At 64.9% G+C, this 53,051-nt stretch carries 67 protein-coding genes and 1 pseudogene (1 of these 68 only partly in view); 22 read left to right on the top strand and 46 right to left on the bottom strand.

The genetic code is table 11. The features are described 5' to 3' along the window. The 15 genes and pseudogenes from VSX77_RS07290 to VSX77_RS07355 all read left to right on the top strand — a co-directional run. Positions 1-794, top strand: the 3' portion of a protein-coding gene (locus VSX77_RS07290; RefSeq protein ID WP_338426987.1) for a ribose-phosphate pyrophosphokinase. 142 nt of this gene lie to the left of the window's left edge; 794 of the gene's 936 nt are visible here — the last part of the coding sequence; its start codon lies off the left edge, out of view; it ends in the stop codon at positions 792-794. Positions 795-842: 48 nt separating this feature from the next. After that, a pseudogene (locus VSX77_RS16445) lies at positions 843-932 on the top strand (CGNR zinc finger domain-containing protein); the annotation flags it as partial. Positions 933-983: 51 nt separating this feature from the next. After that, positions 984-1,892, top strand: a complete 909-nt coding sequence (locus VSX77_RS07295; RefSeq protein WP_338426988.1) for a cyclase family protein — start codon at positions 984-986, stop codon at positions 1,890-1,892. Between the two features lie 55 nt (positions 1,893-1,947). Continuing rightward, entirely contained in the window at positions 1,948-2,730 is a 783-nt protein-coding gene (gene hisN, locus VSX77_RS07300) for a histidinol-phosphatase (RefSeq protein WP_338426989.1), read from the top strand. Between the two features lie 9 nt (positions 2,731-2,739). Next, on the top strand, positions 2,740-3,096 hold the full coding sequence (locus VSX77_RS07305; RefSeq protein ID WP_422397295.1) for a GFA family protein: 357 nt from the start codon (positions 2,740-2,742) through the stop codon (positions 3,094-3,096). A 116-nt stretch (positions 3,097-3,212) separates the two neighbouring features. After that, positions 3,213-3,416 (top strand): 50S ribosomal protein L35, encoded by a 204-nt coding sequence (gene rpmI / locus VSX77_RS07310; RefSeq protein WP_053555918.1) that lies wholly within the window; start codon positions 3,213-3,215, stop codon positions 3,414-3,416. A gap of 12 nt (positions 3,417-3,428) precedes the next feature. Beyond that, positions 3,429-3,794, top strand: a complete 366-nt coding sequence (gene rplT / locus VSX77_RS07315) for a 50S ribosomal protein L20 (RefSeq protein WP_338426990.1) — start codon at positions 3,429-3,431, stop codon at positions 3,792-3,794. Positions 3,795-4,231: 437 nt separating this feature from the next. Beyond that, complete coding sequence (locus tag VSX77_RS07320) at positions 4,232-5,134, top strand: helix-turn-helix domain-containing protein (protein WP_338426991.1); 903 nt, start codon at positions 4,232-4,234, stop codon at positions 5,132-5,134. A 139-nt stretch (positions 5,135-5,273) separates the two neighbouring features. Continuing rightward, positions 5,274-6,374, top strand: a complete 1,101-nt coding sequence (pheS, locus tag VSX77_RS07325; protein WP_338426992.1) for a phenylalanine--tRNA ligase subunit alpha — start codon at positions 5,274-5,276, stop codon at positions 6,372-6,374. Further along, the gene (gene pheT / locus VSX77_RS07330; protein WP_338426993.1) at positions 6,371-8,758 is read left to right on the top strand and encodes a phenylalanine--tRNA ligase subunit beta; all 2,388 of its coding nucleotides are present in this window, start codon (positions 6,371-6,373) and stop codon (positions 8,756-8,758) included. Before pheS ends, pheT begins: the two co-directional genes overlap by 4 nt. 54 nt (positions 8,759-8,812) lie before the next feature. Continuing rightward, the gene (locus VSX77_RS07335; RefSeq protein ID WP_338426994.1) at positions 8,813-9,172 is read left to right on the top strand and encodes a DUF1272 domain-containing protein; all 360 of its coding nucleotides are present in this window, start codon (positions 8,813-8,815) and stop codon (positions 9,170-9,172) included. A gap of 113 nt (positions 9,173-9,285) precedes the next feature. Continuing rightward, the gene (locus tag VSX77_RS07340) at positions 9,286-9,927 is read left to right on the top strand and encodes a DUF433 domain-containing protein (RefSeq protein WP_338426995.1); all 642 of its coding nucleotides are present in this window, start codon (positions 9,286-9,288) and stop codon (positions 9,925-9,927) included. Beyond that, positions 9,927-10,313, top strand: a complete 387-nt coding sequence (locus VSX77_RS07345) for a DUF5615 family PIN-like protein (protein WP_338426996.1) — start codon at positions 9,927-9,929, stop codon at positions 10,311-10,313. Before VSX77_RS07340 ends, VSX77_RS07345 begins: the two co-directional genes overlap by 1 nt. A gap of 177 nt (positions 10,314-10,490) precedes the next feature. Beyond that, positions 10,491-10,829 carry an antitoxin Xre/MbcA/ParS toxin-binding domain-containing protein gene (locus tag VSX77_RS07350; protein ID WP_338426997.1) on the top strand — a complete coding sequence of 113 codons (339 nt, stop codon included), beginning with the start codon at positions 10,491-10,493 and terminating at the stop codon, positions 10,827-10,829. 11 nt (positions 10,830-10,840) lie between these two features. After that, positions 10,841-11,392 carry an RES family NAD+ phosphorylase gene (locus VSX77_RS07355; RefSeq protein WP_338426998.1) on the top strand — a complete coding sequence of 184 codons (552 nt, stop codon included), beginning with the start codon at positions 10,841-10,843 and terminating at the stop codon, positions 11,390-11,392. On the opposite strand, the gene VSX77_RS07360 is transcribed toward VSX77_RS07355, so the two are convergent. Both VSX77_RS07360 and mutS read right to left on the bottom strand, forming a co-directional pair. Further along, positions 11,389-14,148 carry a [protein-PII] uridylyltransferase gene (locus VSX77_RS07360; protein ID WP_338426999.1) on the bottom strand — a complete coding sequence of 920 codons (2,760 nt, stop codon included), beginning with the start codon at positions 14,146-14,148 and terminating at the stop codon, positions 11,389-11,391. The two genes, VSX77_RS07355 and VSX77_RS07360, sit on opposite strands and share 4 nt — an antisense overlap. Next, positions 14,145-16,808 carry a DNA mismatch repair protein MutS gene (gene mutS, locus VSX77_RS07365; RefSeq protein WP_338427000.1) on the bottom strand — a complete coding sequence of 888 codons (2,664 nt, stop codon included), beginning with the start codon at positions 16,806-16,808 and terminating at the stop codon, positions 14,145-14,147. Before mutS ends, VSX77_RS07360 begins: the two co-directional genes overlap by 4 nt. A 367-nt stretch (positions 16,809-17,175) precedes the next feature. On the opposite strand from mutS, the gene VSX77_RS07370 reads away from it, so the two are divergent. Continuing rightward, the gene (locus tag VSX77_RS07370; RefSeq protein ID WP_338427001.1) at positions 17,176-19,440 is read left to right on the top strand and encodes an NADP-dependent malic enzyme; all 2,265 of its coding nucleotides are present in this window, start codon (positions 17,176-17,178) and stop codon (positions 19,438-19,440) included. A 108-nt stretch (positions 19,441-19,548) separates the two neighbouring features. Here VSX77_RS07370 and VSX77_RS07375 read toward each other — a convergent pair whose 3' ends face one another. Continuing rightward, positions 19,549-20,034, bottom strand: coding sequence for an outer membrane protein assembly factor BamE (locus VSX77_RS07375; protein ID WP_338427002.1), 486 nt, complete (start codon positions 20,032-20,034; stop codon positions 19,549-19,551). A gap of 170 nt (positions 20,035-20,204) precedes the next feature. Here VSX77_RS07375 and VSX77_RS07380 point away from each other — a divergent pair, with 170 nt between their 5' ends. Then, entirely contained in the window at positions 20,205-20,735 is a 531-nt protein-coding gene (locus tag VSX77_RS07380; protein WP_338427003.1) for a ubiquinol-cytochrome C chaperone family protein, read from the top strand. Beyond that, positions 20,732-21,262: a YceD family protein gene (locus tag VSX77_RS07385; RefSeq protein ID WP_338427004.1), complete on the top strand. Its 531-nt coding sequence runs from the start codon at positions 20,732-20,734 to the stop codon at positions 21,260-21,262. The genes VSX77_RS07380 and VSX77_RS07385 overlap by 4 nt, the downstream gene beginning before the upstream one ends. On the opposite strand, the gene VSX77_RS07390 is transcribed toward VSX77_RS07385, so the two are convergent. The 29 genes from VSX77_RS07390 to rpsL all read right to left on the bottom strand — a co-directional run bounded on the left by VSX77_RS07390 (position 21,259) and on the right by rpsL (position 39,198). After that, complete coding sequence (locus VSX77_RS07390) at positions 21,259-21,969, bottom strand: hypothetical protein (RefSeq protein WP_338427005.1); 711 nt, start codon at positions 21,967-21,969, stop codon at positions 21,259-21,261. The two genes, VSX77_RS07385 and VSX77_RS07390, sit on opposite strands and share 4 nt — an antisense overlap. 143 nt (positions 21,970-22,112) lie before the next feature. Then, positions 22,113-22,772, bottom strand: coding sequence for an adenylate kinase (locus tag VSX77_RS07395; RefSeq protein ID WP_338427006.1), 660 nt, complete (start codon positions 22,770-22,772; stop codon positions 22,113-22,115). Positions 22,773-22,819: 47 nt separating this feature from the next. Next, positions 22,820-24,193 carry a preprotein translocase subunit SecY gene (gene secY, locus VSX77_RS07400; RefSeq protein ID WP_338427007.1) on the bottom strand — a complete coding sequence of 458 codons (1,374 nt, stop codon included), beginning with the start codon at positions 24,191-24,193 and terminating at the stop codon, positions 22,820-22,822. A gap of 276 nt (positions 24,194-24,469) precedes the next feature. Next, complete coding sequence (rplO, locus tag VSX77_RS07405; RefSeq protein WP_338427008.1) at positions 24,470-24,994, bottom strand: 50S ribosomal protein L15; 525 nt, start codon at positions 24,992-24,994, stop codon at positions 24,470-24,472. 58 nt (positions 24,995-25,052) lie between these two features. After that, positions 25,053-25,259 (bottom strand): DUF1737 domain-containing protein, encoded by a 207-nt coding sequence (locus VSX77_RS07410; RefSeq protein ID WP_338427009.1) that lies wholly within the window; start codon positions 25,257-25,259, stop codon positions 25,053-25,055. A 6-nt stretch (positions 25,260-25,265) separates the two neighbouring features. Further along, positions 25,266-25,451, bottom strand: a complete 186-nt coding sequence (rpmD, locus tag VSX77_RS07415) for a 50S ribosomal protein L30 (RefSeq protein WP_120217707.1) — start codon at positions 25,449-25,451, stop codon at positions 25,266-25,268. Positions 25,452-25,455: 4 nt separating this feature from the next. Next, entirely contained in the window at positions 25,456-26,154 is a 699-nt protein-coding gene (rpsE, locus tag VSX77_RS07420) for a 30S ribosomal protein S5 (RefSeq protein WP_338427010.1), read from the bottom strand. 2 nt (positions 26,155-26,156) lie between these two features. Continuing rightward, positions 26,157-26,510 (bottom strand): 50S ribosomal protein L18, encoded by a 354-nt coding sequence (gene rplR / locus VSX77_RS07425; protein WP_338427011.1) that lies wholly within the window; start codon positions 26,508-26,510, stop codon positions 26,157-26,159. A gap of 3 nt (positions 26,511-26,513) precedes the next feature. Beyond that, a complete protein-coding gene (gene rplF, locus VSX77_RS07430) occupies positions 26,514-27,047 on the bottom strand; it encodes a 50S ribosomal protein L6 (protein ID WP_338427012.1) in 534 nt (177 codons plus the stop codon). Further along, a complete protein-coding gene (gene rpsH / locus VSX77_RS07435) occupies positions 27,047-27,451 on the bottom strand; it encodes a 30S ribosomal protein S8 (RefSeq protein ID WP_037556380.1) in 405 nt (134 codons plus the stop codon). The genes rplF and rpsH overlap by 1 nt, the downstream gene beginning before the upstream one ends. Positions 27,452-27,462: 11 nt before the next feature. Continuing rightward, positions 27,463-27,768, bottom strand: a complete 306-nt coding sequence (gene rpsN, locus VSX77_RS07440; RefSeq protein WP_338427013.1) for a 30S ribosomal protein S14 — start codon at positions 27,766-27,768, stop codon at positions 27,463-27,465. A 51-nt stretch (positions 27,769-27,819) separates the two neighbouring features. Then, a complete protein-coding gene (rplE, locus tag VSX77_RS07445) occupies positions 27,820-28,398 on the bottom strand; it encodes a 50S ribosomal protein L5 (RefSeq protein WP_338427014.1) in 579 nt (192 codons plus the stop codon). Then, positions 28,391-28,708 (bottom strand): 50S ribosomal protein L24, encoded by a 318-nt coding sequence (gene rplX, locus VSX77_RS07450; protein ID WP_338427015.1) that lies wholly within the window; start codon positions 28,706-28,708, stop codon positions 28,391-28,393. Before rplX ends, rplE begins: the two co-directional genes overlap by 8 nt. Before the next feature lie 2 nt (positions 28,709-28,710). Next, positions 28,711-29,079: a 50S ribosomal protein L14 gene (gene rplN, locus VSX77_RS07455; RefSeq protein WP_011543078.1), complete on the bottom strand. Its 369-nt coding sequence runs from the start codon at positions 29,077-29,079 to the stop codon at positions 28,711-28,713. Between the two features lie 58 nt (positions 29,080-29,137). Continuing rightward, positions 29,138-29,428 (bottom strand): 30S ribosomal protein S17, encoded by a 291-nt coding sequence (rpsQ, locus tag VSX77_RS07460; RefSeq protein WP_037556374.1) that lies wholly within the window; start codon positions 29,426-29,428, stop codon positions 29,138-29,140. Between the two features lie 11 nt (positions 29,429-29,439). Further along, positions 29,440-29,643, bottom strand: a complete 204-nt coding sequence (gene rpmC, locus VSX77_RS07465; RefSeq protein ID WP_037556372.1) for a 50S ribosomal protein L29 — start codon at positions 29,641-29,643, stop codon at positions 29,440-29,442. A gap of 4 nt (positions 29,644-29,647) precedes the next feature. Next, positions 29,648-30,079, bottom strand: a complete 432-nt coding sequence (gene rplP, locus VSX77_RS07470) for a 50S ribosomal protein L16 (protein ID WP_056341835.1) — start codon at positions 30,077-30,079, stop codon at positions 29,648-29,650. 11 nt (positions 30,080-30,090) lie between these two features. Beyond that, entirely contained in the window at positions 30,091-30,798 is a 708-nt protein-coding gene (gene rpsC, locus VSX77_RS07475) for a 30S ribosomal protein S3 (RefSeq protein ID WP_338427016.1), read from the bottom strand. Position 30,799: 1 nt separating this feature from the next. After that, complete coding sequence (gene rplV, locus VSX77_RS07480; RefSeq protein WP_011543083.1) at positions 30,800-31,180, bottom strand: 50S ribosomal protein L22; 381 nt, start codon at positions 31,178-31,180, stop codon at positions 30,800-30,802. Next, on the bottom strand, positions 31,180-31,455 hold the full coding sequence (rpsS, locus tag VSX77_RS07485; protein WP_037556370.1) for a 30S ribosomal protein S19: 276 nt from the start codon (positions 31,453-31,455) through the stop codon (positions 31,180-31,182). Before rpsS ends, rplV begins: the two co-directional genes overlap by 1 nt. Before the next feature lie 3 nt (positions 31,456-31,458). Further along, positions 31,459-32,295, bottom strand: a complete 837-nt coding sequence (rplB, locus tag VSX77_RS07490; RefSeq protein ID WP_338427017.1) for a 50S ribosomal protein L2 — start codon at positions 32,293-32,295, stop codon at positions 31,459-31,461. 22 nt (positions 32,296-32,317) lie between these two features. Beyond that, a complete protein-coding gene (locus VSX77_RS07495) occupies positions 32,318-32,626 on the bottom strand; it encodes a 50S ribosomal protein L23 (RefSeq protein WP_338427018.1) in 309 nt (102 codons plus the stop codon). Continuing rightward, complete coding sequence (gene rplD, locus VSX77_RS07500) at positions 32,619-33,245, bottom strand: 50S ribosomal protein L4 (protein WP_338427019.1); 627 nt, start codon at positions 33,243-33,245, stop codon at positions 32,619-32,621. The genes VSX77_RS07495 and rplD overlap by 8 nt, the downstream gene beginning before the upstream one ends. 2 nt (positions 33,246-33,247) lie before the next feature. Further along, the gene (gene rplC / locus VSX77_RS07505) at positions 33,248-34,021 is read right to left on the bottom strand and encodes a 50S ribosomal protein L3 (RefSeq protein ID WP_338427020.1); all 774 of its coding nucleotides are present in this window, start codon (positions 34,019-34,021) and stop codon (positions 33,248-33,250) included. A 294-nt stretch (positions 34,022-34,315) separates the two neighbouring features. Continuing rightward, positions 34,316-34,627, bottom strand: a complete 312-nt coding sequence (gene rpsJ / locus VSX77_RS07510; protein WP_011543089.1) for a 30S ribosomal protein S10 — start codon at positions 34,625-34,627, stop codon at positions 34,316-34,318. Between the two features lie 147 nt (positions 34,628-34,774). Continuing rightward, positions 34,775-35,968: an elongation factor Tu gene (gene tuf / locus VSX77_RS07515; RefSeq protein WP_338427021.1), complete on the bottom strand. Its 1,194-nt coding sequence runs from the start codon at positions 35,966-35,968 to the stop codon at positions 34,775-34,777. A gap of 118 nt (positions 35,969-36,086) precedes the next feature. Then, positions 36,087-38,180 carry an elongation factor G gene (gene fusA, locus VSX77_RS07520; protein ID WP_338427022.1) on the bottom strand — a complete coding sequence of 698 codons (2,094 nt, stop codon included), beginning with the start codon at positions 38,178-38,180 and terminating at the stop codon, positions 36,087-36,089. A 102-nt stretch (positions 38,181-38,282) separates the two neighbouring features. Beyond that, on the bottom strand, positions 38,283-38,753 hold the full coding sequence (gene rpsG, locus VSX77_RS07525) for a 30S ribosomal protein S7 (RefSeq protein WP_194953106.1): 471 nt from the start codon (positions 38,751-38,753) through the stop codon (positions 38,283-38,285). A 73-nt stretch (positions 38,754-38,826) separates the two neighbouring features. Continuing rightward, positions 38,827-39,198 carry a 30S ribosomal protein S12 gene (rpsL, locus tag VSX77_RS07530; protein WP_037515637.1) on the bottom strand — a complete coding sequence of 124 codons (372 nt, stop codon included), beginning with the start codon at positions 39,196-39,198 and terminating at the stop codon, positions 38,827-38,829. A 319-nt stretch (positions 39,199-39,517) separates the two neighbouring features. Here rpsL and VSX77_RS07535 point away from each other — a divergent pair, with 319 nt between their 5' ends. Beyond that, positions 39,518-40,021: a DNA-deoxyinosine glycosylase gene (locus VSX77_RS07535; protein WP_338427023.1), complete on the top strand. Its 504-nt coding sequence runs from the start codon at positions 39,518-39,520 to the stop codon at positions 40,019-40,021. Between the two features lie 143 nt (positions 40,022-40,164). Here the strand turns inward: VSX77_RS07535 and VSX77_RS07540 are convergent, their stop codons facing one another. Next, the gene (locus VSX77_RS07540) at positions 40,165-41,463 is read right to left on the bottom strand and encodes a metal-dependent hydrolase family protein (protein ID WP_338427024.1); all 1,299 of its coding nucleotides are present in this window, start codon (positions 41,461-41,463) and stop codon (positions 40,165-40,167) included. A gap of 159 nt (positions 41,464-41,622) precedes the next feature. On the opposite strand from VSX77_RS07540, the gene VSX77_RS07545 reads away from it, so the two are divergent. Then, the gene (locus VSX77_RS07545; protein WP_338427025.1) at positions 41,623-42,300 is read left to right on the top strand and encodes a pyrimidine 5'-nucleotidase; all 678 of its coding nucleotides are present in this window, start codon (positions 41,623-41,625) and stop codon (positions 42,298-42,300) included. Continuing rightward, complete coding sequence (gene dapD, locus VSX77_RS07550; RefSeq protein ID WP_338427026.1) at positions 42,297-43,139, top strand: 2,3,4,5-tetrahydropyridine-2,6-dicarboxylate N-succinyltransferase; 843 nt, start codon at positions 42,297-42,299, stop codon at positions 43,137-43,139. Before VSX77_RS07545 ends, dapD begins: the two co-directional genes overlap by 4 nt. Before the next feature lie 45 nt (positions 43,140-43,184). Here dapD and gpmA read toward each other — a convergent pair whose 3' ends face one another. Then, on the bottom strand, positions 43,185-43,871 hold the full coding sequence (gpmA, locus tag VSX77_RS07555; RefSeq protein WP_338427027.1) for a 2,3-diphosphoglycerate-dependent phosphoglycerate mutase: 687 nt from the start codon (positions 43,869-43,871) through the stop codon (positions 43,185-43,187). 189 nt (positions 43,872-44,060) lie between these two features. Here gpmA and VSX77_RS07560 point away from each other — a divergent pair, with 189 nt between their 5' ends. Next, positions 44,061-44,519 (top strand): Hsp20 family protein, encoded by a 459-nt coding sequence (locus tag VSX77_RS07560; RefSeq protein ID WP_338427028.1) that lies wholly within the window; start codon positions 44,061-44,063, stop codon positions 44,517-44,519. A gap of 63 nt (positions 44,520-44,582) precedes the next feature. Here the strand turns inward: VSX77_RS07560 and VSX77_RS07565 are convergent, their stop codons facing one another. The 12 genes from VSX77_RS07565 to VSX77_RS07620 all read right to left on the bottom strand — a co-directional run bounded on the left by VSX77_RS07565 (position 44,583) and on the right by VSX77_RS07620 (position 52,870). Beyond that, positions 44,583-45,050 (bottom strand): GNAT family N-acetyltransferase, encoded by a 468-nt coding sequence (locus tag VSX77_RS07565; protein WP_338427029.1) that lies wholly within the window; start codon positions 45,048-45,050, stop codon positions 44,583-44,585. Beyond that, complete coding sequence (locus tag VSX77_RS07570) at positions 45,047-46,156, bottom strand: M14 family metallopeptidase (protein ID WP_338427030.1); 1,110 nt, start codon at positions 46,154-46,156, stop codon at positions 45,047-45,049. The genes VSX77_RS07565 and VSX77_RS07570 overlap by 4 nt, the downstream gene beginning before the upstream one ends. Then, positions 46,153-46,776, bottom strand: coding sequence for a DUF4136 domain-containing protein (locus tag VSX77_RS07575; protein WP_338427031.1), 624 nt, complete (start codon positions 46,774-46,776; stop codon positions 46,153-46,155). The genes VSX77_RS07570 and VSX77_RS07575 overlap by 4 nt, the downstream gene beginning before the upstream one ends. 85 nt (positions 46,777-46,861) lie before the next feature. Then, positions 46,862-47,527: a cell wall hydrolase gene (locus VSX77_RS07580; RefSeq protein WP_338427032.1), complete on the bottom strand. Its 666-nt coding sequence runs from the start codon at positions 47,525-47,527 to the stop codon at positions 46,862-46,864. A 195-nt stretch (positions 47,528-47,722) separates the two neighbouring features. After that, positions 47,723-48,061, bottom strand: a complete 339-nt coding sequence (locus VSX77_RS07585) for a DUF1491 family protein (RefSeq protein WP_338427033.1) — start codon at positions 48,059-48,061, stop codon at positions 47,723-47,725. A gap of 21 nt (positions 48,062-48,082) precedes the next feature. Beyond that, positions 48,083-48,547, bottom strand: coding sequence for a PTS sugar transporter subunit IIA (locus VSX77_RS07590; RefSeq protein ID WP_338427034.1), 465 nt, complete (start codon positions 48,545-48,547; stop codon positions 48,083-48,085). A gap of 149 nt (positions 48,548-48,696) precedes the next feature. After that, a complete protein-coding gene (gene hpf, locus VSX77_RS07595) occupies positions 48,697-49,272 on the bottom strand; it encodes a ribosome hibernation-promoting factor, HPF/YfiA family (RefSeq protein ID WP_338427035.1) in 576 nt (191 codons plus the stop codon). 45 nt (positions 49,273-49,317) lie between these two features. After that, positions 49,318-50,016 (bottom strand): DNA polymerase III subunit epsilon, encoded by a 699-nt coding sequence (dnaQ, locus tag VSX77_RS07600; RefSeq protein ID WP_338427036.1) that lies wholly within the window; start codon positions 50,014-50,016, stop codon positions 49,318-49,320. A gap of 19 nt (positions 50,017-50,035) precedes the next feature. Further along, the gene (gene coaE, locus VSX77_RS07605; RefSeq protein WP_338427037.1) at positions 50,036-50,659 is read right to left on the bottom strand and encodes a dephospho-CoA kinase; all 624 of its coding nucleotides are present in this window, start codon (positions 50,657-50,659) and stop codon (positions 50,036-50,038) included. Beyond that, positions 50,656-51,468, bottom strand: a complete 813-nt coding sequence (gene aroE / locus VSX77_RS07610) for a shikimate dehydrogenase (RefSeq protein WP_338427038.1) — start codon at positions 51,466-51,468, stop codon at positions 50,656-50,658. Before aroE ends, coaE begins: the two co-directional genes overlap by 4 nt. Then, positions 51,465-52,061, bottom strand: coding sequence for a Maf family protein (locus VSX77_RS07615; RefSeq protein WP_338427039.1), 597 nt, complete (start codon positions 52,059-52,061; stop codon positions 51,465-51,467). Before VSX77_RS07615 ends, aroE begins: the two co-directional genes overlap by 4 nt. Further along, positions 52,058-52,870 carry a pyruvate, water dikinase regulatory protein gene (locus tag VSX77_RS07620; protein WP_338427040.1) on the bottom strand — a complete coding sequence of 271 codons (813 nt, stop codon included), beginning with the start codon at positions 52,868-52,870 and terminating at the stop codon, positions 52,058-52,060. Before VSX77_RS07620 ends, VSX77_RS07615 begins: the two co-directional genes overlap by 4 nt. Positions 52,871-53,051 lie beyond the last annotated feature (181 nt).

Consider the following 53,051-nt stretch of genomic DNA (forward strand, 5'->3'; position numbering starts at 1 on the left):
AGGATGTTTTCGTCGTCCAGCCGACCAATTTCCCCGCGAACGACAATCTGATGGAATTGCTCATCATCAACGACGCGCTGCGCCGCGCGTCGGCCAAGCGCATCACCGCGGTCGTTCCCTATTTCGGCTACGCCCGCCAGGACCGCAAACCCGGCCCGCGCACGCCGATCTCGGCCAAGCTCGTCGCGAACCTCATCACCACCTCGGGCGCCGACCGCGTGCTCGCGATCGACCTGCACGCCGGGCAGATCCAGGGATTTTTCGACATTCCGACCGACAATCTCTATGCCGCGCCGGTGATGAGCGCCGACATCCAGGCGCGTTTCGGGGACAAGAATCTGATGGTCGTCTCGCCCGACGTCGGCGGCGTCGTCCGCGCCCGCGCGCTCGCCAAGCGCCTCGACAACGCCCCGCTCGCCATCGTCGACAAAAGGCGTGAGCGCGCCGGCGAATCGGAAGTGATGAATATCATCGGCGATGTGTCGGGCCGCTTCTGCATCCTCATCGACGACATCGTGGACTCTGCCGGCACCCTATGCAACGCCGCCTCCGCGCTGAAGTCCGCGGGCGCCGAGGGCGTCGTCGCCTATTGCACCCACGGCGTGCTGTCGGGCGGTGCGGTGGCGCGCGTCGATGCGAGCGAACTCACCGAGCTGGTCATCACCGATTCGATCCAGCCGACCGACGCGGTGAACGACAGCGGCAAGGTCCGCACGCTGACCGTCGCGCCGCTGCTGGGCGAAGCAATCAAGCGCATCGCCGACGAAACAAGTGTTTCCTCACTCTTCGACTAGCGCGGAGGGACACGGACCGATCGCCTGCGCAAGGGCAGCGAGTGCCCGATGTTGTTTCTTGACGCGACGCGCGGCGCCCGGCGCCGATGGTGCTCGTCGTCCTCGGAGTTTGGAAACCGCGCGAAAGTGCGCCGCTACCGCATCCGCAAGGCGGCCGCGCGCCAAGCGAATGAACAAGGAACAGGGAAAATGACGACAGACAAGCGCGTGGTTTTCGATTTTGCCGTCGAATTTGCCAACGGTGGCGGGGTGCAGGGCCAGGGGTTCAGGCTGGACATCGACGGCGATGAGATCGACGACGACGCGCTGGCCGCCTATATCGTTCGCGACCTTCGGCTGCTGATGGTCGCAAACGTCGTCATCACAAACAAGCGCATTATCGCCGAACCCCACAAGCGCGGAGAACCGGCTGCCCGCGGACCGGCAAAATGCAGAGACGAAACGGCCTTCCGCGACCTCAGCCATGTGATCGAGCACGGCACGGTCACCTATAAGGGTTTGCCCGCACCGCTCATCTGCGACCATCTTTCACGCGAGGCGTCGCGCGCCATCTATGCCGAGGGGACCGAATTTCAGATCGGTACGATCGAAATGGTCGGAAACACCGGCACCTATGTCGACACACCCTTTCATCGTTATGCCGATGGCGCCGATACCGCCGAAATCGGGCTGGATCGGCTGGCCGGGCTGCCGGGCATCGTCGTTCGGGTCACGGGGATGGCTGGCCGCGCCATCGATTGGCATCATTTTGCGGCGGAGGATGTGGTGGGCCGCGCGGTTCTGGTCCAGACCGGCTGGGATCGCCATTGGGCCAGCGATGCCTATTTCGAGGGCCACCCCTTTCTGACGGCCAAGGCCGCGGAATATCTGCGCAACCACGGCGCGTTGCTCGTCGGCATCGATTCACTCAACATCGACGATACCAGCGGCGGCGAGCGGCCGGTGCACAGCATCTTGCTGGCGGCCGGAATCCCGATCGTCGAGCATCTGACCCGGCTCGAAACATTGCCGGTCAGCGGCTTCCGCTTCACCGCCGCACCGCCGAAGATACGCGGCATGGGGACATTTCCCGTCCGTGCCCACGCCTGGCTTGATTGACGCGGCGATACGGCCGGGGGTGGCAGAGCCGTCGGAGCTGGGCTAGCGGGAGGACATGTCGCTCTACGATGATCTCGCCCTCGCCAACCGGCTGGCCGACGCCGCCGGCCAAGCCATCCGCCCTTTATTCCGCAGCGCATTCGCCCACGAGGCGAAGGGCGATGCATCCCCGGTGACCGACGCCGATCGCGCCGCCGAAGCGGCCATGCGCAAGCTGATCGACGCCGAAGCGCCGCGCGACGGCATTATCGGCGAGGAATATGGGGCCGACCGTCCCCAAGCGAGCCGCCAATGGGTGCTCGATCCGATCGACGGCACGGTAAGCTTCATGGCCGGTCGCCCGATTTTCGGGACGTTGATCGCATTGCTGCAAGACGGCTGGCCGGTGCTCGGCATCATCGATCAGCCAGTCGCGGGCGAACGCTGGGTAGGGGCGATGGGACATCCGACGCGCTTCAACGGCACGGTCGTCACAACGCGCACCTGCCGAAACCTGTCCGACGCCGTGCTGGCGACCACCGGGCCGCAATATTTCAGCGACCATGACGGCGAGCATTTCATGGCGCTCGCCGCGCAGACATCGCACAAACGGATGGTCTTTGGCGGCGATTGTTATAATTATGGCTTGCTCAGCAGCGGCCATATCGATCTGGTCGTCGAAGCAGGGCTGAAACTGCATGACTTTGCCGCACTCGTCCCGGTTGTCGAGGGCGCCGGCGGGACAATGTGCGACTGGAACGGCGATCCGCTGAATGCCGAAAGCACGGGGCATGTCATCGCGCTCGGCGACCCGGCGCGGCTCGAGGATGTTATCGAAGGGCTTGCCTGCCACCATTAAGAGGAGAGAATGGATATGGCTTATGAGGGTAGCTGTCATTGCGGCGCAGTGACCTATACGGTCGACGGCGACATTCCCGATACGGCGATGAGCTGCAATTGCTCGCACTGCCGGCGCAAGGGTTTCCTGCTCACCTTCGTGCCCATTGACCAGTTCCGGCTGGAAAGCGGTGCCGAGATGCTGATATCCTATAAGTTCAACAAGCATAATATCGACCATCAGTTCTGCGCGACCTGCGGCTGCCAGAGCTTTTCGGTTGGAACGGGTCCCGACGGATCGAAAATGGCAGCGGTGAACCTGCGCTGCGTTCCCGACGCCGATCTTGATGCGCTGAATATCCAGAAGGTCGATGGCGCAAGCTTGTGATCGCCGAATCGCTTGCATTTCCGGGTGAATCCACCTAAGCGCCCCGCTTCCGATTGTGTCGGCTGGCTGAAAGGGCTGCCAGGCCGATACGCAAACGGACTTCAAAGGAGACCAAAATGCCCAAGCTGAAGACCAAGAGCGGTGTGAAGAAACGCTTCAAATTCACCGCGTCGGGTAAGGTGAAGCACGGCGTTGCCGGCAAGCGCCACCGCCTGATTTCGCACAATTCCAAATATATCCGCACCAACCGCGGCACGAGCGTGCTCAGCGATTCGGACGCGGCCCATGTGCGCCTCTGGGCGCCCTATGGCCTGAAGTAAGGAGCGCTAGACATGTCACGCATCAAACGCGGCGTCACAACGCGCGCCAAGCACAAGCGCGTATTGGAGCAGGCGAAGGGCTATTACGGCCGTCGCAAGAATACGATCCGCATCGCCAAGCAGGCCGTCGAAAAGGCCGGCCAATATGCTTACCGCGACCGCAAGGTGAAGAAGCGCAGCTTCCGCGCTCTGTGGATCCAGCGCATCAACGCCGCGGTCCGCGCCGAAGGCCTCACCTACTCGCAGTTCATGCACGGCGTGAAGCTGGCCGGTATCGAACTCGACCGCAAGGTCATGGCCGACCTCGCGATGAACGAAGGCGGTGTGTTCACCGCGATCATCGCGCAGGCGAAAGCGGCGCTGCCCAAGGCAGCCTGACGCCGAACGCCCGAACGAATGAAACAAGGGCGGCCCCCTCCGCGGGGCCGCCCTTTTTCTTTGCCCGGCGGCATGGAAGATCAGCGCGGGCTGGTAAAAGGGGTCGCCGAGCAAAAGGAAGAGGCGGCGCAAAGCTCGCGCTCCACGCCGCCCCCGACAATGGTTCCAGTGGGAAACCATCGCCCCCGTCCGCACCGAATAGCCATGGGTCGCAGAAAGCTGACGGCCGGAACGAAGCTCGGAAATTCAGTCGCTTGTGTCGGGTCCCGCCATGACCCCTTACATGGCGCCGCTCCGCAAATCCCCTTGCTGCCCTGCCTCCACAGCAGATGGCGCAATTATGGCGCAGCCGGTGCGCATAAAATTGTAAGAACCCGTCACAAATCGACGGTCTTGCATTGTTTTTTATGCTTTTTTGTGCACTAGGATGGGACATCATGCCGCACCGCGATGCATCCGAACCTCTCCCGCCGGGCACGCAGGTCACCACGCGTTTTTTCCCACCCTCGGATCGACTGGCGCCTTATGTCAGTGCCATCTATCTCACCGAGGTCACGCTGAGCGGTACCGCACGGATCGAAGATTATCTGCATCCCGAATGGGCCAATATGCGACTCATCGAAGGCGAGGCGCCGCGCGTCGCGATTGGCGAGGAGCCGCTGGCTGACGCGCCCCGCTTCATCGTGACCGGGCCGACAAGCCGCGCCAGCTATTTCGCTGCGGGAGCGATGCGCGTCTGGGGCATTGGTATCCTCCCTGTCGGCTGGGCAAAGCTGATGCCGATCCCCGCCGATGCGCTGGCCGATACCTATTGCGACGGCCGCGCGCACCCGGCCTTTTCGGCCTTCGCTCCGCTTGCCGATGCCTTGCCGCAGATCGACGATGCCGAGGTCGCAGCCGCCTCGATCGACTCCCATTTCTGCGCGCTGCTGGCGTCGGCGCCGCCGGACGATCCGGGCATTCTGGCGGCGCATCGCGCGTTGATCGACGACGAAGCGGCGAGCGTTGCCGATCTGTCGGCGCGGCTCGGCCTGTCCGAACGGTCGGTCGAGCGCCTGAGCCGGCGCGCCTTTGGCTTTACGCCCAAACTGCTGCTCCGCCGCCAGCGCTTCCTGCGCTCGCTGGGGCGCTTCATGCTCGACCCGTCGATGGCGTGGATCGACACGATGGATCATCATTATTACGATCAGGCGCAATTCACCCGGGATTTTCAGCGTTTCATGGGCATGAGTCCGCGCGATTATGCCACGCGTCCGAAGCCGATCATGGGCGCTGCCGCGGTCGCGCGCGCCGCGGCCGCGGGGGCGCCGGTCCAGGGGCTGCACCGGCCCGCCGGATAAGTCGCGCCTGCCATCTGGCTTGACCCGCGCCGCAGCTTCGGTGCAAGCGGCTGGCGACGGACGCGCGGGCAGCCGCCTATCCTTGCAATCGACACTTGATGCGGCCGACAGCGTGAGCGCCGCCGGAACGGGACGAATGATGAAGAGCGATATCGAGGCCATCGAAGCGCAGCTGTTGCGCGACATCGAAGCTGCGGCCGATGCCGGAGCGGTCGAGGCCGTGCGCGTCGCAGCGCTCGGCAAGGCGGGCAGCATCACCGCGCTCCTGAAGACGCTGGGCGGCATGAGCCCCGATGAGCGGCAGGCGAAAGGTCCCCTCATCCACGCGCTGCGCGAAAGCGTGACCGCGGCGCTCGCAGCGCGCAAGGCGGCGCTCGACGCCAACGAGCTCGAGGCGCGGCTGGCGGCCGAAGCGGTCGACATGACGCTGCCCGCCGACACGGCGCCGCGCGGCAGCGTGCATCCGGTTTCGCAGGTGATGGACGAACTCGCCGAAATCTTCGCCGACATGGGCTTCGCGGTGGCGACGGGGCCCGAGATCGAGGATGACTGGCACAATTTCACCGCGCTCAACATTCCCGAGACGCATCCGGCGCGGGCGATGCATGATACATTTTATTTTCCGGAAGTTGGCGAAGGTGCCGCGCAGCGGATGTTGCTGCGCACGCATACGTCGCCGGTGCAGATCCGCACGATGATGGAAAAAGCGCCGCCGATCAGGATCATAGCCCCCGGCCGCGTCTATCGCAGCGACAGCGACGCGACGCATACGCCGATGTTTCATCAGGTCGAAGGTCTCGTCATCGACCGCGGCATCCATATGGGGCACCTGAAGTGGACGCTCGAGACCTTCCTGAAGGCCTATTTCGAGCGCGACGACATCGTGCTCCGCCTGCGTCCGAGCTATTTCCCCTTCACCGAACCCTCGGCCGAGGTCGATGTCGGCTATAAGCAGGAGAAAGGCCGCCGCATCGTTGGCGGCAACGGCGACGACGCGGGTCATGCGTGGATGGAGCTGCTCGGCAGCGGGATGGTCAATCGCCGGGTGATCGCCAATTGCGGGCTCGATCCCGACGAGTGGCAGGGCTTTGCCTTCGGGGTCGGGGTCGATCGGCTCGCGATGCTCAAATATGGCATGGATGACCTCCGCGCCTTCTTCGATGGCGACCTGCGCTGGCTGGCGCATTATGGATTCAGCGCGCTGAGTGTGCCGACGCTGAGCGGGGGGATTTCGGCATGAAGATCACCCTCGACTGGCTCCGCGAGCATCTGGACGGAGAATTCACCGTTGACGATGTGGTCGCCACACTCAACCGCATCGGCCACGAGGTCGAAGGCGTCGAGAATCCCGCCGACAAGCTCGCGGGCTTCCGCGTTGCCAAGGTGCTGACCGCCGAGAAACACCCGCAGGCCGATAAATTGCAGGTGCTGACCGTCGATAGCGGTGACGGCAAAGCGCCGCTGACCGTCGTGTGCGGCGCGCCCAATGCGCGCGCGGGGCTGGTCGGCGTGCTCGGCCTGCCCGGCGCGGTGGTGCCCGCGAACGGCATGGAGTTGAAGGTCGCCGCGGTGCGCGGGGTCGAATCGAACGGCATGATGTGCTCCTCGCGCGAACTGGAGCTGGGCGACGACCATGACGGGATCATCGAGCTTCCCGCCGATGCGCCGGTGGGCACCCCCTTTGCCGATTACAGCGGCGCGGGCGACCCGGTGATCGACATTTCGATCACCCCCAACCGGCAGGATTGCATGGGCGTGCGTGGGCTAGCGCGCGACCTAGCGGCCGCGGGGCTCGGCACGCTGAAACCGCTCGACGTGCCGACGATCATCGGCGAGGGTGCGCCCGCGACCGAAATCCGTACCGACGATCCCGAAGGCTGTCCCGCCTTTTACGGCCGTACGATAAGCGGCGTCGCCAACGGCACCGCGCCCGAATGGATGCGCCGCCGGCTGGAAGCGGTCGGGCAGCGCTCGATCTCGGCGCTCGTCGACATCAGCAATTATGTGATGTTCGACCTCGGCCGCCCCAGCCATATTTATGACCGCGCGAAACTGACCGGGCCACTCGTCGCGCGCCGCGCAAAGGCGGGCGAGACGGTCACCGCATTGAACGGCAAGGATTACACGCTCACCGACACGATGACGGTGATCGCCGACGAGCGCGGCGTCCACGACATCGCGGGCATCATGGGCGGCGAGCATAGCGGGTGCAGCGAGACGACGAGCGACGTGCTGATCGAAGTCGCCTATTTCACCCCCGAGCGCATCGCGCTGACCGGACAGGCGCTGGGCCTGGCCAGCGATGCGCGCAGCCGTTTCGAGCGCGGGGTCGATCCGGCGTTCCTCGACGACGCGACCGCGATCGTCACCGCGCATGTGCTCGCGATCTGCGGCGGTACGCCGTCGGCGGTCACGCGCGCCGGGACGCCGCCCGCCGAGGTGAAGACGGTCGATTACGACCCCACGCTGTCGGCGACGCTGGGCGGCATCGCCATTGCGCCCGAGCGGCAGCAGCACATCCTGACCGCGCTGGGCTTCACCGTCATCGAACAGGGCGGCCGCTGGCAGGTCGCGGTGCCGAGCTGGCGCCGCGACATCGACGGCGCCCCCGATCTGGTCGAGGAAGTCACGCGCATCACCGGTTTCGATGCGATCGCGTCGGTGCCGCTGCCGCGCAGCGATGGCGTGGCGAAGCCCACCGCGACCCCCGAACAGATGCTCGAACGCCGTATGCGCCGCGCCGCGGCGGCGGCGGGTTTTCACGAAGCGGTGACGTGGAGCTTCATTTCCGAGCCGGAAGCCGCGCCCTTCGGCGGCGGCGACTGGTCGCTCGCGAACCCGATCAGCGAAGATCTGAAGGTCATGCGCCCCTCACTGCTCCCCGGCCTGCTCGCCGCGGCGGCGCGCAACCAGAACCGCGGCGCTGACAGCATCCGCCTGTTCGAAATCGGCCGCCGCTACCTGTCCGATGCCGAGCATCCGACGCTGGCGGTGCTGATGGCGGGCGACAAGAACATGCGCGGATGGCAGGCGGGCAAGGCCGCGCCCTTCGATGCGTTCGATGCCAAGGCCGCGGCGCTGGCCTTGCTTGAAGCTGCGGGCGCGCCCGCCGACCGCTTGCAGGTGATGGAGGCGGTGAGCGAGGGCCAGATCTGGCACCCCGGCCAGTCGGCGACGCTGCGGCTCGGCCCCAAGGCGGTGCTCGCCGAATTTGGCGCGCTCCACCCCGCGCTGACGCGCCATTTCGACGTCGGCGGCCCGGCGATGGCGGTGCAGATCTTCCTCGATGCGATTCCCGCGAAGCGCGCGAGCGGCCCCGCACGCGCAGCGTTCGCGCCCCCCGCGCTGCAATCGGTGCGCCGCGACTTCGCCTTCCTCGCCCCGACGAGCCTGACCGCCGCCGACCTGGTCCGCGCGATCCGCGGCGCCGACAAGGCGAACATCGTCGGCGCCCGCCTGTTCGACCGCTTCACCGGCCAGGGCGTGCCCGAGGGTCAGGTGAGCCTGGCAGTCGAGGTCGAATTGCAGCCGGTGGAGAAAAGCTTCACCGACGCCGAGCTGAAGGCGATCGCCGACAAGGTGGTCGCGGCAGCGGCGAAGGTGGGGGCGGTGCTGCGGGGGTAGAACAAGTGTTTTGAACGCTTTGTTCTTCGCCAAAGGTGACTGGACAAAGACGGCGTGACGAGCGAAGCCGCGTTTCCCGAATGGCTGGTTCAGGGAGGAAAAATGGCGCTCGAGCTTCGCCCGAATTGCGAATATTGCGATCGCAATTTGCCGATTGATGCGTTGGACGCACGCATTTGCACCTATGAGTGCACATTTTGCGCCGATTGCGTCGACAACATCCTGTTCAATGTCTGCCCGAATTGCGGCGGCGGATTCGTGCCGCGACCGATTCGCCCCGCGAACGAATGGCGCCCCGGCGTATTGCGCGTCCACCAGCCGCCATCGACGCAGCGCCGCCGGGTGAGCTATGACGCCGCGAATATTCGCGCGCATTCGCTCCGCTTGCGCGACATCCCGCCCGAGCAGCGCTGACCGCCGAGGGGAGAGCGCGATCCGCGGCGCTGAAAGTGGATGCAGTGCTGCGGGTGAAGTTCTATTTATTATACGGCTTGGCGGAGCGCCCCGCCTACTCTAGGATTCCATCTATGGAAGACGAAAACGTCATTGGCGCTTTCAGCGAGGAGCAAGCCTCTCGCATTTCCGGTGTGTCGATCTATCAACTCCGTCAATGGGATAAAGAAGGGTTTTTCCCAGCTACATTCGGGGCAGGAAGGCAACATATTCCGTTTGGCCGCCTCTACTCTTTCCGGGATGTCGTATCGCTCCAAGTTCTCAACGACTTACGGAATGACAAGAAAATTCCCCTCGGCCATTTGCGAGAAGTCTCGGCAAAACTGAGCCACTTCGGTGATAGAAAGTGGAGCGGAACAACTCTGTACGTTCTTGGTAAGCGAGTCGTGCTAGAGGACCCCACAACCAAAAAACGTGAGGATGTCGTTTCTGGTCAGAAAGTCTTTAACATTCCTCTTCGGGTGGTAATAAAGAACACTCGGAATCGTATAAAAGAACTCAACAATCGTAACGATGATATTGGACAGTTCACTCGAGGAAAGTTTGTCGCCCATAACGAATTGGTTTTCAGCGGCACGAGGATTCCAGTCTCAATGGTGATAGAGTTTCATAAGGCAGGATATTCGATAACCAAAATTCTCCGAGAATTTCCTGACCTCACCGAAACTGACATTGAAGCGGCGATCCGATCCCATGAAAGTTGCAAAGCTGCGTAATGGTCGCTGCACGGCCAAAGCTCCGATTCTTTCTGGATCAGAACGTGCCCGATTCCATCTGTCGATATTTACGCGGACGCGGCCACAGCGTTCTTCTTCTTCGCCACCATATACCCGACGATTCACCTGATCCTGTGGTCGGCATGACCGCGCTCAAAGCCCGGCGCATCCTAGTGACTTGTGATCGTGATTTTAATGCTCAACGCTTTCGGCAAGACCGCTTCGCTGAACTGAGCAGGATATCTCTTTGCGGCCCTGGACCGACGCTGTTGTCCGCGATCAAAGAGCACATAGAAGTTCTTGAATTTCAGATGCCGCGTTTTCCTGCCGGTGGTCGAATGGTAGCGCAGATTCAAACTGGCATTATCCGCTTCCGGACAAACTGACCGGTCAGAAGTCGCCGCGTCCAGCAGTCGCTTTTCCAGCGACCTCACGCGCCACTCTGTCGATCTTATCACCAATCTGGCCCGCCGCATTTCGACATCATACTGTGATTACGTTTTGATTTCATAATTGACTTTCGTGAAATCAAAACGTAATTCCTCCACGAGAGAGGATTGGCTATGTCAACCGCTGTCACCCGCATTCTCGATGACCTGAAGACCTATGGCGGGCTTCAGGGCAAGGATATTGCCAATATAGTCGATGTCTCGACCGCGACGGTGTCGCGCTGGTTGCGGGGCAATGCGACACCGACGCTGCATACGCAGACGATCATCGCCGATTTGCGCTATGTCGTCGATCGCCTGTCCGATTTCTATACCGCCGATGAGGCGCGGCTGTGGCTGCATTCGCGCCACCCCTTGCTGAACAACGAACGCGCGATCGACCTGATCAACGCCGACCGGACCGAGGAGGTGCTGGCGGTGATCGAGCGGCTCGACGCCGGGGCGTTTATCTAAAGGCTCGGCGGTTGAGCGAACGGCGCGCCCGCGATCATGAGCTGCTCGACCTGATCGACAGCCACGACGGCATATCGTTCGAGGGCGATGTCTGGCGGATCGTGCGTGCGGAGCGCGACGTGTTGCAGGGCTATCCGGCCGGGGCGCGCTGGGACCCCGGCACGTTCGACGTGCTGTACACGTCGCTGGCGCGCGAGGGCGCGCTGGCCGAAATCCATTTCCACCTGAGCCGCCAGCCGGTGTTTCCGTCCAAGCTGCGTTCGGTGCTGCACCGGCTGTCGGTGCGCACGACGCGAACGCTGAAGATTGCCGATCTGGAGGCGCTGGAGGGGCTGGGCGTCAGCCGCGAAACCTATGCCAGCCTGACCTATGACCGGTGCCAGGAAATCGGCGACGCGGCGCAATTTCTGGGCTTTGATGGGATATTGGCACCGAGCGCACGCTGGGCGTGCCAGAATCTGGTGCTGTTCGTCGATCGCTTCGATCCGGACGATTTGCAGCTGGTCGAGAGCGAACCGGTTGACTGGCAGGTCTGGCGCGAGACGCAGCGCAAGGAGCGCTAAGCCGCCACTGCTTCCTCGCTCGCGCTCGTTGCCGCCTCCAGCAGGCGTTTTTCCAGCGACTTCACCCGCGCGGCGCTGTCGATCTTGTCGCCGATCAGGTCGGTGACATAGAAGGTGTCGACGGCGCGCTCGCCATAGGTGGCGACGTGGGCGCTGTGGACGGTGACCTTGGACTGGAAGAGTGCGTAGGCGAGCTGGTTGAGCAGTGCGGGGCGGTCCTGCGCGTTGACTTCGATCACGGTGAAGCGGTTCGATGCCTTGTTGTCGACAAAGACATTGGGGGCGACGCGGAACGCCTCGGCTCTTGTGCGCGGGAGCGCGCGGGCTTCGAGTTTGGGGAGCAATTTGTGGCGGTTGGCGAGCGCGTCCTCGATCGCGCGGATCAGCCGGGCGATCTGCCCCGTTTCGGCAAAGGGGCGGCCGATCGGATCCTGCACGAGGAAATTATCGAGCGCGAGGCCGTCGCGCGTCGTGTGGATACGCGCGTCGATGATATTGCCGCCGGCGAGATGGATGCCCCCGGCGATACGATAGAAAAGCCCCGGATGGTCGGCGGCGAGCACCATCACCAGCGTCGCGCCGCGATCGTCGTCGGGGACTGCGGCGATGTGCAGCGGCGCGTCGCCCGCCTGGCGGATATGGACGAGATTGGCGGCGATGACCTCAACCGGCTCGGCGATCCAATAGCTTTCGGGCAGGCGCTTTGCGACCTTGTCGAAGGTCTTTTGATCGAAGCCGAATTGCGCGGCGACAGCCTCTTTCTTGCTCGCGATGCGTTGTTCGCGGCCCTTTTGCTTGTGACCGAGGCGCAGCACTTCCTCGGCGGCGTCGAACAGCTCGGTGAGCAATTGCCGTTTCCAGCTGTTCCACACGCCGGGGCCGACGGCGCGGATGTCGACGACGGTGAGCACGAGCAGCAGGCGCAGGCGCTCGGGGCTTTGGACGACCTGCGCGAAGTCGAGGATCGTCTTGAAGTCGGCGAGGTCGCGTTTGAACGCGGTCGCCGACATGAGCAGGTGATAGCGCACGAGCCACGAGACGGTCTCGGTCTCCGCATCGCTCAGCCCCAGCCGCGGGCAGACGCGCAGCGCGAGCTCGGCGCCGAGGACGCTATGGTCGCCGCCACGCCCCTTGGCGATGTCGTGGAGGAGGACGGCGACATAGACGACGCGCCGCGAATGGATCTGGTCCATGATAGCGGTCGAGAGCGGATGATCCTCCTTGAGCCGCCCCTGCTCAATGTCGGACAGCAGCCCAATGGCGCGGATCGTGTGCTCGTCGACGGTATAGTGATGATACATGTCGAACTGCATCTGCGCGACGACGCGGCCAAAATCGGGCACGAAGCGGCCGAACACTCCCGCTTCGTTCATCCAGCGCAGCACCGTTTCGGGGTCGCGCGGGGACGTCAGCACGTCGAGGAACAGCGCGTTGGCGCGGGCATTTCGGCGCACGCGGTGCGTTTCGATCAGCTTGGCGTCGTGGCGCGCCTGGCGCATCGCCTGCGGATGGATTTCGAGGCCGTGCTTGTCGGCGAGCGCGAAAATCTCGATCAGCCGCACCGGATCGGCCTCAAAAAAATCATCCGCGGGGAGCGCGAGGCGGCCGCGGTCGAGGACGAAGCCGTTCAGCCTGCCCGGCCGCCGCCGGATCGCGGGCAGGAAACGCCGCCCGCGCGCCGCCATCTGATCGTCGAGATGCGCGAGGAAAGTGCCGGTCAAATCGCCGACGCTTTTCGCATGGAGGAAATAAAGCTGCATGAAGCGTTCGACCGCGCTTTTGCCGGGGCGGTCGGCGAATTTCATGCGCGCAGCGATCTCGCGCTGGAAATCGAAGGTCAGCCGGTCCTCGGCGCGGCCCGCGAGGACATGGAGGTGGCAGCGCACCGCGAGCAGGAAATTTTCGGCGCGCGCGAACTGCTTGAGCTCGCGCGCCGACAGCAGCCCGGCATCGACCAGCTCGGGCACCGTGCGCACGCGGTGGATGAACTTGCCGATCCAGAAGAGCGTGTGCAGGTCGCGCAGGCCGCCCTTCCCTTCCTTCACATTGGGTTCGACGACGTAGCGCGAATCGCCCATCCTTTTGTGGCGCTCGTCGCGCTCGGCGAGCTTGTCGGCGACGAAGGCGCGCGCATTGCCCGCGACGACTTCGGCATCGAAGCGCGCCGCCGCCTGGTCGTACAGGTCGCGGTCGCCCCAGATGAAGCGCCCTTCGAGCAGCGCGGTGCGGATGGTGAGATCGTCCTTTGCCGCGCGCACCATCTCGTCGAGCGAACGCGACGAATGGCCGACCTTCAGCCCCAGATCCCAGAGCGTATAGAGCTGCGCCTCGATCACCTGTTCGGTCCAGCTTGTCTGCTTGAACGGGGTCAAAAAGCCGATGTCGATGTCGCTGTGCGGCGCCATTTCGCCGCGGCCATAGCCGCCGACCGCGATCAAGGTGATACGCTCGCCCGCCGAACGGTTGTTCGCCGGGTAAAGATGCTGGACGGTGAAATCGTGGCTGAGGCGGACGATCTGGTCGATCAGGAAGGCGGTCGCCTGCGCCGCGACGCGGCCGGACGAGGGGTTTGCGAGCAGCCGCCGTTCGATCTCGGCGCGCCCGTCGTCGAGCGCCGCCTTGACCAGCGCGACCATCGCGCGGCGGCGCGCGGCGGAATCCTGCGTCTCGGCGGCGATCGCGTCGAGCTGGCCCGCAAGCGCGCGGCGATCGATGATCGCGCGGCGCGCCTCGAGCTTGTCGAAAATGTCGCTCATGCCTCGTCCGCCAGCAGGCGTTTGAGCGCATAAAGCGCGTCGAGCGCCTCGCGCGGGGCGAGCGCGTCGGGGTCGATGTTTGCCAGCGCCTCGCGCAGCGCATCCTGTTTTTCGGCGGGCGCAGCGGCGAGCGTTGCGGCGAACAGCGGCAGGTCGTCGAGCCCCGCGGCGAGGCCGCCGGTTTTCTCGCGTCCGGCTTCGAGCTTCGCCAGCACCGCCTCGGCGCGCTGGACGACGCCCGCGGGAACCCCGGCGAGGCGCGCGACGGCGAGACCGTAGCTACGGTCGGCGGGGCCGTCGGCGAGTTCGTGGAGGAGAACGAGATCGCCCTGCCATTCGCGCGCGCGGACATGATGTAGCGACAGTGCGTCCAGCGTTTCGGCGAGGCGCGTGAGTTCGTGATAATGCGTCGCGAAGAGGCAGCGACACTTGTTTACTTCATGCACCGCCTCGACCACCGACCAGGCGAGCGCGAGCCCGTCGTAGGTCGAGGTGCCGCGCCCGACCTCGTCGAGGATGACGAAGCTGTTGGGGGTCGCCTGCGCAAGGATCGCGGCGGTTTCGACCATTTCGACCATGAAGGTCGAGCGCCCACGCGCGAGATTGTCGCTCGCGCCGACGCGGCTGAACAGCCGGTCGACGAGCCCGAGCTTCGCGGACGCCGCAGGGACGAAGCCCCCCGCCTGCGCGAGCACCACGATGAGCGCATTCTGGCGGAGGAAGGTCGATTTGCCGCCCATATTGGGGCCGGTGACGAGCCAGAGGCGGTCGCGTTCCGACAAGGACACATCGTTGGGCACGAAGCGTTCGCCCGCCTTGGCCAACGCGGCTTCGACGACCGGGTGGCGACCGCCGACAACATCGAGACACGGTTCGTCCGCCAGATCCGGGCGGCACCAATTGTGGCTCATCGCATGATCGGCAAGCGCCGCGGCGACGTCGAGGCGCGCCAGCACGTCGCACGAGGCGGCGATCGCCTCGCGCCGCGCGACCGCGGCCTCGGTCAAGGCTTCGAGATGTGCTCCCTCGGCGGCGACCGCGTGGACGCCCGCCTGCGTCACGCGCGTTGCCGCGTCGTGGAGGTCGGAGGAGTTGAACCGCACCACCCCCGCGAGCGTCTGGCGGTGGGTGAAGCCGCTATCGGGCGCCATCAGCGCGTCGGCGTGCTTCGCGGGCACCTCGACATGATAGCCGAGTACGCCATTGTGGCGGATCTTGAGCGAGGCGATGCCGGTGCGGTCGCGATATTGCGCTTCCAATGCCGCAATCGCCTTGCGCCCGTCGCGCGCGGTTTCGCGCAGCGCGTCGAGCGCATGGTCGTAACCCTCGGCGATATAGCCGCCCTGCGCGGCGTCGACCGGCGGCGTTTCGATGAGCGCGCGCGTCAGTTCGTCGACGAGCGCGCCATGGCCGTCGAGGCCGGGCAGCAGGCGCGCCAATAAAGGGGGCAGGTCGGCGCGCCGCGCGAGGCGTTCGCGCAGGCGCCGCGCGCCCTCGAGCGCGTCGCGCAGCTGCGCCAGGTCGCGCGGGCCGCCGCGCCCCGCGACGAGGCGGCCGAGCGCGCGTCCGGCGTCGGGCAGCGCGCGGAGCGCCGCGCGGAGATCGCCGCGCCACAGCGCATCTTGCGCGAGACTGTCGACGAGGTCGAGCCGGTCGAGGATCGCCGCGCGATCGGTGAGCGGGCTCGCGATATCGTCGGCGAGCAGGCGCGCGCCCGCCGCGGTGACGGTGCGGTCGATCGTGCCGAGCAGGCTGCCCTCGCGCGTTCCCGTCATCGTGCGGACGAGTTCGAGGCTTTCGCGCGTCGCGGCGTCGATCGCCATGCGGTCCGACGCGCGGTGGTGCACCGGCGGCTGGAGAAAGGTCGGGGCACCGGTGCCGACATGGTCGAGATAAGCGACCAGCGCGCCCATCGCGGCGATCTCGCTGCGCGAAAATTGGCCGAAACCTTCGAGCGTCCGGACGCCGTAAAAGCTTTCGAGCCGTTTCTGGGCGCCGGTGCTGGCGAAATCCGCCGCCGGACGGCGCACGATCTGCCGCGCCGACGAGAGGGGCAGGTCTTCGGCGCTTTCGCTGAGCAGCAGTTCGGACGGTGCCAGCCGCGCAAGTTCGGCATCGACCGCTTCGGCGCGCACCGCGACGACTTCGAACCGCCCGGTCGAGATGTCGGCGGCGGCGATCGCCACCTCGCCCTCGCTGCCGACCTGCGCGAGCGCGGCGAGGCGGTTCGCGCTGCGCCCTTCGAGCAGGCTTTCCTCGGTCAGCGTGCCCGCGGTGACGAAACGAACGATGTCGCGCGCGACAAGCGCCTTCGACCCGCCGCGCGCCTTGGCCTCGGCAGGGGTTTCGACCTGTTCGGCAATCGCGACGCGGTGCCCGGCGCGGATCAGGCGCGCGAGATAGGATTCGGCGGCGTGGACGGGGACGCCGCACATCGGAACCGGCGCTCCGTCATGTTCGCCGCGCGAGGTCAGCGCGATGTCGAGCGTCGACGCCGCCGCCTTGGCATCGTCGAAGAACAGCTCGAAAAAATCGCCCATGCGATAGAAAAGCAGGCAGTCACCGGCCTTGGCCTTCAGCGCCCAATATTGCGCCATCATCGGCGTCGCGCCCGAGGCGACGGCGTTGCTGTTGGCGGGTCGGGGAGCGGTGGCGGCCATCGCCCCCTGCTTAGTGATTGGGCGCGGCATGGCAAGGTCGGAGGGGGATGCGGGGTGGAATGGCGGGTGCGGGGTGGTGAGCGGATGTTCGGCGCAACTGAAGCCCCTCCCCTTCAGGGGAGGGGTTGGGGTGGGGGCTATCGGCCTTGCGCGAGGCCGATAGCCCCCACCCCACTACGACTAGGCAGCAAGCTGCCAAGTCTTCGTTGCCCCTCCCCATGGCTTCGCCACAGGGAGGATAATCGCACTTCCAGACCTTCGCCCTCCCGTCGCCACCCACCTCCAACATTGCCGGTTACATTTTCGCGAGGCCGCGCTAGGGGAAAGCCTCGGCGCGCATCTTGGGACTTTATCGAGAGGACAGCGAATGGACAGCGGCAACAAGGTGCAGTTTTCGGATCGCGAGGCCCTGCTCTACCACGAATATGGGCGGCCCGGGAAAATCGAGATCGTCGCATCGAAGCCGATGGCGACGCAGCGCGACCTGAGCCTGGCCTATTCGCCCGGCGTCGCGGTGCCGGTGAAGGCGATCGCCGAAGATCCCGCCAAAGCCTATGACTATACGATCAAGGGCAATCTGGTCGCCGTCATTTCGAACGGCACCGCGATCCTGGGGCTCGGCAACCTCGGCGCGCTCGCGTCGAAGCCGGTGATGGAAGGCAAGGCGGTGCTGTTCAAGCGCTTTGCCGACGTCGATTCGATCGATCTGGAGGTCGACACCGAAGATCCGCAGCGTTTCATCGAGGCGGTCGAACTGCTCGCGCCGAGCTTTGGCGGCATCAACCTGGAAGATATTGCCGCCCCCAATTGCTTCATCATCGAAGCCGCGCTGAAAGAGCGGATGAACATCCCGGTGTTCCACGACGACCAGCATGGCACCGCGATCATCACCGCCGCGGGGCTGATCAACGCCTGTTACCTGACCGGGCGCGACCTGGCGACGGTCAAGGTCGTCGTCAACGGCGCGGGGGCGGCGGCGATCGCGTGCACCGCGCTGATCAAGGCGATGGGCGTGCGGCACGAAAATGTCATCATGTGCGACCGCAAGGGCACGATTTACCAGGGCCGCACCGAGGGAATGGACCAGTGGAAGTCCGCCCATGCGGTGCCGACCGACGCGCGCGACCTGACCGAAGCGCTCGTCGGCGCCGATGTGTTCCTCGGCCTTTCCGCCGCGGGCGCGCTGAAGCCCGAGATGGTGAAGGACATGGCGCCCGCGCCGATCATCTTTGCGATGGCGAACCCCGATCCCGAAATCTCGCCGCCGGATGCCCGCGCAGCAAGACCCGACGCGATCATCGCTACCGGGCGGTCGGACTATCCGAACCAGGTCAACAATGTCCTCTGCTTCCCCTTCATCTTCCGCGGCGCGCTCGACGTCCATGCGACCGCAATCAACGAGGAGATGAAGATCGCGGCGGCCTATGCGATCGCCGACCTCGCGCGCCAGCAGGTGCCCGAGGAAGTTGCCGCCGCCTATGGCGGCCGCGCGTCGAGCTTTGGCCCCGAATATATCATCCCCTCGCCCTTCGATCCGCGGCTGATGGAAATCGTGCCCGCCGCGGTCGCCAAGGCGGCGATGGAGACAGGCGTTGCCCAGCGGCCGATCGACGATCTGGACGCCTATCGCACATCCTTGCGCGCGCGGCTCAACCCGACGACATCGGTGCTGACGCTCGCCTATGAAGCCGCGCGCAACAATCCCAAGCGCGTCGTCTTTGCCGAGGGCGAGGAAGAAACCGTGCTGCGGGCGGCGATCCAGTTTCGCGACGGCGGCTATGGCACCCCGGTGCTCGTCGGGCGCGAAGGGCTGCACGACAAATTGCGCGCGATGGGCGTCGCCGACGCCGAAAGTTTCGAGGTGCACAACAGCGTCAATTCGCCGCACGTCCCGGCGATGGTCGACATGCTGTACGAACGGCTCCAGCGGCGCGGATATTTGCGCCGCGACGTCGAGCGGATGGTCAACCGCGACCGCAACATCTTTGGCTCGCTGCTGCTCAAAATGGGCCTCGGCGATGCGATGATCACCGGCACGACGCGCACCTATTCGCAGACAATGCGCGAGATTCGCCGCGTGATCGACCATGCCGAGGGCAAGACGCCGTTCGGCATTCACGTGCTGGTCGACCAGCATCACACCATCTTCATGGCCGACACCACGGTCAACGAGCGGCCGTCGGCCGAAATGCTCGCCGACATCGCCGAACGCACCGCGCAGGTCGCGCGGCGCATGGGGCACGAACCGCGCGTCGCCTTCCTGTCCTATTCGACCTTCGGCAATCCCGAGGGGAGCTGGCTGGAGAATATCCGCGAGGCGGTCGCGATCCTCGACCGGCGCCAGCCCGGATTCGAATATGAAGGCGAGATGGCACCCGACGTCGCGCTGAACGCCAAGGTGATGAAGAATTATCCCTTCTGCCGCCTGTCGGGCCCGGCGAACGTGCTGATCATGCCGGGGCTGCAATCGGCGAACTTGTCGGCGAAGCTGCTGCGCGAACTGGGCGGCGGCGCGGTGATCGGCCCGATGCTGGTGGGCATGGAGCATCCGGTGCAGGTCGCGACGATGGCGTCGACCGCTTCGGACCTGGTCACGCTGGCGGTGCTGGCCGCGGGCGGGATTGCGCAGTAGTTTAGAAGCGCGTCGCCCCCGCGAAGGCGGGGGCCGTTATCGGGATAGCTGTAGGCCGCCAGCGGCCCCCGCCTTCGCGGGGGCGACGGATCGAATCCGTTGCCAGGCTTACCGCCCCGCCGGAGCCCCGGCGCCCGGCGCGCCGACCGCGCCGATATTGCCGAAAATATCCTCGAAGAAGCTGCGCTCGCGGCCGAGCGTCGGCGTCTTGTCGCCTTCGGGGCTGAGACGGCTGACAAGTTCAAGCCCGGTGCGGTCGACCGCGGCGACATTGCCCGCGGCGTCGAAGCGCACGCGCAGCACCTGCTGCGCGATCGGGCGCGGCTTGGCGAAGGCGAGCTGGCGCGTTTCGCGCGAGACATAATAATATTCGCCCGATCCGAACTGGCCGACGAAGGTCGGGCGGCCCAGCGTGCGTTCGACCGATTCGCGGTTGTCGACGCCGGGCGTGATCGCATCGGTCAAGGTCGCGTCGGCGACATAGCCCTGCCGCCCCTTGAGCTGTGTACAGCCGCTGGTCGCGAGCGCGACGACCAGTCCCAGCAGGACGAGGCGCGCGCGGGGGGTGGAAAGGACAGGACTCGCATTCGGCATAAACTATCTCCGTTGCGCCGGTCCGCCGCTTCATCGGACGGTGGCGCTGGCTCTCGCGCCTCTTAACCGCAAGCGGCGAGCGCGCACAAGCCGCTTGTGCCGCGGCAAAGCTTGCCACAAGCTGACCGGCGCCCCTTTTCGGGCGGCGCGAATGCGCCTAAGCAGCGGCGATGTTCAGCTTACGCAAATTGTTCCGATCCGAACCCGACCCGCGCGAGGCGCGCCGTCCGCTGTGGCAGGCGGTGGTCGCCACCGCGCGCGCGCCGCACTGGTATGCCGAGGGCGGCGTCCCCGACACGCTCGACGGGCGGTTCGACATGGTCAGCTTGGTGATGGCGCTGGTCCTGCACCGCATCGACGACGATCCCGATCAGGCGCTCGCCGGCGTCCAGCTCACCGAATTGTTCGTCAGCGACATGGACGGGCAGATGCGCCAGATCGGCTTTGGCGACATGGTCGTCGGCAAGCAGGTCGGGCGGATGATGGGCGCGCTCGGCGGGCGGCTCGGCGCCTATCGCGCGCCCGACGGATCGGACGAACTCGAGGCGGCGCTGGTACGCAATCTGTGGCGCGGCAAGGCGCCCGAGGCGGCGGGGCTGGCGCATGTGATGGCCGAGGTGGCGGCGCTGCGCGGTGCGCTGGCGGCGATGCCGGTCGCCGAGCTGGTCACCGCCGACCGGCTGCCGGGAGCGCGGACGTGAGCGCGGGAAACGAGTTTTCGCTGATCGTCACGCTCGTCGATGCGGCGCAGGGCCGAACGGTCGCGGTCGAGGCCGACGCTGCGGCGCGCGAACGGATCGCCACGCGGCTGGGTCTGATCGCGCTCGATCATTTTGCGCTGACCGCCGCGATCCGCGCGGTTGCGGGCGGGCTGGCGGCGACGGGCGAGGTCAAGGCCGAGGTGGTGCAGGCGTGCGCCGCGACCGGCCTACCCGTCCCCGCGCGCATCGCCGAGCGCTTCGACCTGCGCTTCCTGCGCGATGTCGATACTCCGGCGAGCGCGGACGAGGAAGTCGAGCTCGACCGCGACGCGCTCGACCTGCTGCCGCTCGAGGGCGACCGCGCCGACCTGGGCGAAGCCGCGGTGCAGACGCTGTCGCTCGCGCTCGACCCCTTTCCGCGCCACCCCGACGCGGACCGCATCCTGGCCGAAAAGGGCGTGCTGAGCGAGGAAGCGGCGGGGCCGTTCGCAGCGCTCGCCAAGCTGCGCGGCAAGCCGGGGGGTTAGGAGCGCTCGTCGGGTTTCGGCGCCGTTTCTTCGTCGACGAGGTCGGCGACCGCGGCGTCGAGGCCGGACTCTTGCGAAGCTTCGTCCTTCGCCGCCGGCGTCTCGCTCGTGGGGGCCTTCGCGTCGTCGTCCGCCGCCTTTTCGCCGCGCGCCGGAGGCAGCGCGCCGCCGAGCGCGTCGGCCAGCCCGCGCAACTGCTCGCCGATCACGCGGTCGACCGCGGGCGCGATGTCGGCGACCTTGAAGCGCATATAGCCGCCGACGACATAATCGAAGCGCAGCGCGCTGCCCGTCGGCGTTGCCTTGATCTGGATCGTCAGCGTGCCCGTCAGCGCCTCGCCCTGCAGCGGGCCGAAGGCCCCCGACAGGCGAAGCATCTCGTTCGGCCGCGAAAAGAGGATGCGCGCGTGCTGGACGCTGCCGACCCCGGAACCGGTGTCGGGCAGCTTTTCGCAAAAGCAGCCGCCCGCTTGCGAATCGAGCCAGAAATTCGCCGCATCGCCCGACCAGCTATGATCTTTCGACCACCAGCTTTGCGGCATTCGCAGCATCTTCCACACGTCGGCGGGTGCCGCTGCGACCTGCGCCGTGTGCGCGACGGTGAAGCCCGTTTCGCTCTGGTCGATGACCTTGGCGGTCGCGCCGGGCGCGAGGGCCAGTCCAGCCATTGCTGAAATTGCCGCCGCCATCTTTGTTTTGAAGTTCATCATCCGCTCCCCGCCTGGCGCAACCGACCGGGCTTAGTCATTGCGACCCCGGCGAACGCCGGGGGAAGCAATCCAGGGCGGCCCTGCACCGCTCTGGATTGCCACGGGCCTGCGGCCCTCGCAATGACGATTAAGCGCGGGCGTTAGCCAGCGGTGCTGAGGATCGTTTCGATCGCGTCGTTGACCTGGTCGATCGGCGCCATGCCGTCGACGTGGGTGACGATGCCGCGCGCGTCGTAGATCGGCAGGATCGGCGCGGTCTTGGCGCGATATTCGGCCATGCGCGTGCGCACCGTTTCCTCATTGTCGTCGGGGCGGCGCTTGAAGTCGTGCGCCCCGCAGACGTCGCATGTATCGGCTGCCTTGGGCAGCTTGTAGCGGTCGTGATAACCCGCACCGCACTGGGCGCAGCTGAAGCGGCCGGTGATGCGGTCGACGAGCGCGTCTTCCTCGACGCGCAGCTCGATGACATGGTCGAGCTTGCGACCGCGCGACGAAAGCAACTCGTCGAGCGCCTCGGCCTGCGCCGCGGTGCGCGGATAGCCGTCGAAGATCACCGACACGTCAGGGCCGAGCGCATCGAGCCGCTCGCCGATCAGTCCCGAGACGATCGCGTCGGAAACGAGCTCGCCCGCGTCCATTACCGCCTTGGCCTGAAGCCCGATGGGCGTGCCCGCCTTGACCGCCGCGCGCAGCATGTCGCCGGTCGACAGCTGGACCATGCCATGCTCATCCTCGAGCCGCGAAGCCTGCGTTCCCTTGCCCGCCCCCGGCGGTCCGAGCAATATGATATTGAGCGTCATCGAAGCCCCTGTTCCCGTGCGTGTCGCAGACTGCCCTATCGAAGGCGTCAGCGCCGTGCAACGCCGCCCTTCAATTTCGCCTTTTTGATGAGGTCGCCATATTGGTGGGCGAGCATGTGGCTCTGGATCTGGCTGATCGTGTCGATCGTCACATTGACGATGATGAGCAGGCTGGTGCCGCCGAGATAGAAAGGCAGCCCCGACTGGGCAATGAAATATTCGGGCACAAGGCAGATGATCGTGAGATAGGCGGCGCCGATCACCGTGATGCGCGTCAGCACGAAGTCGAGGTAGGTCGCGGTGTTCTTGCCCGGACGGATGCCGGGAATGAACCCGTTCTGCTTCTTCAGATTTTCGGCGGTCTCTTCGGGGTTGAAGACAACGGCCACGTAGAAGAAGCAGAAGAAGATGATGCCCGCGGCATAAAGCGCCATGTAAAGCGGCTGGCCGTGCGCGAGATACTGGTTGAGCGTGATCAGGAAATCGCCCCACGCGGAATCACCCTGAACATTATTGCCCATCATCTGCGTGACGGTGAGCGGCATCAGCAGCAACGACGAGGCAAAGATCGGCGGGATGACGCCCGCGGTGTTGACCTTCAGCGGCAGATGGCTGCGGTCGGCCTGCATCACGCCGCGCTGCGTCGCGCGCTTCGGATATTGGACGAGAACGCGGCGCTGCGCGCGTTCCATGAAGCTGATGAAGGCGATGAGGGCGATGCCGCCCGCAATCACCGCAATCACGGTGCCGCCGCCCATCGAACCTTCGCGCACCTGCGTGAACATCTGCGCAAAGCTGCGCGGCAGCTGCGCGAGGATGCCCGCCATGATGATGAGCGAAACGCCGTTGCCGATGCCGCGGCTGGTGATCTGTTCGCCGAGCCACATCAGGAACAGTGTGCCGCCGACGATCGAGATGACCGCGCCGATGCGGAACATCATGCCAGGGTCGACAACCGCGGCGACCCCCTGCGACGCGCCGAGCGTTTCGAGCCCGACGGCAATGAAATAGCCCTGGACCGCGGTCAGAAGGACCGTGCCGTAGCGCGTATATTGGTTGAGCTTCTTGCGCCCGCTTTCGCCCTCTTTCTTGAGCGCGGCGAGGCTGGGCGAGAGCGCCGCGGCCAGCTGAACGACGATCGATGCCGTAATATAGGGCATGACGCCGAGCGCGATGATGCTCATGCGCTCCAGGCTGCCGCCCGAAAAAGTGTTGAAGATGTCGAGGACGCCGCCCGATGCGGCCTGGCTGTAAAGCGTCGCCAGCGCGACCGGATCGACGCCGGGCAACGGCACGAACGACAGGAAGCGAAAGACGATCAGCGCGCCGATCGTGAACCAGATGCGGTTCTTGAGTTCGGTCGCCTGACCGAATTTCGAGAAATTGAGGTTCGATGCAAGCTGGTCGGCGCGTGAGGCCATGGGTAGTTTCCTCGAGGATAGTCCGGACCGCGCCCCCCGCGACCCGGCGCCTATGTGCGTTCGGCGGTCGCGAAGCGCAAGGGGAAAGGCCTATTTAGCGGTGAGCCGACGCTCCAGTCCCGCTTTCAATATCCGTTCGCATCGAGCGAAGTCGAGATGCCTCTCGAGCTTGCGCTGTCCCGAGAGGTGTCGCGACTTCGCTCGACACGAACGGGAAATAAAGGCTCATCAAAAACGACGAGGGCGACCCGTATTCGAGGCCGCCCCTTGTCTGATTTACTCGGCCTTGGCCTTGGCGCGGCGCTGGGCCTTCTTGCCTTCGGGCGATGCTTCCTTGGCTTCGGGCAGTTCGACCTTGCCGCCGGCCTTTTCGACCGCCTCGATCGCGCCCTTCGACGCACCGGCGACCGCGAAGGTCAGCTTGGCGGTCAGCTCGCCCTTGGCGAGGAGGCGAACGCCGTCCTTGCCGCCGCGCGCGACGCCGGCGGCCTTGAGCGCGGCGTGGTCGATCGTCGCCTTGGCGTCGAGCTTCTTCGCGTCGACCAGCTTCTGGACCATGCCCAGATTGACGATCGCGAAATCCTTGCCGAAGATATTGTTGAAGCCACGCTTCGGAATGCGCATGTGGAGCGGCATCTGGCCGCCCTCGAACCCGTTGATCGCGACGCCGCTGCGCGCCTTCTGGCCCTTCTGGCCGCGGCCGGCGGTCTTGCCCTTGCCCGAGCCAATACCGCGTCCGACGCGCATCCGGCCCTTGCGGGCGCCGTTGTTGTCACGAAGTTCGTTAAGCTTGATCGTCATGTCTTGCACTCGCTTTCGCTATGTTCGCGCTGTGGACTGGCCCTCTCAGCGAAAAGGTCTAGTCCGGTTCGATTTCACTCGACGGCTGAAAGCCGGGATAGGGCCCGGCCTTTTCCATCACGATGGCCTGGGCAACATAGCCGCGGCCATCGACACTGGTGATCGACGGGCTGCCGTGAAGCTGCCACCCCCGGTTGAGCAATCCTTCGACGCGCGCGCAAAATTCGCTGTCGTCGGGACCGGTCAACAGGCGGTAGAGCTTCATGGCTCTTTAGCCCTCGACGACTTCCACCATGTGCGGAAGCTTGCGGATCATGCCGCGCACTTCCGGCGTGTCGACCAGTTCGACCTCACGGTGCATCTTGCCCAGGCCGAGGCCGGTCAGGATGGCGCGCTGGCCCTTCGGACGACGGATCGGCGAACCGATCTGGCGGATCTTGATCTTCTTGTCGGCCATGGTCTTACTCCGTCACCGCCGCGGCTTCGGCCTCGGCGGCGCGATCGGATGCACCGCCACGCTTGATGAGGTCCGACACCTTCTTGCCGCGACGCTGCGCGACCGACTTGGGGCTGGTCTGTTCACCGAGCGCCTCGAAGGTCGCGCGGATCATATTATAGGGGTTCGAGGTGCCGACCGACTTGGTCACCACATCGGCCACGCCCAGCGATTCGAACACGGCGCGCATCGGACCGCCGGCGATGATGCCCGTACCGGCGGGCGCCGAACGCAGCGTCACATTGCCAGCACCGAACACACCGCGACCATCATGGTGCAGCGTGCGGCCGTCGCGCAGCGGAACGCGGATCATCGCCTTCTTGGCCGCCGCGGTCGCCTTCGAAATGGCTTCGGGCACTTCGCGCGCCTTGCCATGGCCGAAACCGGCGCGGCCCTTGCCGTCGCCGACGACGACGAGCGCTGCGAAGCCGAAGCGCTTGCCGCCCTTCACGGTCTTCGAGACGCGGTTGATGTGCACGAGCTTTTCGATCAGCTCTTCGCCGCCGTCTTCATCGCGCGGGCGACGATCGTCGCGGCGGCCACGGCCACCGTCACGACCACCGCGGCCACCGTCGCGGCCGCCGCCACGGCCGCGGCGCGGAGCCTGGCCTTCGGTGGGAGCCGTTTCGGTGGCGCCTTCGACGTTCTGTACTTCGTCTGCCATAATCAGAACTCCAATCCGCCTTCGCGAGCCGCGTCGGCCAGCGCCTTGATGCGCCCGTGGAACAGGAAGCCGCCGCGGTCGAACACGACCTGCGTCACGCCCGCCTTCTTGGCGGCAGCGGCGAGGCGCTTGCCGACGTCGGCGGCAGCCGCCGTGGTCGCGCCGGTCTTGCCGCGGACATCCTTGTCGAGCGTCGAAGCCGAAGCCAGCGTCGCGCCGGCAGCGTCATCGATGAGCTGCGCATAGATGTGGCGGCCCGAGCGGTGCACCGAAAGGCGCGGACGCCCGGCGGCACGTTGACGGAGCGCAGTGCGGACGCGCTGGCGGCGTTTTTCGAATTGGGTAAGATGTGCCATGGCTTACTTCTTCTTGCCTTCTTTGCGGAAGATGTACTCGCCGCGATATTTGATGCCCTTGCCCTTATAGGGTTCGGGCTTGCGCCAGCGACGGATTTCCGCCGCGACCTGGCCGACCTTCTGCTTGTCGATGCCGCTGATCTCGATCGTCGTATTGTCCGGCGTCTTGATCTCGATGCCCTCGGGCACCGCATAATCGACATCATGGCTGTAGCCGAGCTGCAGCTTCAAGGTCTTGCCCTGCGAGTTGGCGCGATAGCCGACACCGGTGATTTCGAGCACCTTGGTGAAACCCTCGGTCACGCCCGTGACGAGGTTCTGCACCAGCGTCCGCTGCATGCCCCAGAAGGCGCGCGCTTCGCGGGTGTCGTTCGCGGGCTGCACCGAAATGCTGCCGTCGCCGACTTCATATTTGATGTTGTCGGACAGCGGCATCGCGAGCGTGCCCTTCGGACCCTTGACCGACAGCTGACCGCCATCGATCGCAGCGGTGACGCCGCTCGGCATCTCCACGGCCTTTTTACCAATGCGCGACATCAGAACACCTCCGCCAGCACTTCGCCGCCGACATTATGCTCGCGGGCTTCGGCATCCGACAGGACGCCGCGCGGGGTCGACACGATGGTGATGCCCAGGCCGTTACGCACGATCGGCAGCTCTTTCGAACCCGAATAGATGCGGCGGCCCGGCTTGGACACGCGGGCCACGTGGCGGATCGCCGGCTGGCCCTCGAAATATTTGAGCTCGATGCGAATGCCCTTGTGCTGGCCCTTCGCGCCCAGCGCTTCTTCGCTGTAGCCGCGGATATAGCCTTCGCGCTGGAGGACATCGAGAACACGGACGCGCAGCGTCGAGGCGGGCGTCAGGACGCTGTCCTTCTTCGCCTGCTGGCCGTTGCGGATGCGGGTGAGCATATCACCCAGGGGATCGGTCATTGCCATCTTCTAGTCCCTTACCAGCTCGACTTCACAACACCGGGGATCAGGCCCTTGTTGGCCAGATCGCGGAGCTGCACGCGGCACAGCCGGAATTTGCGATAATAAGCGCGCGGGCGGCCCGTCAGCTCGCACCGGTTGCGGATGCGGGTCGGGTTTCCGTTGCGCGGAATTTCCGCCATCTTGAGGCGCGCGATCAGACGCTCGCCTTCGTCGAGCGAGGTATCCGCCGCAATCGCCTTCAGCTTCGCGTAGCGGCCGGCGTATTTCTTCACCAGCTGCTTGCGACGCTCATTCTTGTTTACCGAACTCAGTTTCGCCATGACTTAAGTTCTCTTTCCTTCTTGAAAGAGCCTGCCTGGTCCCTTGCGGGATCAGGCGGCTTCCTTTTCCTGCGCTTCGATCGGGAAGGGGAAGCCGAACAGCTTGAGCAGTTCGCGGGCCTCTTCGTCGGTGCGAGCGGTGGTGGTGACGATCACGTCCATGCCGCGCACCTGGTCGATGCGGTCATAGTTGATCTCGGGGAAGATGATCTGCTCTTTCAGGCCCATGGCATAATTGCCACGGCCGTCGAAGCTGGTCGCCGACACGCCGCGAAAGTCGCGGATGCGCGGCATCGCGATCGTGATCAGCCGGTCGAGGAATTCATACATGCGTTCGCGGCGCAGGGTGACCTTGCAACCGATCGGCATGCCTTCACGCAGCTTGAACTGCGCGATCGACTTCTTCGCCTTGGTGACGACCGGCTTCTGGCCGGCGATCAGCTCCATTTCGGCTGCCGCGGCTTCGACCTTCTTCTTGTCCTGCGTGGCTTCGCCGACGCCCATGTTGAGCGTGATCTTTTCGATCTTCGGCACTTCCATCGCATTTTTGTAACCGAATTTCTCGGTCATCGCCTTGACGATCTTGTCGTCATACAGCTTGCGCATGCGCGGCGTGTATTTGTCAGCCATTGATCGTCTCCCCGGACTTCACGGCCACGCGGACCTTCTTGCCGTCCTTGGTTTCAAAACGAACGCGCGTCGGCTTGCCGGTCTTGGGATCGGCCAGCGCGACCTTGCTCGCGAACAGCGGCGCTTCCTTGCGTTCCAGACCGCCCTGCGGGTTGGTCTGGGTCGGCTTGCGGTGACGCGTGATGATGTTGACGCCCGCGACGACGACCTTGCCGTCCTTCGGCAGGCTCTGCGTCACTTCGCCGGTCTTGCCCTTGTCCTTGCCGGACAGGATGACAACCGTGTCGCCCTTCTTGATCTTGTTCGCCATGGTCAGAGCACCTCCGGCGCCAGGCTGATGATCTTCATATAGCCGCGGCCGCGCAGTTCGCGGACGACGGGGCCGAAGATACGCGTGCCGATGGGCTCTTCATTCTTGTTGACGAGCACGGCGGCGTTGCTGTCGAAACGGATCACCGAACCGTCGGCGCGGCGCACATCCTTGGCGGTGCGGACGATGACGGCGCGATGGACGTCGCCCTTCTTCACCTTGCCGCGCGGCTGCGCTTCCTTGATCGACACGACGATGACGTCGCCCACGCCGGCGGTACGACGCTTCGAGCCGCCGAGCACCTTGATGCACTGGACGCGCTTCGCGCCGCTGTTGTCGGCGACTTCCAATTGTGACTGCATCTGGATCATCGATGCATTTCCTTCTTCCTTGGCCTACCGGGACACCCCGGCGGTTCCGTGAAACTCTTTAGCCTTCGGCCGCGGCGGGAGCAGCCGGAGCGGCGCCCTTGGGCTTGCTGTGGGTGTCGACCTTGTCGAGCACCTTCCAGGTCTTCAGCTTCGAAATCGGCTTCGTTTCCTCGATGCGGACGGTTTCGCCGGCCTTGATGGCGTTGTCCTCATCGTGGGCGTGGTATTTTTTCGAACGACGGATGATCTTGCCGTACAGAGGGTGCTTCACCTTCCGTTCGACCTTGACCACGACGGTCTTGTCGCCCTTGTCGGACACCACCGTGCCGGTCAGAATGCGCTTCGGCATGACGTGTCTCCTTACTTCGCGGCCGAGCGCGCACGCTCGGTCTGCTGCGTCTTGATGCGGGCGATCGAGCGCCGCACTTCCTTGACGCGCGAGGCCTTTTCAAGCTGGCCGGTTGCCGCCTGGAAGCGGAGGTTGAACGCCTCACGCTTCAGTTCGCCGAGCTGTTCGGCAAGCTGATCGTCGGTCTTGGCCTTGAAATCTTCGGTCTTGGCCATGTCCTTAACCCTCCAGGTGGGTCGTGTCGCCGAGGCGGGCAACGACTTTGGTCTTGATCGGCAGCTTCATCGCCGCACGTTCGAACGCCAGCGCGGCCACGGGGCCGGGGACGCCGTCGAGTTCGAACAGGATGCGGCCGGGCTTGACGCGGGCGGCCCAGAATTCGGGCGAACCCTTGCCCTTACCCATACGGACTTCGGCGGGCTTCGACGACACGGGGACGTCGGGGAAGATACGGATCCACAGGCGGCCCTGACGCTTGATCGCACGGCTGATCGCGCGGCGCGCGGCCTCGATCTGGCGCGCGGTAATGCGCTCGGGTTCCATCGCCTTCAGGCCATAGGAGCCGAAGTTCAGGCTGGTTCCGCCCTTGGCATTGCCATGGATACGGCCCTTGAAAGCCTTGCGGAACTTGGTTTTTTTCGGTTGCAGCATGTCAGCGTTCCTTAACGGCGATCTTCACGCGCCGGACGGACGCCGGTCGTCTGTGCATCGAGCATCAGACGGTCGGTCGCCATCGGGTCGTGACCCAGGATCTCGCCCTTGAAGATCCAGACCTTGATCCCGCACACGCCATAGGCGGTGTGGGCTTCGGCCTCGGCATAGTCGACATTGGCGCGCAGCGTGTGCAGCGGCACCCGGCCTTCGCGATACCATTCGGTGCGCGCGATTTCCGCGCCGCCCAGACGGCCGGCGCAGTTGATGCGGATGCCCTCGGCGCCGAGACGCATCGCCGACTGCACCGCGCGCTTCATCGCACGGCGGAACGCGACGCGGCGTTCGAGCTGGTCGGCAATGCCCTGGCCGACGAGCTTGGCGTCAACTTCGGGCTTGCGGATTTCGACGATGTTCAGCGACACGTCGCTGCCCGTCATCTCACCCAGCTTCTTGCGCAGCTTTTCGATGTCCGCGCCCTTCTTGCCGATGATGACGCCCGGACGGGCGGCATAGATCGACACGCGGCACAGCTTCGCCGGACGCTCGATCACGACCTTCGAGATCGCGGCCTGCGGCAGCGCCTTGAACACATATTGGCGGATCTTCAGATCCTCGACCAGCATGCGGCCATAGTCCTGCCCTTCGGCGAACCAGCGGCTGTCCCAGGTGCGGTTGACCTGCAGGCGCAGGCCGATCGGATTGCTCTTCTGGCCCATCTTACGCCTCTTCTTCCTGTTCGCGCACGACGATGCGGATGCGGCTGAACGGCTTGACGATCCGGGTCGACTTGCCGCGGCCACGCGCATGCCAGCGCTTCATCGAGAGCGACTTGCCGACGCTCGCTTCCTTGACGACGAGCGCATCGACGTCGAGGTTGTGGTTGTTTTCCGCGTTGGCGACGGCGCTGGCGAGAACCTTGCGCACGTCGACGGCCATCGCCTTCTTCGAGAAAGCGAGGACGTTCATCGCGTCTTCGACCTTGCGGCCGCGGATCAGCGCAGCAACGAGGTTGAGCTTCTGCGCCGAGCCGCGAATCTGCGTGCCGACCGAAAGCGCCTCATTGTCCGCAACGCGGCGGGGGGACTTTTCCTTGCCCATTAGCGTTTGCCCTTCTTGTCGGCCGCGTGGCCGGGGAAGAAGCGCGTCGGCGCAAATTCACCCAGCTTCATGCCGACCATGTCTTCGTTCACCGACACCGGCACGAACTTGCGGCCGTTGTAGACGTTGAAGGTCAGCCCGACGAACTGCGGCAGGATGGTGGACCGGCGCGACCAAGTCTTGATCGGGGCAGAGCTGCCGCCGTCCTGGGCCGTTTCGGCTTTCTTGAGGAGATGAAGGTCCACGAACGGACCCTTCCAGACCGAGCGAGCCATGGCTTACCTCTTCTTCTTCGCGTGACGCGACCGGATGATCATCTTGTCGGTCGACTTGTTGTGACGGGTACGAGCACCCTTGGTCGGCTTGCCCCACGGGGTCACCGGATGACGGCCGCCCGAGGTGCGGCCTTCACCACCGCCGTGCGGGTGATCGACCGGGTTTTTCGCGACACCGCGCGTCAGCGGACGCTTGCCGAGCCAGCGGCCGCGACCGGCCTTGCCGAGGTTGGTGTTCTGGTTGTCGGGGTTCGACACCGCACCCACCGTGCCCATGCACTCGCCGCGGATATAACGCTGCTCGCCCGAACCGAGACGCACGATCACGAGGCCGCGGTCACGACCGACGACCTGCGCATAGGTGCCCGCCGAACGGGCGATCTGGCCGCCCTTGCCCGGCTTCATCTCGATATTGTGGACGATCGTGCCGACCGGCATCTGCGACAATTCCATCGCATTGCCCGGCTTCACGTCGGTCTTCTTGCCCGCAACGACGGTGTCGCCGACGGCCAGACGCTGCGGCGCGAGGATGTAGGCGAGCTCGCCGTCCTCATATTTCACCAGCGCGATGAACGCCGTGCGGTTGGGGTCATATTCCAGCCGCTCGACGGTGGCCGGCATGTCCCACTTCCGACGCTTGAAGTCGATGAAGCGGTACTTCTGCTTGTGACCGCCGGCGATGCCGCGCGAGGTCACATGCCCCTTGTTGTTGCGGCCGCCGGTCTTGCGCTTGCCTTCGGTCAGCGCCTTGACGGGCTTGCCCTTCCACAGCGCCGACTTGTCGACGAGGATCAGGCCGCGCTGGCCGGGGCTGGTCGGATTATAGGATTTAAGTGCCATTTTCTCTGCCTTCCCCTATCCGTCAGACGCCGGTGGTGACGTCGATCGACTGGCCTTCGGCCAGGCGAACGATCGCCTTCTTCACGTCGCTGCGGGTATAGGGCTTGCCCTTCCAGCGCTTGGTCTTGCCCTTGGTAATGAGCGTGTTCACGCCGATCACCTTGACATCGAACAGCGCCTCGACGGCGGCCTTGATCGCGGGCTTGGTCGCGTCGCCCGCAACCTTGAACACCACGGCGTTGTTTTCGCTGAGCAGCGTCGACTTTTCGGTGATCACCGGAGCGAGGATCACGTCATAGTGACGCGCGTCGACTGTTTTTGCCTTAGCCATTGCAGCGTGCCTCCAGCTTTTCGACCGCCGCGCGGGTCAGGACCAGCGTGTCGGCACGGACGATGTCATAGACATTGGCACCGATCGCAGGCAGCGCATCGACACCGATCAGGTTGGCCGAAGCCATGGCGAAGCTTTCGTGCACCGCGTCCCCGTCGATGAAGAGCGCGCGATTGCCAAGCTCCAGCTTGCCGAGCTTGCCGGCGAGCGCCTTGGTCTTCGCGTCCTTGAGCTCGAGCGTGTCGATGACGACGAGCTTGCCGCCCTTCGCCTTGTCGCTCAGCGCCATCTTGAGGCCGAGGGTGCGGATCTTCTTGTTCAGCGAGTGGCCGAAGGTGCGGGCACGCGGGCCATGCGCCTTGCCGCCGCCAATGAAGATCGGCGCCTTGCGGTCGCCGTGGCGAGCCGTACCGCCGCCCTTCTGGCGACCGAACTTCTTGCCGGTGCGGGCGACGTCGCTGCGCTCGCGGGCGGCGCGGGCGGGGCCGCGGCGCTTTTCGAGCTGCCAGGCGACGACGCGGTGCAGAATGTCTGCGCGGGCGTCGACGCCGAAGACGTCGTCGTTAAGGTCGATGTCGGCGCCAGCCTTGCCATCGAGGGTCTGAACCTTGACCTTCATGATCAGGACTCCTGTGCGCCGTCGGTCGCCGCGGTGTCGACGACGGTCTCTTCGACCGGCGTTTCGACCGGCGCGTCAGCCGGGGCTTCGTTGCTGTTGGCCGCGCTCTTGATGCCCGCCGGATAGGGGGCCTCGGGATGACGCGGCAGCTTCACCGCATCGCGGACGAGCAGCCAGCCGCCCTTCGAGCCAGGGACCGAGCCCTTGACGAAGAGAAGACCGCGCTCGGCGTCGGTGCGGACGATTTCGAGATTCTGCTGGGTGCGATTGCGCGCGCCCATATGGCCGGCCATCTTCTTGTTCTTGAAGACGCGGCCCGGATCCTGGCGGTTACCCGTCGAACCATGCGCGCGGTGGCTGATCGAAACACCGTGGGTCGCGCGCATACCGCCGAAACCCCAGCGCTTCATCGCGCCGGCAAAACCCTTGCCCTGCGTGACGCCCTGGATGTCGACGATCTGGCCCGCGACGAAATGGTCGGCCGAGAGCTCGGCGCCGACGTCGAGCGTCGCGTCGTCAGCGACGCGGAATTCGACGAGCTTCGCCTTGGGCTCGACTTCGGCCTTGCCATAGGCGCCGCGCTGCGGCTTGGCGACATTCTTCGCCTTCGCCGATCCGGCACCCAGTTGAACGGCCACATAGCCGTCGCGTTCCTTATCGCGCACGGAGACGACCTGACAGCCTTCGAGGCTCAGGACGGTGACGGGCACGTGGCGGCCATCATCCTGAAACAGGCGGGTCATCCCCATTTTCTTCGCGATCACGCCAGTCCGCATGATCCATACTCCTAAACAGAGGCCGGGCGGACCATTCCGCACGGCTTGCGGGACCCATTGAGCCAAGCTCAACGGAACCCTCCCAGCCCGAAATTTCGATGCATCGCCCCGTCCGGGCTGAGGTGCCGCCATCCCGAAGGATCAGCGGCGAGACGGGGGACGCAGCCCGGTCTGTGTGTTTCCGAAGAAACGACCGGCGGTATCCCTTATATCGTCGCCCCCGCGAAGGCGGGGGCCGCTATAAGGCTGGAGCTGATCTCCAGCGGCCCCCGCCTTCGCGGGGGCGACGTTGACTTACGCCAACTTGATTTCAACATTCACACCCGCGGCAAGGTCGAGCTTCATCAGCGCGTCGACGGTCTGCGGGGTGGGCTGCACGATGTCGAGCAGCCGCTTGTGGGTGCGCACCTCGAACTGCTCGCGCGACTTTTTGTCGATGTGCGGGCCGCGGTTCACGGTGAATTTTTCAATGCGCGTCGGAAGCGGGATCGGACCGCGAATTAGGGCGCCCGTGCGACGTGCCGTGTCGGCGATGTCGGTGGTGGCCTGATCGAGCACGCGGTGATCAAAGGCCTTCAGGCGAATGCGAATATTCTGCGTTTCCATGACTGTTCCAGTCGAATCCCGTCTAACGATGCGAAAGAGCCGAAATGGCCTGTTCCGGCCCCCAAGTGGAAGCCGGATCGGCCATCAAAAACCTTTAAGCTACGAGCCGCGCGAATCGGTCCGAATCGCGCGGCTCGCGGCCCTATATTACTTTGTGACGGTCGCCACAACCCCTGCGCCGACCGTGCGGCCGCCTTCGCGAATCGCGAAGCGCAGACCCGGGTCCATGGCGATCGGGGCGATCAGCTTGACCGACAGCTGCACGTTGTCGCCCGGCATGACCATCTCGGTGCCCTCGGGGAGGATGACCTCGCCGGTGACGTCGGTGGTGCGGAAGTAGAACTGCGGACGATAGTTCGCAAAGAACGGCGTGTGACGGCCGCCTTCGTCCTTCGACAGGACGTACACTTCCGAGGTGAACTCGGTGTGCGGCGTGATCGAGCCGGGCTTCGCCAGAACCTGGCCACGCTCGACTTCTTCACGACCGACGCCGCGGATCAGCGCGCCGATGTTGTCGCCGGCCTGGCCCTGGTCGAGCAGCTTGCGGAACATTTCGACGCCGGTGACGACGGTCTTCTTGGTGTCCTTGATGCCGACGATCTCGACTTCTTCGCCAACCTTGACGACGCCGGTTTCGACACGGCCGGTGACGACGGTGCCGCGGCCCGAGATCGAGAACACGTCTTCGATCGGCATCAGGAAAGGCTTGTCGAGCGGACGTTCCGGCTGCGGGATCCATTCATCGACGGCAGCCATCAGCTTCAGGATCGCGTCCTTGCCGATGTTGTCGTCGCGGCCTTCGAGCGCGGCGAGCGCCGAACCGGCGATGATCGGAATATTATCACCGTCGAAGTCGCGTTTCGAAAGTTCTTCGCGGATTTCGAGTTCGACGAGCTCGAGCAGCTCGGGATCGTCAAGCTGGTCGACCTTGTTGAGGAAGACGACCATCGTCGGAACGCCGACCTGCTTCGCGAGCAGGATGTGCTCCTTGGTCTGCGGCATCGGGCCGTCGGCGGCCGACACGACGAGGATCGCGCCGTCCATCTGGGCGGCACCGGTGATCATGTTCTTCACATAGTCGGCGTGGCCCGGGCAGTCGACGTGCGCATAGTGGCGGCCTTCGGTTTCATATTCGACGTGCGCGGTCGAAATGGTGATGCCGCGCTCGCGCTCTTCGGGCGCCTTGTCGATGTTCGCGAAGTCGACGGCGGCGTTACCCGCGACGTTTTCGGCGAGCACCTTGGTGATCGCTGCGGTCAGCGAGGTCTTGCCATGGTCGACGTGACCGATGGTACCGATGTTGCAGTGCGGCTTCGTCCGCTCAAATTTAGCCTTGGCCATGATAGTGAACCTTCTTGTTCGATGTGTTTGGTTGATCAGTCGTGGACGAGCCTGCTGAATCAGGCGCCGCCCTTAGAGGGCTTTGCCGCGCGGTGCAAGCCCGCGCGGCTTAGACCCGTCAGGCCATCTTGGCCTTCACTTCTTCGGCGACGTTGTTCGGCACTTCTTCATAGTGCGAGAACTGCATCGAATATTGCGCGCGGCCCTGGGTGAACGAGCGCAGCTGGTTGACGTAGCCGAACATGTTCGCGAGCGGGACCATCGCCTCGACAACCTGTGCGTTGCCGCGGCTGTCGGTGCCCTGGATCTGTCCGCGGCGGCTGTTGAGGTCGCCGATGACGTCGCCCATGAACTCTTCCGGCGTGACGACTTCGACCTTCATCACCGGTTCGAGCAGCTTGATGCCAGCCTTTGCCGCGACTTCGCGCATCGCCGCGCGGCCCGCGATTTCGAACGCCAGAGCCGACGAGTCGACGTCGTGGTACGCGCCGTCGGTCAGGCGGATTTCGAAGTCGATGATCGGGAAGCCGATCATGTGGCCGTTTTCGGCCGACTCGCGCATGCCCTTTTCGACCGACGGGATATATTCGCGCGGAATATTGCCGCCCTTGATCTCGTCGATGAAGGTGATGCCCGAACCGCGTTCGCCAGGAGCGACGCTAACCTTGACGCGGCCGAACTGGCCCGAGCCGCCCGACTGCTTCTTGTGGGTGTAATCGACATCGACCGGCTTCGCGAGCGATTCGCGATACGCCACCTGCGGCGCGCCGACATTCGCTTCGACCTTGAACTCGCGCTTCATGCGATCGACGAGGATGTCGAGGTGAAGCTCGCCCATGCCCTTGATGATCGTCTGGCCCGATTCATGGTCGGTCGACACGCGGAACGAGGGATCCTCGGCCGCAAGGCGGCTCAAAGCGATGCCCATCTTTTCCTGGTCGGCCTTGGTCTTCGGTTCGACCGACAGCTCGATCACCGGTTCGGGGAATTCCATCCGCTCGAGGATGATCGGCGCGTTGCTGGCGCAAAGCGTGTCCCCGGTGGTGGTTTCCTTGAGCCCCGCGAGCGCGACGATGTCGCCGGCGAAGGCTTCCTCGATGTCTTCGCGGCTGTTCGCATGCATCAGCAGCATACGGCCGATCTTTTCCTTCTTGTCCTTGACCGAGTTCAGATAGCTGCCCTTGGTCAGGGTGCCCGAATAGATGCGGGCGAAGGTGAGCGAACCGACGAACGGGTCGTTCATGATCTTGAACGCGAGCATCGACAGCGGCGCCGAATCCGACGTCGCACGCGAATCGGGCTGGTCGGTGTCGGGGTTGATGCCCTGGACGTCTTCGATGTCGAGCGGCGAGGGCAGATAGTCGACGACCGCGTCGAGCAGCGTCTGGACGCCCTTGTTCTTGAACGCCGAACCGCACAGCACGGGTACGAACGCCTGGTTCAGCGTGCCCTTGCGGATCAGCGCCTTCAGCGTCGCGACGTCGGGAAGATTGCCTTCGAGATAGGCTTCCATCGCATCGTCGTCCTGTTCGACGGCGAGCTCGACGAGCTTTTCACGATATTCGGCGGCCTTGTCGACGAGATCGGCGGGGATTTCCTCATAGAAGAATTCGGCGCCAAGGCTTTCGTCCTTCCAGATGATTGCGCGTTCGTTGACGAGGTCGACGAGGCCCTTGAAATCCGATTCCGCACCGATGGGCAGGTAAAGGACAGCCGGGGTCGCACCGAGGCGATCGATGATCGTCTGGACGCAATAATAGAAATTGGCGCCGGTGCGGTCGAGCTTGTTGATGAAGCACATCCGCGGAACCTTGTACTTGTCCGCCTGGCGCCACACGGTTTCCGACTGCGGCTCGACACCCGCGACGCCGTCGAATGCCGCCACCGCGCCGTCGAGGACGCGCAGCGAGCGTTCGACTTCGATCGTGAAGTCGACGTGTCCGGGGGTGTCGATGATGTTCAGGCGGTGCTCGGGGCCCTGGCCTTCATCGGCCTTCCACAGACAGGTCGTCGCTGCGGACGTGATCGTGATGCCGCGCTCCTGTTCCTGCTCCATCCAGTCCATCGTCGCGGCGCCGTCATGGACTTCGCCGATCTTGTAGGACTTGCCGGTGTAATAAAGGATACGCTCGGTCGTCGTGGTCTTGCCGGCGTCGATGTGCGCCATGATACCGAAATTGCGATAGCGTTCGAGCGGATGGCTGCGTGCCATGGTCTTTTCCTTGGATTTGGGGGGAGGCCTTTAAAGCCGCCCCCGATATAGGAAGTTTTGTTGCGATTGCGAGACGCCCCCCGTGCGGAGAACGTCCGGCAATTACCAGCGATAGTGGCTGAAAGCGCGGTTGGCTTCGGCCATGCGGTGAGTGTCTTCGCGCTTCTTCACTGCGTTGCCGCGGTTGTTCGAGGCGTCGAGCAGTTCGCCCGACAGGCGCGCGGCCATCGTCGTTTCGCTGCGGTTGCGCGCGGCGGTGATCAGCCAGCGGATCGCAAGCGCCTGCGCACGATCGGGGCGGACTTCGACCGGAACCTGATAGGTCGCACCGCCGACGCGGCGGCTGCGCACTTCGATGTTCGGGCGGATGTTCGCCAGCGCTTCGTGGAACACGCCGAGCGGTTCCTTCTTCGCGCGGGCTTCGACCGATTCCAATGCACCGTAAACGATGTTTTCGGCGACCGACTTTTTCCCGTCCAGCATGACGCTGTTCATGAATTTCGACAGCACGACATCCCCGAAACGGGGATCGGGCAGGATTTCGCGGCGTTCAGGACGACGACGACGAGCCATGGGTAATTCCTTTTACAACAGCATCCCGGCACATGGGTGCTCTGGGATGATCAAATAGCCGAAAAAGCGGTCCTTATTTCGGACGCTTTGCGCCGTACTTCGAACGGCTCTGCTTGCGGTCCTTCACACCCTGCGTATCGAGAACGCCGCGCAGGACGTGGTAACGCACACCGGGAAGGTCGCGGACACGGCCGCCGCGGATCAGCACGACGCTGTGTTCCTGCAGGTTGTGGCCTTCGCCGGGGATATAGGTGATGACTTCGCGCTGGTTGGTCAGGCGGACCTTCGCAACCTTGCGGAGCGCCGAGTTCGGCTTTTTCGGGGTCGTCGTATAGACACGGGTGCAAACGCCGCGCTTTTGCGGGTTTGCGTCCATCGCCGGGACCTTGGACTTCACCTTCTGGGGAGTCCGGCCCTTGCGGACCAGCTGGTTGATCGTGGGCATGAATGCTTCACCTTTATGTGTTCGCCCATCAAAGCGAACGGTTACTGTACCGCGGTGGATGAAGCATCGGTCCGAACCCCACGGAAAACCGCGAGAAACGGGCAACCTTGTAACAGCAAAAGACCCCGGCCGATCGTCGCGATCTTCCGGAGGCTCCATCCGCGCCAGCAATGTTCAAGCGCTGTTGCAACCGGAAGAGGCGGATAAACGCCGCTTTCGGTCGTCGCGGCCCCTAGCGGCGATTCCTCGCGTGGTCAAGGCCAGGGGTCAAGGGGCAAGCAAGATTGTTGCGTCGCTACCGCCCGGCTATTGGTGACGGATGGCCGCCCTTCGTCACGCCAGCTTCGCGCCCCATGTCGCCCCCGACACCCGGCTGCTGATCCTCGGCAGCCTGCCGGGTGCGCGGTCGCTCGCCGAACGCCAATATTATGCGCATCCGACGAACCAGTTCTGGCGGCTGGTCGGCGCGGTAATCGATCGGCCGCTCGCGGAGCTTCCTTATAGCGAGAGACTTGCCTCTCTTCGCGCGGCGAAAATCGGCCTGTGGGACGTGATTCGCTCCGCCGAGCGGCGAACGAGCAGCGACTCGCATATCCGCGACGCCGAAGCACACGACCTCGCCGCGCTCGTCGCCGCCCTGCCCGACCTGCGGATGATCGCGTTCAACGGCGGCAAGGCTGCGGCGATCGGGCGAAGGCAGCTGCCGGTTCTGGATAGCGTCGAGGTCGTCGACCTGCCGTCGAGTAGCGCGGCGAATACGATCGGCTATGCGTTGAAATGGAAACAATGGCAGCGTTTGGCCGCGGCACTGGATGACAACTGATCCTCCCTGTGGCGCAGCCATGGGGAGGTGGCAGCGCGAAGCGCTGACGGAGGGGCAATGGTGCCGACGTCGCTGCCGCTCCACCACGCCCTTCGGGCGCGGTCCCCCTCCCCATCGCTTCGCGGCAGGGAGGATTGATGGCCTCACTCGACCACTTCCCCCCGCGCCATCACAAAATCGACCTTCTTCAGCACGCGGACATCGGCGATCGGATCGCTGGCGACCGCGATGATGTCGGCGCTCTTGCCCGGCGCGATGCTGCCGATCTGGTCCGACAGGCCGAGCAGGTCGGCGGCGTTCACCGTCGCGGCCTTCAGCGCCTCGACCGGGGTCATGCCGTGCTGGACCATCAGTTCGAACTCGTCGCCGTTGCGGCCGTGCTTCGACACGCCGGCGTCGGTCCCGAACGCGATCTTCACTCCGCGCGGGACGAGTTGTTCGAGGCTCTTGCCGGTGATCGAGATGCGCCACCGGATCTTGGCGAGCACATCGGGTTCATAGGCGTCCGGGTTGGCGGCGAGCCGTTCCTTATATCCGTTCACGGTCGAGAGCGTCGGGACATAATAAGCTTTCGACTTCGCCCACTGGCTGATCGTCGCTTCGTCGAGGATCGTCCCATGCTCGATCGAATCGGCACCCGCGGTCAGCGCGAGGCGGATGCCGTCGGCCCCGTGCGCGTGGACGGCGACCTTCTTGCCGAACATATGCGCGGTCTCGACGATCGCCTGCGCCTCGTCGTCGAACATTTGTTTGCCCAGCCCTGCCCCGATCCGGCTGTTTACCCCGCCCGTCGAGGCGAATTTGATGACATCTGCGCCGCGCCCGATCTGGAGCCGCACCGCGCGGCGGCAATCGTCGGCGCCGTTGCAGGTGTTGCCGGCGCCCGCGAAGAAGGGCCGCAGCTCGTCGCGATAGCCGAGCGAGCCGTCCATATGCCCGGCGCTGCCCGAAATGCTCGCCCCCGCATCGACGATGCGCGGCCCCTGCACCTTGCCCGCGAGGATCGCATCCCTGAGTGCGAGCGTCGCGCCATCACCATCGCCGAGGTTGCGCACCGTCGTGAAACCCGCGCGCAGCGTCTTCATTCCGTTGACCTCGGCGTTGAAGGCCTGCGCCGCCGGGCTCAGCGTCATTTCTTCGAGCTGCCCCGCGAGACCGCCCGCATCACTGGTCAGATGGACATGGCTGTCGATCAGGCCGGGGAGGACATATTTGTCCTTGAGGTCGATCAGCGTCGCGCCGGGGTCGACGGGCTGGTGGCCGTCGGCGATCGAAACGATGCGCCCGTTCTCGACGATGATCGTCGAGGCGCCTTTGACGGGTTTGCCGGGCTCGGCGATCAGATGGCCGGCGTGGATGACGGTGCGCGTCGCCTGCCCCGCGGCGGGCGTGGCGAACGCGGCGCCAAGGAGGAGGAGCGGGAGGAAGGTCGTTGGTTTCATGAAAAGGCGTCCCCTGTCGTTTCTATATTTCGTCGCCCCGGACTTGATCCGGGGTCTGCCTGTTTTGAAGTGCAAGCGGGACCCCGGGTCAAGCCCGGGGTGACGAAGCGCATATCTATGCAACTTGCCCATCCCGCACGCCGCCGGTAAGCGCCGCGCATGCCCCAGCGCCTCGCCGATATCGATACGTGGATCTTCGATCTCGACAACACGCTCTATCCGCCGTCGTCGAAGCTGTTCGACCTGATCGACGAACGCATGGGCGCCTTCATCATGCGGCTGCTCGATGTCGATGCGGTCGAGGCGCGGCGCGTGCAGAAGAAATATTTCCACGACCATGGCACGACGATGGCCGGGCTGATGCGCCATCATGACGTCGCGCCGGAAGAATTTCTGGTCGACGTCCATGCCATCGACCTCGACCGGCTGACCCCCGATAAGCGGCTCCGCGCAGGGCTCGAGCGGCTGCCGGGACGCCGTTTGGTCTTCACCAACGCCGACGCCGATTATGCGGCGCGCGTGCTCGAAGCGCGCGGGATCGCCGATTTGTTCGACGGCATCTGCGATATTCGTATCACCCGCTATACGCCCAAGCCCGATGCGGCAGCCTATGCCATGATGGTCGAACACCTCGGCATCGATCCCGCAAAGAGCCTGTTCGTCGAGGATATGGCGCGCAACCTGACCCCGGCAAAGGCCCTCGGCATGACGACCGTGTGGCTGGACAATGGCAGCGAAAGCGGCCATCGCGACCACCTGCCGGACCATGTCGATTTTCACGCGACCGACATTGCCGACTGGCTCGACAATCTGCCTTTGCCCTGGGGAGTTTCATGACCGCCGACCTTCAAGCCACGATCGACGCCGCGTGGGACGCGCGCGACACGCTCGGCCTCACGACGACCGGCGCGGTGCGCGGGGCGGTCGATGCCGCGATTGCAGGGCTCGACGACGGCCGCTTTCGTGTTGCCGAGCGTGGTGCCGACGGCACGTGGCAGGTCAACCAGTGGCTCAAGAAGGCGGTTCTGCTGTCGTTCCGCCTCAATGACATGGAAATCATCGAAGGCGGCGCCGGCGGCGCGACCTGGTGGGACAAGGTGCCGTCGAAGTTCGCAGGCTGGGGCGAGAATCGCTTTCGCGAGGCGGGTTTCCGCGCGGTCCCGGGTTCGATCGTCCGCCGCGGCGCCTTCATCAGCAAGGGCGCGGTGCTGATGCCGAGCTTCGTCAATATCGGCGCCTATGTCGGCGAAGGGTCGATGGTCGACGCCTGGGCCACCGTCGGCAGCTGCGCGCAGATCGGCGCGAACGTTCACCTGTCGGGCGGCGCCGGGATCGGCGGCGTGTTGGAGCCTTTGCAGGCGGGCCCCGTCGTCATCGAGGATGGCGCCTTCATCGGCGCGCGCGCCGAAGTCGCCGAGGGGGTGATCGTCCGCGAGGGAGCGGTGCTGTCGATGGGCGTCTATCTCGGCGCCTCGACCAAGATCATCGACCGCGCGACAGGCGAGGTCTTCATCGGCGAAGTCCCCGCTTACTCGGTCGTCGTTCCGGGGTCGCTGCCGGGCAAGCCGCTGCCCGACGGGATGCCGGGGCCGTCACTCTATTGCGCGGTGATCGTCAAGCGCGTCGACGCGCAGACGCGCGCGAAGACGGGCATCAACGAGCTGCTGCGCGATTGATCGTCCATCGTCGCCCCGCGAAGGCGGGGGCGGGGGCGACGGGCGTTACCGCTCGCTGAGATAATAACGCTCGCGCGCGCTCAGATCATCGTTCAGTTCATAGACGATCGGCTGGCCGGTCGGGATTTCGAGGCCGGTGATGTCGGCATCCGAAATGCCCGACAGATGCTTGACCAGCGCGCGCAGGCTGTTGCCGTGCGCCGAGATCAGCACCGTCTTGCCCGCGGCAAGCTCGGGCGCGATCGCGGTTTCATAATAGGGCAGCACGCGCTCGATCGTGTCCTTCAGGCTTTCGGCCGAGGGGATCGCGATGCCGGCGTAGCGCGGGTCGGCGGATAAATCCCATTCGGAACCGGCTTCGAGCGGCGGCGGCGGGATGTCGAAGCTGCGGCGCCAGATCTTGACCTGTTCATCGCCATGCTTCGCCGCGGTCTCGGCCTTGTCGAGCCCGGTGAGCCCGCCATAATGGCGTTCGTTGAGGCGCCAGTCCTTCGTCACCGGCAGCCACAGGCGCCCCATCGCCTCGAGCGCAAGATTGAGCGTCTTGATCGCGCGCGTCTGGACCGAGGTGAAGCACGTGTTGGGCGCAAGGCCCCTCGCCTTCATCAGTTCGCCCGCGGCCCATGCCTCGGCCGCGCCCTTTTCAGTGACATCGACATCCCACCAGCCGGTGAAGCGGTTTTCGAGATTCCACTGCGACTGGCCGTGACGGATGAGGATGAGCTGCGGCATTTCATATCCTTTGGATGGAGCGGTTTCGCCGCCCTTTAGCGTGGCTTTTCCGCAAAGGCCAACGCCCCTCTTGAAATGGTTTCGGGGGTTACCAGATTGGCACTATCCGGCCGCCGACATGGGGCCGGGTGGCGATCGCGGCCAGGTCCGCGGTCCCTTTGCTTCGCTTTGTAAAGGAAGGAATGATCCATGCGTAACAGCTTTGACTGGACCCCCTATCGCCGTTCGACCGTCGGTTTCGACCGGCTCTTCGATTTCCTCGAAACCGGCGCTTCGGGCGCGGAAAACTATCCGCCGTTCGACATTGAAAAGATCGCCGACGACCATTTCCGCATCACCGTCGCGGTCGCCGGTTTCAAGTCGGACGAAATCGACATCACCGCGCAGCAGAATATGCTGACCGTGAGCGGCCGCAAAGCGCCCGCTGCCGAGGGCGAGGGGCGCCAGCTTCTCTATAGCGGCATCGCGACGCGCGCGTTCGAGCGTCGCTTCCAGCTCGCCGACTTTGTCCGCGTGCAAAGCGCCGACCTCGCCGACGGGCTGCTGACGATCGACCTGGTGCGCGAAGTGCCCGAGGCGATGAAGCCGCACAAGATCGCCATCGGCGCCAACGCCGCGCCCGTGATCGAGAACAAGAAGGCCGCCTGAGCGCCGCCTTCCGGCTTCGGCCAGATCGGGGTCCGGAGTCCCTTCCGGGCCCCGTTTCTGTTTCTAGAGCGCGCGCGTCATGAACCGGCTGAACGGGTCGGGCCGGTAGTCGGCAAAGGGCTCGCAATCCTCGAAACCATAGCGGCGATATAGCGCGATGGCCGGTTCGAAGGCCGCGCCCCGCCCGGTTTCGAGGCTGAGGCGGTCGAGGCCGCGGGTCCGTGCTTCGGCGATGATATGGCCCAGCATCCGCGCGGCAACGCCCTGGCGCAGGAAATCTTCCGCGGTGCGCATCGATTTGATCTCGCCGTGCCCGCCGCCCAGCATCTTGAGCGCGCCGCAGCCCGCAAGATCGTCGCCGCGATGGATCGACCAGAAGGTCACGCCATCGCTGCGCAGCCCGTCGAAATCGAGAAAGTGACAGCTGCCCGCGGGCGAGTTCGCGAGCATCCCCGCAAAATGCACCTCGAGCAGCGCGCGGATCGCGGCGCCCGACAAATCGTCTTCGACGATCCGCCAGGCGTCGCTCACAGCAGATGGTCCAGCGTCTGCAGACAGGCGTGCGCAAGGCGTTTCGACCGCTCGGGCGACCAGCCCTGAACGGGATCGGGCAAATCGCGATTATCCTTGAACGGCATTTCGAGCGTCATCGACACTGCGCCGAAGCGTTCGGCGAGCTGCGTCGTCGACATTGAGAGGTTGGCTTTTCCCGGTGCCGATTCGGCATAGCCCAGATCGAGCTGGAAATCGGGGGTGTTCGCGGCGAGCGCCGCCTCGAACGCCTTATATTTGTCCATCTGCTCGGGCTTGAGCGATGGGATGCCCTCGAAACCCGCCAGGAACACTGCCGGAATCGCCTCGTCGCCATGGACGTCCATCGCCCAGTCGACGCCGCTTTCGTCCATCGCATTCCGCACGCACAGCACTTCGGGACTGCGTTCGGCAGTCGGTTGGTGCCATTCGCGGTTGAGGTTCACGCCCGCAAAATTGGTGCGCAAATGGCCGCGGCGCGAGCCGTCGGGATTCATGTTTGGCACGATGTGAAAGCGGCATTTCTGGCGGAGCGCGCGCGCGTGCGGATCAGCGGGATCGGTGAGCATTTCGAGCGCACCCTCCATCCACCATTCAGCCATGCTTTCGCCCGGGTGCTGGCGCGCATAGAGCCAGACCTGCGTGTCGCCGCTGCCCATTTCTAGGCAGTCGATCGGCTGACCCTCAAGGCTGGTGCCGAGGCAGCGATAGGTCACGCCCTCGCATTCGGCGACCGATGCGATCAGGTCGTGGTGCCGTTCCATCGAATAGGGCGCGAAATAGGCGACCCACAGGAGCGGGCCTTCGGCATTATGGCGGATCGTCAGCGTTCCGGCCTGATAGCTGGTGTCGAGGCGAAACCAGGTTTCGCGGTCATAGCTCGCGCACGCGGCATAGCCCGGCCAGCCGTCGGGATAAGCCGACGCATCGAGCCCGGTGATCGCCAGATCGAGCGCGTCGCCAACCGAGCAGGCGACGCGAAAGTGGAACCACTGGAAGAAGTCCGATTCGCGATCCTTGCGGATCGACAAGCGGGCGGACGTGCCGTCGATGGCGTCCACGACGATGTTGCCGCTGTCGAAAGCGGCGTTGATGGATATGGTCATGGGACGCTGATAGTGCGTCCCGATTCACCGGGGAAGTCCTTGAATAAAGCTTCGGCCAATTTCGCGGCGGCAAGGCTCGGCTGGTTGGCCGGCGCCTTGACCGGCACCGCGGTCAGCGCGCGGCCTTCCCACAGGGCCTGACCGGTGGCAGCATCGTCGATGCGCACCGACAGCTGGAGATCGGCCATGCGCTTTGGACCGCCGCCAAGATTGATCCCGACGCCAAGGCCGACGCCCGATCCATAGCTGCCGGTCGAGCCGCCGACGCCGACCGACACGGGCGATCGCTTGCCGATGCTTTCGTGGTTCGCACGGTCGAAGCCGATCCGGACCTTGAGCGGCGCGCGCGTCCCGTCGGGGGCAGCGACGAGGCCCTGCAGCTGCAACTGACGTTCGACCGCGCTGCGATAGCTCGACCATTCGAGCGAGGGGGCGGTCGTGCCCGGCATCGCCGCGGCGTCGCCAAGCGGCGCGGTATCGACGGTGTAGCGCGTCCCCGGCGCCCAGCCGGCGACGGCATTGCTGTGGAAACGGGTAACTTCGACGGGCGGGACCGCCGTGGCGCAGCCGCCAAGCGCAAGCGCTGCTGCGAAAGGCAGGGCGACGGAAAGATGACGCATCATATGCGCATCATGCGCCAGCAATTATGGCTTGGCAATGAACAGCATGGCCGACGCGAACTATCGCGCGTCGGGCCCGGCCGGATCAACGATAGAAGATGTGATTGTCGATCTGCGCGATCCGCGTCTTGCGCCAACCGGGCGAGACATAGCGCGCATGGAAGAAGAGCGCGCCGGGCGCGTGATTTTTCCAGCTGCCGTCGAGCGCGATCTGCGCGATCGCCACGGCATTGTCCCACTGGGCGCCCTCGCGGATCGCGGGCATCCGGCCACCACGCACAAAGCTGAACTGACTCTTTTGATGAACGACGCCGCACAGGCTTGTCGGGAAACGTCCCGACTGGGCACGGTTGATCACGACATGCGCGACCGCAAGCTGCCCGGGAAGCGATTCCCCGCGCGATTCGAAATAGACCGCACCGGCGAGGCAGCGCAGTTCACGATCGATCGTGGCGGGCTTAGGCGTCGCAGCGACGAGCGCCGCGAGCGACGCGGCGGTTACCGGAGGCGCCGCTTCGGTTTGGGGGGCGCCTTCATCCTGAAGGTCTTTTTGCTGGGCGACCGGCAACTGGGTCCCGGTCGGCAAATCCGCCTTCTGCACCTCGGGCGCATCGGCGCCGGGCAGGGTGATGGCGGGAAGATTGGCGTCGGCGGCAAGATCGCTTGCAAAACCGGGTTCCGCCAGAAACAGCATGGCGGCGGCAGTCATGCCGACGGCAGCCACGCTGGCCACGTTCAAAATGCGACTCATATTGTCCGTCAAAAGTGCGGCCGATGAACCGAAACTCTCAGAACAGGCGGGGGACTATGGTCCAATACCGCCTGCGGTCATCGTCCGACTGCGTGTCCAACCCGTTTCTCGCTGGATGCACCACCAGGCAGTGCAACCCGCAGGTCGACCTACGCGTTGTCGAATGGGCGCCAGCTATTGTGCGCCGCAACAGAGTCAAGTTAACGCGGCCCACTCCGCGACGAGTTGTGCGGCATCTGCGATGTCCAGTTCAACGATCCATAGGTCAGGATCGGCGCGCTGCCGCCGCTCGCGATAGTTTGCGCGGGATTCACCATCTTTTGTGCCATCTGGTCCGACCGCCTCCCAGATATAGGTGCCATCGGCCGAAAATCGCCGTTCGAGCAGCAGGCCCGGTTCGCCGCGGTCGCTGCACTGGACAAGGATTATGCCCGACGTGTCGTCGCCTTTGGCGAGCACGGTTGCGAATCCCCCCGCCGCTTCGGTGCGGCGCAGCAGCAGGTCGACGAGGAAGCGGCTTTTCAGCCGGGGCATGAAAAAATCCGCAGCGGCGGGTTACGCCGCGTCACGCGTTTCGGTGTCGGCGAGCAGCGCATACAGCGCCTCGTCGTTCTTGGCGCCGCGCAGTCGTTCAGCGATTGCTTCATTGCGAAGCATCCGCGAAACGCCCGCGAGTGCTTTGAGATGGTCGGCACCGGCATCGAGCGGCGAAAGCAGCACGAAGAGCAGGTCGACCGGCAAGCCATCGACCGCGTTGAAATCGATCGGCCGTGCGAGCTGAAGGAACAGGCCGCGCACGCCGCCGAGATCGGCCATCTTGGCGTGCGGCAGCGCAATGCCGCGGCCGAAGCCGGTCGATCCGAGCCGTTCGCGTTCGAGCAGGGCTTCGGCGACTTCGCCGGCATCGAGGCCGAGTGAGCGGCTGGCGAGATCGCCGACGAAGGGGAAAAGCGCTTTTTTCGAATCGATCTGCACATGCGCGCGCACGGTCGCCGGATAAAGAAGGGAAGAAAGATTCATCGTCGGGTCAAATCTTGTTCAATGCCGGCCGCTGCCAGGAACATAGGCCGGCAGGCGGTCGCGGATCTGTCGTGGCAGCGCCCGCGCCATCCGGGCTTAGGGCATCGTTGGGCGCGGCCCTTAAGCCGGATGGCGAAGAAAATCCAGCCCTATCGTGGCTCGACCCAGCCGATCGTCCCGTCGTCGCGGCGATAGACCATATTATGCGCGCCGGTCTTGCTGTTGACGAACAGCAGCGCGTTGGTGTTGCGCAGATCGAGCATCATCACCGCGTCGGAGACGCTGCTGCTCGGAATATCAACGCGCGTTTCGGCGATGATCGCCGGCGCATCGCCCGCATCTTCCTCTTCGGCACCCGGATCAAAGACGGTGTAACTGGCGTTTTCCTCGATCTCGTCGACGGTCGGCGACGGCGCTCCGCCGCCATTATTATGATCCTTCAGCCGCCGCATATAGCGCCTGAGCTGCTTTTCGATGCGGTCGGCCGCGCCCTCGAACGCGACATGCGCGTCCTGCGCCTGGCCGTGCCCCTTCAGCACCAGTCCCTGCATGACATGCGCAACGATGTCGCATTGAAAACTGTCGTGCGGACCCTTGCCGAAGGTCGCGTGCGCGCCGATCGCACGCGAAAAATATTTGTCGGCAATCGCGTTCATCCGGTCCGCGACATGCGCCTGCAGCGCTTCGCCGGTTTCGATCTGGTGGCCAGAGACGCGGATTTCCATTTTTCTTCTCCTTCTATGGCCGGTGCGACGACAATGGGAGAGTCGTCACACCGTATCGAGCCACAGCGGCTGGTTCAGCCCTGCGACAAATTCGGCGTGGCGCGCAAGTTCGGCGGCCGACGCCATATGCGGCCGCGGTTCGCGAAACGGCCGCGCGGGACCGCGCGGAATAACCGGGCCAGCCTCGGGCGAAACGGTCGCCGCGGCCGATGCGGCGAGGCCAAGCCCGATCTGCCGCCCGCCGGTCATCTCGATGTAAAGATGCGCGAGCAGCTCGGCATCGAGCAGCGCGCCATGCTTGACGCGGTGGCTGCGATCGATGCCGTAGCGGGTGCAGAGCGCATCGAGACTGTGCTTCGCGCCGGGATGAAGTTTCCGCGCCATCTGCACCGTGCAGCACATGCGCGCCATGTCGAGCGCGGGACGGCCGATGCGCGCGAGCTCGGCATTGACGAAGCCGAAGTCGAACGCGGCATTGTGCGCGATCAGCGGCGCATCGCCGAAAAATTCGAGCAGCTCGTCGACGCGCGAGGCAAAGAGCGGCTTGTCGGACAGGAACTGGATCGATAGCCCGTGGACGGCCTCAGCTGCCGCAGGCATGTCGCGTTCGGGGTTGAAATAGGCGTGAAAGGTGACGCCGGTCTCGCGGCGGTCGATCAGTTCGACACATCCGATTTCGACCAGCCGGTCCCCGGTTTTGGGATCGAAACCCGTGGTTTCGGTATCGAAAATAATCTCACGCATCGAAGGGATAATCTGGACCCTATCGGGCGCGGAAACAAGAGGCGATGAAGCGAATCTGGCGGTGCGTTTCGCTTTTCGGGCGGCCCGTTTCGATGATGAAATCGGCGCGCGCGCGCTTGACGCGGTCGGGCACCTGGAGGCGGCGGATTGCCTTGAGCTTCGCGGCGGTCATACCCGGCCGGCGCATCACGCGCCTGCGCTGCATCCACGCGGGCGCCGACACGACGGCGATCGCGCCGACGCGCCGCCAGCCGCCCTTTTCGAACAGCAGCGGAATATCGAGCACGACGACGTCGCGCGCGCGGTGCTTGGCCAGAAAGCGTTTCTGGGCGCGGAAAACCGCCGGATGGACGATCGCTTCGAGCGCGGCGAGTTCGTGCGTGTTGCCGAGTACCCGCGCGCCGAGCTTCTGCCGATCAACGCCCTTTGGCCCCGTCGTGCCCGGAAAGCGCGCCTCGATCGCCGCGACCAGCGCGCCGCCCGGACCCTGTAATCGGTGCACCGCGGCATCGGCGTCGAAGACCGGAACACCCTCGCGCTCGAACATTGCCGCTGCGGTCGATTTGCCCATGCCGATCGAGCCGGTGAGGCCGAGCAGGAAGGGGCGGCGGAGCGGCAGGTGCGGGCGCTTGAAGTGACTCATGCCGCCAGCAGTGCGCGAAGCTCGTCGTCGCGGCCTTCAGGCGGTGACATGCCGAAGAACAGCTCGAAGGCGAGCGCCGCCTGCCCGATCAGCATGTCGAGCCCATCGACGGTATCGAGCCCGCGCGCCTCGGCGGCCTTGAGGAGGCCCGTCCGGAGCGGCGAATAGACAAGGTCATAGACGATCGCATCGTCCGGAAGCGACGGCAGGTCGAGGTCGAGCGGCGGCTGACCCGTCATGCCGAGACTGCTCGAATTGACGAGCAGATGCACTGGCGGCAGCGCGGCGTCGAGCGCGACGACGTCGCCCTTGAGCCCGAAAGTCGCGAGCAGGCCCATCGCCTTCAAGGGCGAGCGATTGAAGATCGTCACCTTGCCGACATTGGCCCGCGCCAGCGCGAACAGCACGGCGCGCGCCGCGCCGCCGGCGCCGACGACCGCGACCGGCGCATCCTCAAGGTCGAGTTCGGCCAGCGGGGAATAGAATCCCGCGGCGTCGGTGTTGGTCCCGATCAGCACCCCGTCGGGCTGGCGCACGATCGTGTTCATCGCGCCGATCGTGCCGCGAATGTCGCCCGGATCGTCGACCAGATCCATGACCGCGGCCTTGTGCGGCATGGTGACGTTGCATCCGCGCCAGTCGGGATCGGCGCGGCGTTCGGCGATATAGGAAGCGAGGTCGTCGGACTTTACATGCGCGCGGCGATAATCGCCGTCGATGCCGAGCGCATCGAGCCAGAATTTATGAATCAACGGCGATTTCGATTGCGCGATCGGATCGCCGATCACTTCCGCATAGGGCCTGCTCATTGCGGCGCCAGTCCGATAGTGCGCAGCCACGCCAACAGGAGAAGCATCGGCATTCCGACGATGGTCCAGGGGTCGCCCTCGACCCGGTCGAACAATTGCACGCCCGCTCCCTCGATTTCGTAACAGCCCACCGTCCAGCGGATGCTATCCCAGTTTTGCGCGACATAGTCGGTAATGAAGCCATCGGACAAGGGCCGCATCCACAGCTTCGCCTCACCGATCGCCCGCCACACCGGCGCCCCGTCGCGCGCGGCGACCACCGCGCTGAACAGCCGGTGGCGCGTGCCCGCCATGCGCCGGAGATGGTCGGCGGCGTCCTCCGGGCTTTCGGGCTTCGTCAGCATCGTCCCATCGTCGAGCACGAGCGTCGAGTCCGCGCCGAGCACTGTCACGCCGGGAAGCCGCGACGAGATTTTGACCGCCTTGGCTTCGGCAAGCGCGTCCGCAATGTTGCGCGGCGTCTGCCCGGCGGCGAGCAGCGACGCGGTGAGCGCTTCCTCGTCGACATGCGCTGCGGTCGCCTCGAACACCAGCCCGGCGGCACGGAGCATTGCGGCGCGGCCACTGCTTTGCGAGGCGAGGACCAGGCTCATGCGCTCGCGCGATCCTCGACGAGCTTGATCACCGCCGCCGCGGTTTCCTCGATCGAGCGGCGCGTCACGTCGATTACCGGCCATCCGTTGTCGGCGAACATCCGCCGCGCATAGGCCAGCTCGGCCTTGACGCGTTCTTCATCGACATAGCTCGTCTCGGGCGCCTGGTTTAATGAAAGCAGACGATTGCGGCGGACCTGAACGAGGCGATCGAGCCCCGTGGTAAGCCCGACCACCATCGGGCGCTTCAGGTCGAACAGCGCGGCGGGCGGCGGCGATTCGGGAACGATCGGAATATTCGCGGTCTTGAACCCGCGGTTGGCGAGATAGATGCTCGTCGGGGTTTTCGACGTGCGCGATACGCCCGCAAGAATGATGTCCGCCTGCTCCCAATTCTCCCAGCCGATGCCATCGTCGTGCGCAACGGTGAACTGGATCGCCTCGACCCGGGCGAAATAGGCGGCGTCGAGAGCATGTTGTCGTCCCGGGCGGCCCTTCGCTTCCTGCCCGAGCATCCGCGAGAGTGCGTCGGTCACCGCATCGAGCGCGGCCACGGTCGGCAGGTTGAGTATTCCCGCACGACGTTCGAGGCTGCTGCGCAGCTCACCGTTGACGAGCGTGAAAAGGATCATGCCGGGACTCGCCTGCACTTCGGCCATGATGCGGTCGAGATGCGATTCGGATCGCACCATCGGCCAGAAATGGCGCACGACCTCGACATCGTCGAACTGCGCGATGGCCGCCTTGGCGATATTTTCCAGCGTTTCGCCCGTGGAGTCGGATATAAGGTGCAAGTGGAGGCGGCCCATCGCCCCGCTTTCGGGCGCAGCGGAAAAAAAGGCAATAGGTCCGCAACCTCTCCAGCATCTCGGGGACGACCACAGAGCCTGTGGATAAGTTTGGCAAAAGCGTCGGGATGATTTCGGCACGCGCAATTCATCCCCCGCCGCGCCGATTCCGCTCCCGTGCTTATCCACATGGGATGAATCT

Origin of the sequence: Sphingopyxis sp. TUF1, from assembly GCF_036687315.1 — a bacterium.
GTDB classification, from domain to species: Bacteria; Pseudomonadota; Alphaproteobacteria; order Sphingomonadales; family Sphingomonadaceae; genus Sphingopyxis; species Sphingopyxis kveilinensis.

Excerpts from the sequence above, each read along its gene's own strand:
- VSX77_RS07295 (WP_338426988.1), top strand. The coding sequence starts at position 984 with ATGACGACAGACAAGCGCGTGGTTTTCGATTTTGCCGTCGAATTTGCC.
- hisN (WP_338426989.1), top strand. The coding sequence starts at position 1,948 with ATGTCGCTCTACGATGATCTCGCCCTCGCCAACCGGCTGGCCGACGCC.
- VSX77_RS07305 (WP_422397295.1), top strand. The coding sequence starts at position 2,740 with ATGGATATGGCTTATGAGGGTAGCTGTCATTGCGGCGCAGTGACCTAT.
- rpmI (WP_053555918.1), top strand. The coding sequence starts at position 3,213 with ATGCCCAAGCTGAAGACCAAGAGCGGTGTGAAGAAACGCTTCAAATTC.
- rplT (WP_338426990.1), top strand. The coding sequence starts at position 3,429 with ATGTCACGCATCAAACGCGGCGTCACAACGCGCGCCAAGCACAAGCGC.
- VSX77_RS07320 (WP_338426991.1), top strand. The coding sequence starts at position 4,232 with ATGCCGCACCGCGATGCATCCGAACCTCTCCCGCCGGGCACGCAGGTC.
- pheS (WP_338426992.1), top strand. The coding sequence starts at position 5,274 with ATGAAGAGCGATATCGAGGCCATCGAAGCGCAGCTGTTGCGCGACATC.
- pheT (WP_338426993.1), top strand. The coding sequence starts at position 6,371 with ATGAAGATCACCCTCGACTGGCTCCGCGAGCATCTGGACGGAGAATTC.
- VSX77_RS07340 (WP_338426995.1), top strand. The coding sequence starts at position 9,286 with ATGGAAGACGAAAACGTCATTGGCGCTTTCAGCGAGGAGCAAGCCTCT.
- VSX77_RS07345 (WP_338426996.1), top strand. The coding sequence starts at position 9,927 with ATGGTCGCTGCACGGCCAAAGCTCCGATTCTTTCTGGATCAGAACGTG.
- VSX77_RS07350 (WP_338426997.1), top strand. The coding sequence starts at position 10,491 with ATGTCAACCGCTGTCACCCGCATTCTCGATGACCTGAAGACCTATGGC.
- VSX77_RS07360 (WP_338426999.1), bottom strand. The coding sequence starts at position 14,148 with ATGAGCGACATTTTCGACAAGCTCGAGGCGCGCCGCGCGATCATCGAT.
- mutS (WP_338427000.1), bottom strand. The coding sequence starts at position 16,808 with ATGGCCGCCACCGCTCCCCGACCCGCCAACAGCAACGCCGTCGCCTCG.
- VSX77_RS07370 (WP_338427001.1), top strand. The coding sequence starts at position 17,176 with ATGGACAGCGGCAACAAGGTGCAGTTTTCGGATCGCGAGGCCCTGCTC.
- VSX77_RS07375 (WP_338427002.1), bottom strand. The coding sequence starts at position 20,034 with ATGCCGAATGCGAGTCCTGTCCTTTCCACCCCCCGCGCGCGCCTCGTC.
- VSX77_RS07380 (WP_338427003.1), top strand. The coding sequence starts at position 20,205 with ATGTTCAGCTTACGCAAATTGTTCCGATCCGAACCCGACCCGCGCGAG.
- VSX77_RS07390 (WP_338427005.1), bottom strand. The coding sequence starts at position 21,969 with ATGAACTTCAAAACAAAGATGGCGGCGGCAATTTCAGCAATGGCTGGA.
- VSX77_RS07395 (WP_338427006.1), bottom strand. The coding sequence starts at position 22,772 with ATGACGCTCAATATCATATTGCTCGGACCGCCGGGGGCGGGCAAGGGA.
- secY (WP_338427007.1), bottom strand. The coding sequence starts at position 24,193 with ATGGCCTCACGCGCCGACCAGCTTGCATCGAACCTCAATTTCTCGAAA.
- rplO (WP_338427008.1), bottom strand. The coding sequence starts at position 24,994 with ATGACGATCAAGCTTAACGAACTTCGTGACAACAACGGCGCCCGCAAG.
- VSX77_RS07410 (WP_338427009.1), bottom strand. The coding sequence starts at position 25,259 with ATGAAGCTCTACCGCCTGTTGACCGGTCCCGACGACAGCGAATTTTGC.
- rpmD (WP_120217707.1), bottom strand. The coding sequence starts at position 25,451 with ATGGCCGACAAGAAGATCAAGATCCGCCAGATCGGTTCGCCGATCCGT.
- rpsE (WP_338427010.1), bottom strand. The coding sequence starts at position 26,154 with ATGGCAGACGAAGTACAGAACGTCGAAGGCGCCACCGAAACGGCTCCC.
- rplR (WP_338427011.1), bottom strand. The coding sequence starts at position 26,510 with ATGGCACATCTTACCCAATTCGAAAAACGCCGCCAGCGCGTCCGCACT.
- rplF (WP_338427012.1), bottom strand. The coding sequence starts at position 27,047 with ATGTCGCGCATTGGTAAAAAGGCCGTGGAGATGCCGAGCGGCGTCACC.
- rpsH (WP_037556380.1), bottom strand. The coding sequence starts at position 27,451 with ATGGCAATGACCGATCCCCTGGGTGATATGCTCACCCGCATCCGCAAC.
- rpsN (WP_338427013.1), bottom strand. The coding sequence starts at position 27,768 with ATGGCGAAACTGAGTTCGGTAAACAAGAATGAGCGTCGCAAGCAGCTG.
- rplE (WP_338427014.1), bottom strand. The coding sequence starts at position 28,398 with ATGGCTGACAAATACACGCCGCGCATGCGCAAGCTGTATGACGACAAG.
- rplX (WP_338427015.1), bottom strand. The coding sequence starts at position 28,708 with ATGGCGAACAAGATCAAGAAGGGCGACACGGTTGTCATCCTGTCCGGC.
- rplN (WP_011543078.1), bottom strand. The coding sequence starts at position 29,079 with ATGATCCAGATGCAGTCACAATTGGAAGTCGCCGACAACAGCGGCGCG.
- rpsQ (WP_037556374.1), bottom strand. The coding sequence starts at position 29,428 with ATGCCGAAGCGCATTCTGACCGGCACGGTGGTGTCCGACAAGGGCGAC.
- rpmC (WP_037556372.1), bottom strand. The coding sequence starts at position 29,643 with ATGGCCAAGACCGAAGATTTCAAGGCCAAGACCGACGATCAGCTTGCC.
- rplP (WP_056341835.1), bottom strand. The coding sequence starts at position 30,079 with ATGCTGCAACCGAAAAAAACCAAGTTCCGCAAGGCTTTCAAGGGCCGT.
- rpsC (WP_338427016.1), bottom strand. The coding sequence starts at position 30,798 with ATGGGCCAGAAGAGCAATCCGATCGGCCTGCGCCTGCAGGTCAACCGC.
- rplV (WP_011543083.1), bottom strand. The coding sequence starts at position 31,180 with ATGGGCAAGGAAAAGTCCCCCCGCCGCGTTGCGGACAATGAGGCGCTT.
- rpsS (WP_037556370.1), bottom strand. The coding sequence starts at position 31,455 with ATGGCTCGCTCGGTCTGGAAGGGTCCGTTCGTGGACCTTCATCTCCTC.
- rplB (WP_338427017.1), bottom strand. The coding sequence starts at position 32,295 with ATGGCACTTAAATCCTATAATCCGACCAGCCCCGGCCAGCGCGGCCTG.
- VSX77_RS07495 (WP_338427018.1), bottom strand. The coding sequence starts at position 32,626 with ATGGCTAAGGCAAAAACAGTCGACGCGCGTCACTATGACGTGATCCTC.
- rplD (WP_338427019.1), bottom strand. The coding sequence starts at position 33,245 with ATGAAGGTCAAGGTTCAGACCCTCGATGGCAAGGCTGGCGCCGACATC.
- rplC (WP_338427020.1), bottom strand. The coding sequence starts at position 34,021 with ATGCGGACTGGCGTGATCGCGAAGAAAATGGGGATGACCCGCCTGTTT.
- rpsJ (WP_011543089.1), bottom strand. The coding sequence starts at position 34,627 with ATGGAAACGCAGAATATTCGCATTCGCCTGAAGGCCTTTGATCACCGC.
- tuf (WP_338427021.1), bottom strand. The coding sequence starts at position 35,968 with ATGGCCAAGGCTAAATTTGAGCGGACGAAGCCGCACTGCAACATCGGT.
- fusA (WP_338427022.1), bottom strand. The coding sequence starts at position 38,180 with ATGGCACGCAGCCATCCGCTCGAACGCTATCGCAATTTCGGTATCATG.
- rpsG (WP_194953106.1), bottom strand. The coding sequence starts at position 38,753 with ATGGCTCGTCGTCGTCGTCCTGAACGCCGCGAAATCCTGCCCGATCCC.
- rpsL (WP_037515637.1), bottom strand. The coding sequence starts at position 39,198 with ATGCCCACGATCAACCAGCTGGTCCGCAAGGGCCGGACTCCCCAGAAG.
- VSX77_RS07535 (WP_338427023.1), top strand. The coding sequence starts at position 39,518 with ATGGCCGCCCTTCGTCACGCCAGCTTCGCGCCCCATGTCGCCCCCGAC.
- VSX77_RS07540 (WP_338427024.1), bottom strand. The coding sequence starts at position 41,463 with ATGAAACCAACGACCTTCCTCCCGCTCCTCCTCCTTGGCGCCGCGTTC.
- VSX77_RS07545 (WP_338427025.1), top strand. The coding sequence starts at position 41,623 with ATGCCCCAGCGCCTCGCCGATATCGATACGTGGATCTTCGATCTCGAC.
- dapD (WP_338427026.1), top strand. The coding sequence starts at position 42,297 with ATGACCGCCGACCTTCAAGCCACGATCGACGCCGCGTGGGACGCGCGC.
- gpmA (WP_338427027.1), bottom strand. The coding sequence starts at position 43,871 with ATGCCGCAGCTCATCCTCATCCGTCACGGCCAGTCGCAGTGGAATCTC.
- VSX77_RS07560 (WP_338427028.1), top strand. The coding sequence starts at position 44,061 with ATGCGTAACAGCTTTGACTGGACCCCCTATCGCCGTTCGACCGTCGGT.
- VSX77_RS07570 (WP_338427030.1), bottom strand. The coding sequence starts at position 46,156 with ATGACCATATCCATCAACGCCGCTTTCGACAGCGGCAACATCGTCGTG.
- VSX77_RS07575 (WP_338427031.1), bottom strand. The coding sequence starts at position 46,776 with ATGCGTCATCTTTCCGTCGCCCTGCCTTTCGCAGCAGCGCTTGCGCTT.
- VSX77_RS07580 (WP_338427032.1), bottom strand. The coding sequence starts at position 47,527 with ATGAGTCGCATTTTGAACGTGGCCAGCGTGGCTGCCGTCGGCATGACT.
- VSX77_RS07585 (WP_338427033.1), bottom strand. The coding sequence starts at position 48,061 with ATGCCCCGGCTGAAAAGCCGCTTCCTCGTCGACCTGCTGCTGCGCCGC.
- VSX77_RS07590 (WP_338427034.1), bottom strand. The coding sequence starts at position 48,547 with ATGAATCTTTCTTCCCTTCTTTATCCGGCGACCGTGCGCGCGCATGTG.
- hpf (WP_338427035.1), bottom strand. The coding sequence starts at position 49,272 with ATGGAAATCCGCGTCTCTGGCCACCAGATCGAAACCGGCGAAGCGCTG.
- dnaQ (WP_338427036.1), bottom strand. The coding sequence starts at position 50,016 with ATGCGTGAGATTATTTTCGATACCGAAACCACGGGTTTCGATCCCAAA.
- coaE (WP_338427037.1), bottom strand. The coding sequence starts at position 50,659 with ATGAGTCACTTCAAGCGCCCGCACCTGCCGCTCCGCCGCCCCTTCCTG.
- aroE (WP_338427038.1), bottom strand. The coding sequence starts at position 51,468 with ATGAGCAGGCCCTATGCGGAAGTGATCGGCGATCCGATCGCGCAATCG.
- VSX77_RS07615 (WP_338427039.1), bottom strand. The coding sequence starts at position 52,061 with ATGAGCCTGGTCCTCGCCTCGCAAAGCAGTGGCCGCGCCGCAATGCTC.
- VSX77_RS07620 (WP_338427040.1), bottom strand. The coding sequence starts at position 52,870 with ATGGGCCGCCTCCACTTGCACCTTATATCCGACTCCACGGGCGAAACG.